The organism is Mesorhizobium sp. A623 (assembly GCF_054489405.1).
Map to the genome: position 1 here is coordinate 56711 of NZ_JBTMXB010000016.1, position 48291 is coordinate 105001.

Below are 48291 nucleotides of genomic sequence, written 5' to 3' on the forward strand. Positions count from 1 at the left end.
GTGACCGCCGCCTGCCACAGCGTGCCGCCTTCGGCCTTGCCTTGCTCCACCAGCGCGGTGACGCGCTGCAACTGGCTGGCCGAGACGAGCGCGCCGACATCCATGGTCTTGTCGAGCGGGTCACCGACGCGCAGCGTTTCCATGCGCTTGCGCAGTTTTGCGTAGAACCGTTCGGCGATGCCTTCCTGCACCAGAATGCGTGAACCGGCGCAGCAGACCTCGCCCTGGTTGAACCAGATGGCGTCGACGACGCCTTCAACCGCGCCGTCGATGTCGGCGTCCTCGAAGACCAGGAAGGGCGACTTGCCGCCGAGTTCCAGCGACAGTTTCTTTTCCGATCCGGCCAGTTGTTCGCGGATGATGCGGCCAACCTCGGTCGAGCCGGTAAAGGCTATCTTGTCGACGCCTTCATGGCCGCAAAGGGCAGAACCCGTCGCGCCGTCGCCGTTAACGATGTTGACGACGCCGGCCGGCAGGCCGACCTCGCGGCAGACTTCCGCAAAGGCGATGGCGGTCAGCGGCGTCAGTTCGGCCGGCTTCAGCACCACCGTGTTGCCGGCGGCAAGTGCCGGCGCGATCTTCCAGGCCAGCATGAGCAGCGGGAAATTCCACGGAATGACCTGCCCGCAGACGCCGACCGGCGAAAACCCCTCGAATTCGGTTTCCACCATCTCGGCCCAACCGGCATGGTGGTAGAAATGGCGGGCAGCCAGCGGAATATCGATGTCGCGGCTTTCGCGGATCGGCTTGCCATTGTCCATCGTTTCCAGCACCGCGAAGAAGCGTTCGCGCTTCTGGATGTGGCGGGCAATCGCATAGAGGTATTTGGCGCGTTCATGACCGGGCAGCTTCGACCATTTGCCGAAAGCGGTGCGCGCGGCCTTGACGGCGGCATCGACATCTTGGGCGGTGCCCTGCGCGACCGTGCCGAGTACGACCTCATTGGCCGGGTTGATGACGCGAAAGGTTTCGCGGCCTTCGACGCTTGTGAATTTGCCGCCGATGAAATGGCCAAAGCCTTGGGGCTTAGCGTCCAGCCACTTCTGGACCTCGGTGTTGCTCTCGGGGGCGGGGCCGTAATCCATGGTGCGAAGAATGTCCTTGATTTGTCCCATCGATGCCTCAGGCAAGCGCGTGGCGCGAGGATGCCGCATAGCGGCCCGTCACGTAATGTTCGAGCTGGCGCTCGATATCGGCGAGCATCGAGCTGGCCCCGAGCCGGAACAGGCTTGGTTGCAGCCAGGGCAGGCCAAGCTCTTCCTTCATCAGGATCAGCCAGTTCAGGGCGTCCTTGGCGGTTTTCATGCCGCCGGCGGGTTTGAAGCCGACGGTCTGGCCCGACAGTTCGCCATAATCGCGCAGCGCGCGCAGCATGACGAGGCCGACCGGCAGCGTCGCGTTGACCTCTTCCTTGCCGGTCGATGTCTTGATGAAATCCGCGCCCGCCTGCATCGCGACCATGGCGGCGCAGTAGACATTGCGCAGCGTGTTGAGGTCGCCTGTTCCAAGGATGGTTTTCAGGTGCGCCTCGCCGCAGGCTTCGCGCATGCTGGCGATTTCGTCATAAAGCGCTGCCCAGTTCTGCGTCAGCACATGCTCGCGGGTGATGACGATGTCGATTTCGCTGGCACCTTCGCCCACCGCATAACGGATTTCCGCCAGACGTTGCGGCAGCGGCGTCAAGCCGGCGGGAAAGCCGGTGGCGACGGAAGCGACGGGAATACCCGAGCCTTCAAGTGCTTTCACCGCATGCGGCACCATGGTCGGATAAACGCAGATCGCGCCGGTGGTGATGTTGGCGTCAGCGAGGCCCAGCGCCGCCAAAATGTCGTCGCGGATCGGTCGGCGCGCCTTGGCGCACAGGCGGCGCACCCGGCCGGCCGTGTCGTCGCCGGCCAGCGTGGTCAGGTCGATGCAGGTAATCGCTTTGACCAGCCACGCGGCCTGATATTCCTTCTTGACGGTGCGGCGGGTGGTCAGCGTCGTAGCGCGGCGCTCGGTCGCCGAGCGGTTGACCGCGACGTCCTCGAACCAGTCCGGCAAAAGTTTCGTGCCGGCGTTGCGCTTGTGGTCAAAGCGGCCTTCCGGCTTGCCGGCCGCAATAGAAATGTCCATCGCCGGCCCTTTCCGTCCAAGACTGCGATGCAGGTTGGAAACTTTACATTCGCTACAACTATGTTGCGCGATCGTCGCGATGACAAGGGCAATGGTGGCTGGTGCAATAGTCGCTGCATGGCCGGCCGCCTGTGCGCCACCGCCGATATAGGGCTCTGGCCTTGTGTCGGAAGCAGCCTATGCGCGAGCCAGCGCCGCCATCCGTTCGATCACCGGCTGAAGTTTTTCCGGCGTCACCGGCTTGGCAACCACCGCATCGACGATCGCCGACAGGGTCGGGCATTCCGGCATGCCGGCATGGGTGGAAAGCAGGATCACCGCCGGCAACGCTTTTCCAAAAATGCGTCTTGCTGCGGCGATGGCCGGCACCAGATCGTCGCACTCCTTGTTGTCGACGCCCCCATCGAGAATGACGACGCCCGGAATGGTCGATCGCAGCGCCCGGATTGCGCTGTCAGGTGTCTCAACCATCGGCTTGAGGCCCGCGCGCTCCGCGATCTTTGCCAGGACCACCCGGTTGACGGGAGATTTGGCAGCGATCAAAATTTGCGAGAAATCCAAGACAGAGGCTAGGTTGTTCTGGTTCATGCTTTTCCACACCACCCGAGTGATTGCATAGACCTGCAAACGGCAACCTGTCACGGCATTTTTCAATGATAGGTTGTACCTTCGACAGAAGGCGCGGTTCGCTGGCGCCTGTCAAGCAGCATTCTGGCAGCATTCTGGTTTCTCATGGAAAGCACGCCTTTGGGGCGTTCGAACAGGCAATTTTGCCTGCTCTAAAATAAAGAATACCCGAGCGACCGCCCGGGTATTCTTTAGTTTCGATTTTGACTGAACTGGCTCAGTCGGTGCTTTTTGTAACGATCACCGGGATCAACAGGTCGCCCCAGTTACCGTCGCCGCCATGGTGGCGCGCCGAGCGCACCAGTTCCACCGACACGCCGGCCTCGACGGCCTTCATCACCGACTGGTTGAGCCTGTGCAGATCGTTAGCCAGCATGCGAACGGCGCTCTGCTGGTCGACACCCATCGATGTAGCCTGTTCTTCGGTTCGTTCCTTGACGCGGCTGATAGAGACCATGGTGCTTCTCCTTTGATTGGTGTGCGCCGCGCTGCCTATTCGGCGGCCGGCCGGAACTGCGCCTGCTCGGTAGCCGACTTGAACTGCGCCTGCTCGGTGGAGCCGTGCATGGCGTTGGTCGACGACTTGCCGCCGGTGATGGCCATCGAGACGGCATCGAAATAGCCGGTGCCGACCTCGCGCTGATGCTTGGTCGCGGTATAGCCGTTTGCCTCGGCGGCGAACTCGGCATCCTGCAACTCCGAATAGGCAGCCATCTGGCGATCCTTGTAGCCACGGGCAAGCTCGAACATGCCGTAGTTGATCTGATGGAACCCAGCCAGCGTGATGAACTGGAACTTGTAGCCCATAGCCCCCAGTTCGCGCTGGAATTTGGCAATGGTGGCATCGTCCAGATTCTTCCTCCAGTTGAAGGAAGGCGAGCAATTATAGGCCAGAAGCTTGCCCGGATGATGCTTGCGGACGCCTTCGGCAAACTTCTTGGCCTCTTCGAGGTTCGGCCTCGACGTTTCCATCCAGATCATGTCGCAATAGGGCGCATAGGAGACGGCGCGCGCGATGCCGGCATCGATGCCGTTGCGTATCTGGTAGAAGCCTTCCATGGTGCGGCCGGCTTCGTAGTCGACGAAGGGCTGGTCGCGTTCGTCGATGTCGGAGGTGAGCAACTTGGCCGCTTCAGCGTCGGTGCGGGCAACCACCAGCGTCGGCGTGCCCATCACGTCGGCGGCAAGCCGGGCCGCGGACAGGTTGCGGATGTGCGCCGCCGTCGGGATCAACACCTTGCCGCCGAGATGGCCGCACTTCTTTTCCGAGGCAAGCTGGTCTTCATAGTGGACGCCGGCGACGCCCGCCTCGATGAAGGCCTTCATGATCTCGAACGCGTTGAGCGGACCGCCGAAGCCGGCCTCCGCATCGGCAACGATCGGCGCGAACCAGGTATCGACCGACAGGCCCTTGCCTTCCGAAACCTCGATCTGGTCGGCGCGCTGCAGCGTGCGGTTGATGCGCTTGACGTGTTCCGGCGCGGCATTGGCCGGATAGAGCGACTGGTCGGGATACATGGCGCCCGCCGTATTGGCGTCGGCGGCGACCTGCCAGCCGGAAACGTAGATGGCCTTCAGCCCGGCGCGAATCTGCTGCATGGCCTGGTTGCCCGTCATCGCGCCGAGCGCGTTGACGTAATCCTCTTCATGAATGAGCTTCCACAGCCGGTTTGCGCCGTTCTCGGCCAGCGTGTGCCTGATCTGGACCGAACCGCGCAGCCGCTTCACGTCCTCCGGCGAATAGGGCCGCTCGATGCCGTCGAAGCGGCCTTCCGGCGCGGAGGGGGTGAGGTTGTAAAAATCGGTCATGAAAGGCTCCTGCTAGGCTGATCGCTTGGTTTTCGGGCACCGCACCAGCAAGTCACTGCCGCGTTTGTGTGTGACTGTATTTACATTGCGGTGCGAGATAGGCGAGGAAAACCCATGTTTTCGGACAAAAAATCAAGAAAACCTGTCTTGTGTTTGACTTCGTTGCCTTGTAAATTTGTAAAGGTTGTAAAAGCAAAAAACCGCCATTCGTGGATGGCGGTTTGTAAATCGATGTCAAGGATCGCTCATGGCCGAGCAGAAAATCTTCGCCGGACCGCGCATTCGCCGCATCCGAACGGCCCGCAAGCTGACGCAGACGGCGATGGCCGAGGGCCTTGGCATCTCGCCTTCCTACCTGAACCTCATCGAGCGCAACCAGCGGCCTTTGACGGTGCAACTCATCCTCAAGCTTGCCTCCGTCTACCATGTCGAACCGGAGGAATTGCAGGGCGAGGCGCGAGGCTCGGTCGCCGCGCTGAGGGAGGTGTTTTCCGATCCGCTGCTGGCCGGCGAATTGCCGGGCGACCAGGAGATGATCGAGATTGCCGAAGCCGCCCCCAATGCGTCGGCGGCGGTGATAAAACTCTACCGGGCCTACCGCGAACAGGCCGAGCGCCTGTCCGACCTCAATGCCTTGCTGGCGAAGGAGGGCCGCTCGACCGCGCTTTCCGGCGCACGGCTGCCGATCGATGAAACGCATGAGGTTTTCGAGCGCCGGCCCAACCATTTTGCGGCGCTGGAGGAAGAGGCGGAAGCCTTCAGCACGGTGCTCGACCCCGGCGACGATCTGTTCGGTGCACTGAAAAACTGGCTGAAGCGCGAGCATGGCATCATCGTCAAGGTGCTGCCGGTCGCGACCATGCCCAACTGGCGCCGCCGTTACGACCGCCACTCGCAGCGCCTGTTCCTTTCGGAGCGGCTGTCGCCCTTCGACCAATTGCGCGAAGTGGCGATGGAAGCCTGCCTGATGCGCATGACGGTTGCGGTCGCGGCCCAGATCGAGGCGCTAAAACTTTCTTCCGACGAGGCGCGCCGGCTCGCCCGCTTCGAGTTATGCCGCTATGCGGCGCACGCGCTGATGATGCCCTATCAACCTTTTCATGCGGCGGCGCAACGCGCCCGCTACGACATCGACGTGTTGCGCTCGCGCTTCGGCGTTTCCTTCGAGCAGGCGGCGAACCGGCTGACCATGCTGCAGCGACAAGGCAATGCCGCGGTGCCGTTCTTCCTGCTGGAGGTGGACAATGCCGGCAATCGCTTCCGCCGGGCCGGTGCGCAAGGGTTTCCGCACAGCCGCTTCGGCGGCGGCTGCCCGAAACTGCCGGTGCATGCCGCTTTCACCCAGCCCGGCCAGATATTCGTCGAGGCGGTGGAAATGCCGGACGGCGCGCAGTTTCTCTGTGTGGCGCGCACGCTGGAAGGCCCGCAAGGTTCCTTTAACGAAAGGCCGCGCCGCACCGCTTTGCTGATGGGCTGCGACATCGGCTTCAAGGACGAGGTGATCTATGGGGCGGCCCTTCCCGGTGTCGCGCCCGGCACCGCCGCCAAGGCCGGCCAGCCATCGGCAACACAAGTCGGGCCAGCGTGCCGGCTGTGCGAACGCATCGGCTGCCTGTCGCGCGCCGAGCCGCCGGTAACGCGCCCGCTCGGCCTCGACGAGATGGTGACGGGGCTGTCGGCCTTCGATTTTCAGTGAGCGGCGCAGTCGCCCGGCTTTCCCGAACAAGAAAAAGGCCTGGATCAATTCCTGTTGACCTATGCTCAGCAAATTTCGCTTGATCGAGCGTTGACATTTCGTCCATCTAGCGCCGGCGGCTTTCCGGCCGCCTGGAGAGAACATTCATGGCGCGCGACACGACCGATTTCCGGCCCATCGAAGGCATGGACGAACTCGTCCAGCATCTGGCCGAGGGCAACAAGCCCCGCGACCAGTGGCGCATCGGCACCGAGCACGAGAAATTTCCGTTCTATGTCGACGGCAACGCCCCCGTGCCCTATGGCGGCGAAAACGGCATCCGCGCCATCCTGGAAGGAATGCAGCAAAAGCTTGGCTGGGACCCGATCATGGATGCCGGGCGCATCATCGGCCTTGTCGAGCCGACCGGCCAGGGCGCCATCTCGCTGGAGCCGGGCGGGCAGTTCGAGCTTTCCGGCGCGCCGGTGGAAACGATCCACCAGACCTGCCGCGAGGGCAACGCGCATCTGGCGCAGGTGCGCGAGATAGCCGAACCGCTGGGCATCCGCTTTCTGGGCCTTGGTGGCAGCCCCAAATGGACGCTGGCCGAGACGCCGACCATGCCGAAGTCGCGCTACGAGATCATGACCCGCTACATGCCCAAGGTCGGCACCAAGGGCCTGGACATGATGTACCGCACCTGCACCATCCAGGTTAACCTCGACTTCGAGAGCGAGGCCGACATGCGCCGCAAGATGCAGGTTTCGCTGAAACTGCAGCCGCTTTCGACGGCGCTGTTCGCCAATTCGCCCTTTACCGACGGGCGGCCCAATGGGCTTTTGTCGTGGCGCGGCGACATCTGGCGCGACACCGACAACCAGCGCTCTGGCCTCAAGGAATTCTGCTTCTCGCCCGAATTCGGCTTCGCCGATTATGTCGAATGGGCGCTCGACGTGCCGATGTATTTCGTCATCCGCGAAGGCCGCTACCACGACATGACGCATATGACGTTCCGGCAGTTCATGGCGGGCGCGGCCCGCAAAGAACTTCCAGACGGCGTGCCGACGATCGGCGACTGGGCAAATCATCTGTCGACGCTGTTTCCCGACGTCCGGTTGAAGCGCTTCCTGGAAATGCGGGGCGCCGATGGCGGGCCGTGGCGGCGCATCTGCGCGCTGCCGGCCTTCTGGGTCGGGCTGCTCTACGACGAGGCCGCGCTCGACGCCGCCGAGGCGCTGACCGCCGACTGGAGCTATGCCGAAGTACACGCGATGCGCGATGCCGTGCCGGAGCAAGGCATTTCGACGCCGTTCCGCAACACGACGCTGCGCGACGTGGCGCGCGAAACGGTCGCCATCTCGCGCATGGGGTTGAAGAACCGGGCGCGCAAGAACCACGACGGCTACGACGAAACCAGCTTCCTCCACACGCTGGACGAAGTGATCGCGCGCGGCACGACCAGCGCCGAGGAAATGCTCAACGCCTATCACACGCGCTGGGACGGTTCGATCGAGCCGGCGTTCCTGGAATACGCTTATTGAACCGCTGCCGGCGGGCGCAGCGATTTCGGTTTCTATCGGGACAGGAAATGCACTAATCTCCACAGACACGGTTTGAGGAGACGGCGATGCTTCCCCTTTTCGATATGCTGGCGCAGGCGCAGAACGGCCAGGGCATGGAGTTGCTGGCCAAGCAGTTCAACCTTTCGCAGCAACAGGCGCAACTGGCGGTGGAGGCGCTGCTTCCGGCGTTTTCGCAAGGGTTGAAACGCAATACCGCCGACCCCTACGGGCTTGGGGCTTTCATGTCCGCCATGGCGAGCGGCCAGCACGCAAAATATTTCGAGAATGCGGGCAATGCCTTTTCGGCCCAGGGCGTGAGCCAGGGCAACGACGTTCTTGGCCAGTTGTTCGGCTCGAAGGAGCTTTCTCGCGCGGTGGCAGCACAAGCGGCGCAGGCAACCGGCATCGGCCAGCAGGTTCTGCAACAGATGCTACCGGTGATCGCCTCGATGGTGATGGGCGGCCTATTCAAGCAATCGACGAACCAGATGCAGGCAGCCGCAGGCGCTGGTGGCGGCAGCAACCCGCTTGCCGAGATCATCGAGCAGATGATGAAGCAGGGTGGGCTTGGCGGCATGATGGGCGGCCAGCCGGCACCGCAACCGCAGGCGCCGCAGCCCGCCAACCCGTTCGATAATCCGTTCGGCAAGGTGCTGCAGGATATGTTCGGGGGCGCTGCCGCGCAGCCGCAACAGACACAAAACCCCGCCGGGGCCAATCCGTGGGGCAAGATCCTGGAAGACTTGCTGGGCGGCGCGCAGCCGGCCGGCGGGCGAGAAGCACCAAGGCCGGCCACGCCGGAACAGGACAGCAACCCTAAAAACCCCTATGGCGATATTTTCGGCAAGATGTTCGAAACAGGCAGCAAGCAGCGCGACGACTACCAGAAGGGCATGGAATCGATTTTCGACCAGTTCACCAAAGGCATGGACCGCAGGTAGACGCCCTGCCGGGCGGTGCTGCCGCGGTGCTTGACGGCGGCCCTTGCCGCTGTCGCCCCCCGGTGCGGCTTCGATGCTCTAGTCGCGATCCGGGAAGACCCAGACGGATGAAAGGACGTAGCTGGCAGCGCTTGCCGCGATGGTGATGAGCGCGGACATGGCCACAGGCGACAGGCCGAAGCGCGTTACCGCGATATGGGCAAGCGCGCCGGAAAACAGCGCACAACCGAGTTGCAGCGCCACGTAGCGGGGCAGCGTTTGGGCATGATCGTGCCTGCCTTCGAACGTCCAGGAACGCTGTGCCGTATAGGCGACCAGGAACGCTATTCCATAGGCAACGACGCTGCCGGTGAAGGGCGCCATGCCGAGCGAGACGAACAGCCAGGACAGGCCGAAAAACAGCGCCGCAGCACCTCCGCCCACGATAACGAAACGAACCATGCGCGGGCCGCCAAGCCCATGCAGGATTTCTCCCATGGCGCTCAAGCGTGCGGCTCGGGTCGGCCTGCACCGGCAGTCATCCGCTTGACCGGGATTTCCAGCACGCCGAGCAGGAAGGCCGAGAAAAAGACCTGCAGCGAGATAACGACCAGCGTCAGCCCGACAATGACGACGCGCGGGATTTCCGAATCGTTCAGTGGACCGAAACCGAGATTGGCCCATCGCAGCACGGCGTAGCCGAAAAACAAGATTCCGCCGGCAAAGCAGATGCCGGCATTGACGGCGAGCCGGTCGGTGCTGATGCTCGTGGACAGCCAGTTGGACCCGCGCGTGCTCGGCAGCATGCCGGTTTTCTCGGCATAGCAGCGCGATATCACGCCGAAGGTCAGCAATTGCACGCCGGAAATAATCATGAAGCAGGCCGCGGTGAATGTGTTCAGGTCGAGCGACATATTGTCGATGACGCGCAACGGCCCGAACAGCAGCAGTGCCGCAAACACCGCGCCGACGCCGCACAGGGCCGCGCCGGGAATGAAGAACAGCCAGCGTGGATTGTAGACCAGCAGGAATTTCAGGTGACGCCAGCCGTCGCGCCATGTTCGCAAGTGCGGCGGGCGACTGCGCCCGTCCGGCTTCAGCGTCGTCGGCACTTCCTCGATGCGCAGGCCGGCCAATGCGCTGCGCACCACCATCTCGCTGGCGAATTCCATGCCCGTGGTTTGCAGGTCGAGCTTGCGAATCGCTTCCGTGTTGAAGCCGCGCAGGCCGCAGTGGAAATCGCCTGCCTCGATGCGGAAAAACAGGCGGCCGATGAAGCTGAGGACCGGATTGCCGAGATAGCGGTGGAGCGGCGGCATGGCGCCGGGCTCGATGCCACCCTGGAAGCGGTTGCCCATGACGAGGTCGGCGCCGTCGCGCAGCCGCGCCACAAACGCGTCCAGCGCGGAAAAATCATAGCTGTCGTCGGCATCGCCCATGATGACGAAACGGCCCCTGGCGCTCGCAATGCCGCCCAGAAGTGCCGCGCCATAGCCTTTCTGCGCAACCGGGACGACGCGTGCGCCCAGTTCCGTGGCGATCGCCTGCGATCCGTCCGTGCTGCCATTGTCGGCGATCAGGACCTCGCCGGAAATGCCGGCCGCGTCGAGAAAGGCTTGGGCCTTGCCGATGCAGACGGCCAGCGTTTCGGCCTCGTTGAGGCAAGGCATCAGCAGCGTCAATTCGACTTGGCCGATAGCTGCGGCGCGCGTGGGAGTGACTGCGTTCATGGTTGTGACCCCGCCCAAAACACCCGCCGCGGCCAAGGGAGCCGGCGGCCTTTACTGGGACCCTTGCACGGCAAGCCTTAAAAAACCGATGACATGAACCGTTGATTTTCATGTAACCCGCCCTGACCTTCCGACGCGATTGGCATGGAGCCAGCAAGCCTGTAAGGCAAAGCGACAATTCGCTGCTTGCCGGAGAACTTCCATGGCCATGAAAATCGCCGTCCAGATGGACCACATTTCCACCGTCTCGATCGCGGGCGACACCTCGTTCGCGCTTTCGCTGGAGGCGCAACGGCGAGGGCACCAGCTTTTCCACTACACGCCCGACCGGCTTTCGATGCGCGACGGCAAGGTGTTCGCCCGCATCGAGGAGATGACGGTGCGCGACGAAGAGAAAAATCATTATTCGCTTGGCGCTCCGGTGCGCACGGACCTGGCGGAGATGGACGTGATCCTGCTGCGCCAGGACCCGCCCTTCGACATGAACTACATCACCACCACCCACATGCTGGAGCGCATCCACCCGAAGACGCTGGTGGTCAACGACCCGGCCTGGGTGCGCAACAGCCCGGAAAAGATATTCGTCACCGAATTTCCCGATTTGATGCCGGAAACGCTGATCACCAAGGACGTGCACGAGGTCGATGCGTTCCGCAAGGAGTTCGGCGACATCATCATCAAGCCGCTTTACGGTAATGGTGGCGCCGGCGTCTTCCATCTCAACGAGACGGACCGCAATTTGACCTCGCTGCTCGAAATGTTCGCGCAGCTATCGCGCGAGCCGTTCATCGTGCAGCGCTATCTCAAGGATGTGCGCAAGGGCGACAAGCGCATCATCCTGATCGACGGCGAGGCCGTCGGCGCGGTCAACCGGGTGCCTTCGGCAACCGAATCGCGCTCGAACATGCATGTCGGCGGCCGCGCGGAGAAGTCCGACCTGACGGAACGCGAGCGCGAAATCTGCGCCCGCATCGGGCCTTCCTTGAAGGAGCGCGGCTTCATCCTCGTCGGCATCGACGTTATCGGCGACTACATGACCGAGATCAACGTCACCTCGCCGACCGGCATTCGCGAGATCAAGCGCTTCGGCGGGGCCGACGTCGCCAGTCTGTTCTGGGACGCGGTCGAAGACAAGCGCCGGGGCTGACGGCCGAAGCGGGGCTGCGGGGCCCTGCCGTTTGTTCCAGCCATGCAACCTGGCACAACTCGGTTGCACCCTGGCCGCTAGATTGTTCTTGTAATGTTCTTGATTTGACCGCCTGGATGTGCTTGTCTGGCCCCAGGGTGACGGGCGGTCGATCAAGAGAGACGCGCCCGTCCTTGGGGCAAAGGAATGGTTTCTCGCGTTCGCACCGTGGCGTTCCAGGGCATCGAGGCCGTTCCGGTCGACGTGCAGGTGATGGTCGCGCCCGGCAAGGTCGGCATGTCGATCGTCGGTCTGCCCGACAAGGCGGTGGCCGAAAGCCGAGAGCGGGTGCAGGCGGCACTCCATGCCTCCGGCCTGTCGATGCCGGCCCGAAAAGTCACGATCAACCTCGCCCCCGCCGACCTGCCCAAGGAAGGCAGCCACTACGATTTGCCGATCGCGCTCGGCCTGATGGCCGCACTTGGCGCTATTCCCGGCGACATGCTGGCCGGCTATGTGGTGCTTGGCGAACTGTCGCTTGACGGCACCACTGCCGCAGTCGCCGGCGCGCTGCCGGCGGCTATCGGGGCGAATGCCGAAGGAAAGGGCCTGATCTGTCCTTTCGCCTGCGGGCCGGAGGCGGCGTGGGCAGGTGCCGACATCGACATTCTGGCGCCGCGCAGCCTGATCGCCATCGCCAATCATTTTCGAGGGACACAGGTGCTGTCGCGGCCGGAGCCTGGCATGCATGCATCCGCCAGCGATTTGCCCGATCTCGCCGATATCAAGGGCCAGGAAACGGCCAAGCGCGCGCTGGAGGTGGCGGCTGCCGGCGGCCATAATCTCTTGATGGTCGGGCCGCCAGGGTCAGGCAAGTCGATGCTGGCGCAGCGGCTGCCGTCGATCCTGCCGCCGCTGGCGCCTAAGGAACTGCTCGAGGTTTCGATGATCGCCTCGGTCGCCGGCGAACTCGGCGAAGGCAAGCTGACGGACCGGCGGCCGTTCCGCTCGCCGCATCACTCCGCCTCGATGGCCTCCATGGTCGGCGGCGGGCTTCGCGCCCGGCCGGGTGAGGTTTCGCTGGCTCATCATGGCGTTCTGTTCCTCGACGAATTCCCCGAATTTTCGCCGCAGACGCTGGACGCCCTGCGCCAGCCGCTGGAAACCGGCGAGTGCATGATCGCGCGCGTCAACCACCGTACCACCTACCCCGCGCGCATTCAGTTGGTGGCGGCGATGAACCCGTGCCGTTGCGGCATGGCCGGCGAACCAGGCTACCGCTGCGTGCGCGGCGAGCGTTGCCGCACCGACTATCAGGCACGCATTTCCGGGCCGCTGCTCGACCGCATCGACTTGCGGATAGAAGTGCCGGCGGTGTCGGCAAGCGACCTGATCCGCCCGGGCCGGGCTGAAAACAGTGCGGCGGTGGCGCAGCGGGTGGCGCGCGCCAGAACTATCCAGCGCGAGCGTTTCGAGCGGCTTGGCATTTTCGGCGTCACCACGAACGCGCATTGCCCGCCGGCCATTATCGAGCAGATCGCCGCGCCCGACGCCGCCGGAATGGCGCTGTTGAGCGACGCCAGCGAAAAGCTGGGCTTTTCCGCGCGCGCCTATCACCGCGTGCTGAAGGTGGCGCGCACGCTTGCCGATCTCGATGCCAGCGAGACGGTGGGCCGTCTTCACCTGGCGGAAGCGATCGCCTACCGGATGAACTCGCAACGATTGGCGCAGGCAGCCTGAAGTACGGCTTCATCCGCCCCGTTTAATGCAACAATGAAAGCGACGTGGACTGCTGGTCGTCCTGTGGCCTGCGGGTTCTGCCGGTGCCGGACCCGCAGATGCCAAATCCAAGGGCGGCCGCCCTTTTGTATCCCGGCGGCTTGGCCACGCTCGCCACGAACGTCTACGGATCAGTAGTTTTCTTTGCGATCCACCAGATTCTGCAGTTTCTCGCCACGCTCGAAGGCATCCATCTGCCTCAGCATGCCCGGCACGAGGTGCGTCGGGTCCGAAGTCGCTGCCGCGTGCGGCGTCACGAACACCTTCGGGTGCCCCCAAAGCGGGCTGGTCTTGGGCAGCGGCTCGACCTCGAAGACGTCCAGGCTCGCCTCCTTCAACGTGCCGTCGTCCAGCGCGCGCAGGATGTCGGCATCCTTCTGCAACCGCCCGCGCCCGGCATTGATGAGCACCGCGCCGCCCAGGCCGTTGCGCCTACGCAGTTCCTTCAGCACGCCATAATTCACCATGCCCTGCGTCGCAGGCGTCAGAGGCAGGAGCACAACCAGTATATCGGTCGAATTCAGGAACGGGATCAGTCCGCTTTCGCCAGCGAAAGTGGTGACGCCGGCCACGGCTTTTTCGGTGCGCGACCAACCGTTGACCCGGAAGCCGAGCGCCAGCAGCGCCGCCGCCGCCGCCTGGCCGAGGTTTCCCAGCCCCATGATGCCGACGGCGATGTCGCCAGCCGGCCGCTGCGGCGGCTCATGCCAGATCTTCTTCTGCTGCTGGGCACGGTAGAGAATGCCCTGGCGGTGATGGTCGATCACGCGCCACACGACATATTCGGTCATGTGCTGGGTAAGGTTGTCGGCCACGACCTTGACGATCGGCACATCGGGGACGGTCGCATCGGCGAAGATATGATCGACGCCGGCGCCGACGGAAAAGATCGCGCGCAGATTGGGCAGGCCCGACAAAAGGTTCGGCCGCTGCTTCCAAACCACCGCATAGGTGATCGAGGGATCGTTGGGACCGTCCGGCTCCATCGCCACCTCGCGCTCGGCAGACAGCAATTCGTGCCAGCGTTGCGGATGGAAGCCGGTGATGGCGAGCAGGACGCGGCCTTTTTCCAATGTGGGCATGTTGTGTCGGGTCTCCTACGAATGCGCTACTGACTGACGATCCCGGCGGGCGCCGTTTCTATCCTGAAGGCAGCAGAAATCAGCGCCCGAGTATAGTCGGTTTGCGGGTTTTCGAAAATCTGCTCGCAAGAGCCGGCCTCGACCACCTTGCCGTTGCGCATGACGATGACGTCGTTGGCCAGCGCCCGCACCACCTTCAGGTCATGGCTGATGAACAGATAAGCGAGGTCGTGCCTGGCCTGCAGGTCGCGCAACAGATCCACGACCTGCGCCTGCACGCTCATGTCGAGCGCCGATGTTGGTTCGTCCAGCATGACGAAACGCGGCTTCAGCACCATGGCGCGGGCGATGGCAATGCGCTGGCGCTGGCCGCCGGAAAATTCATGCGGGTAGCGGATGCGGGTCGCAGCATCCAGGCCGACTTCCTTCAGCACGGCAACGACACGCGCGTCGCGCTCGTCAGCTGACAGTTTCGGCTCGTGGATTTTCAGGCCTTCCTCGATGATCTCCGACACCGACATGCGCGGGCTGAGCGAGCCGTAGGGATCCTGGAAGACGATCTGCAATTCGCGCCGCAGCGGCCGCATGTCGTTGAAGGAAAGCTGGTTGATGTCCTGCCCGTTGAAATTGATCGCGCCGGTGGACGAGATCATGCGCGACAGCGCCAGGCCAAGCGTCGTCTTGCCCGAGCCGGACTCGCCGACGACGCCAAGTGTATGGCCGGCGCGCACGGTGACGTCGATGCCATCGACCGCCTTCACATGGTCCACCACCTTGCGGAAAAAGCCCTGCTTGATCGGGAACCAGACTTTTATCGCCTTGCCCGTCATCACCGCTTTGGCGGCGGGGTCGGGTGCCGGCGGCCTGCCCTTCGGCTCGGCGGCCAGCAGATGGCGGGTGTATTCGTGCTGCGGGTTGTCGAAGATTTCCCGGGTCGGGCCGGTTTCGACGATCTTGCCGTTGGTCATCACGCAGACACGGTCGGCGATTTTTCGGACGATGCCAAGATCATGCGTGATGAACAGCATCGACATGCCTTTACGGCTCTTCAGCCCGGCCAGCAGTTCGAGAATTTGCGCCTGCACGGTGACATCGAGCGCCGTCGTCGGTTCGTCCGCGATCAAGAGTTCCGGCTCGTTGGCCAGCGCCATGGCAATCATGACGCGCTGGCGTTGGCCACCGGAAAGCTGGTGCGGGTAAGCGCCGAGCCGTTTTTCCGGCTCGCGGATACCGACTTCGTTGAGCAGCGCCAGCACGCGCGCACGCGCCTGCTTATCGCCCATGCCCTGGTGCAGTTTCAGTACCTCGACGATCTGCTGCTGGATCGTGTGCAGCGGGTTGAGCGAGGTCATCGGCTCCTGGAAGATCATGGTGATCTTGTTGCCGCGCACGCTCCGTAGTTTTTTCTCGTTGAGCACCAGCAAGTCCTTGCCGTCGAACAGGATCTTTCCCGATGGGTGCGATGCCGGCGGATAGGGCAAGAGCTTAAGCACCGAAAGTGCGGAAACGGACTTGCCGGAACCCGATTCGCCAACCAGCGCCACCGTCTCGCCCTTGGCGATGTCGAAGGAGATACGGTCCACGGCGAGCACTTCCCGCCCGCCCTGCGTGAAGGCAACGGAGAGATCGCGCACGGAAAGCAAAGGGGTGGCGCTCATTTGAACGTCTTCCTCGGGTCGAAGGCGTCACGGGTGGCCTCGCCGACGAAGATCAGCAGCGACAGCATGATCGACAAGGTAACGAAGCCGGTAATGCCGAGCCATGGCGCGTTGAGGTTGCGCTGGCCCTGCTTCAGCAGCTCGCCAAGCGAGGCAGAACCCGGCGGCAGGCCGAAGCCGAGGAAATCGAGCGAAGTCAGCGTCGAGATCGAGCCGTTGAGGATGAAGGGCAGGAAGGTCAGCGTCGCCACCATGGCGTTGGGCAACATATGCCGGAACATGATGGTGCGGTTCGGCACGCCGAGCGCGCGGGCCGCATTCACATATTCGAAGTTGCGGGCGCGCAGGAACTCGGCCCGCACGACACCGACGAACGCCACCCAGGAAAACAGAAGCATGATGCCGAGCAGGATGAAGAAGCCCGGCGGCAGGATCGCGGCGACGATCAACAGCAGGTAAAGCACAGGTATCGCCGTCCAGATTTCGATGAAGCGCTGAAACAGAAGGTCGATCCAGCCGCCGAAATAGCCCTGCACAGCACCTGCCGTAACACCGAGGATGGCCGAGCCGAGGGTCAGGATCAGGCCGAACAGCACCGAAACGCGAAAGCCGTAGATGGCACGCGCCAGCACGTCGCGGGCCTGGTCGTCGGTGCCCAGCCAGTTCCAGTTGCCGACGATGCAGTCGGGATCGGCCGCGCCTTTCGCATACTGGCTGCAGCGGGTCTTTTCGTCATATTGCCAGGAAGGCCGGGCAGGTGCCGCCTCGGGAATGGCATTGTTGACGGTGGTGTAGGAATAGCGGACCGGCGGCCAGAGCATCCAGCCATTGGCTTCGATCTCGTCGCTTATGACCGGGTCGCGGTAGTCCGCCACCGCATAGAAGCCGCCGAACTTTTCTTCCGGGTAGTCGACCAGAACGGGAAAAAGGATCTCGCCCTTGTAGGACGCGAGGATCGGCTTGTCGTTGGCGATGAACTCGGAAAACAGCGACAGCACGAACAGGACAAGAAAGATCCACAGCGACCAGTAGCCACGGCGGTTGGCCTTGAAACTTTGCCAGCGCCGCTGGTTGAGCGGCGACAGGAACGGCCGGCGCATGGGCCGGTCGCGCTCTTCCTTCACCGCTGCCTTTAGCTGGATATCCGACATCACACGTCTCTCCGCTCGAAGTCGATGCGGGGATCGATCCAGGTATAGATGAGGTCGGAAATGAGGCTGACGGCGAGGCCCATCAGCGAGAAGATGAACAAATTGGCGAACACCACCGGATAGTCGCGCTCGACGATGGAACGGAAGCCGAGCAGGCCGAGCCCGTCCAGCGAGAAGATGTTCTCGATCAGCAGAGAGCCGGTGAAGAAGGCCGAGATGAACGCGCCCGGAAAGCCGGCGATGACGATCAGCATGGCATTGCGGAAGACATGGCCATACAGCACCTGGCGTTCCGACAGGCCCTTGGCGCGCGCCGTCACCACATATTGCTTGCGGATTTCATCAAGGAAGGAATTTTTCGTCAGAAGCGTCGTGGTGGCGAAGGCCGACAGCGACATGGCCGTCAGCGGTAGCGCCAGGTGCCAGAAATAATCGAGGATGCGAGCCGGCCAAGATAACTGTTCCCAATTGTCGGAGGTCAGGCCGCGTAGCGGAAACCAGTCGTAGAACGAACCGCCTGCAAACAGCACCATCAACAGGATGGCGAACAGGAAGCCGGGAATAGCGTAGGCGACGATGACGATGCCGCTGGTCCACACGTCGAAGGCCGAACCGTCCTTGACCGCCTTGCGTATGCCGAGCGGGATGGAGATCAGGTACGAGATCAGCGTGATCCACAGGCCGAGCGAAATGGAGACCGGCATCTTCTCAAGGATCAGGTCGAGCACGGAAATGTCGCGAAAATAGCTGTCGCCGAAATCGAAGCGGGCATAATCCCAGATCATCTTGCCGAAGCGCTCGAGCGGCGGCTTGTCGAAGCCGAACTGCTTTTCCAGCTTGGCGATAAATTCGGGATCAAGCCCCTGCGCGCCGCGATATTTGGAGCCGGTATCGCCGCCGACCTCGAAATTGCGGCCGCCGCTATCCCCGCCGCCCCCGCCGCCGAGGCGGTCGCTGGCGCCGCCGCCCGGACCGGTCAGATTGGCGATGATCTGCTCCACCGGCCCGCCCGGCGCGAACTGGATGACGGCAAACGAAATCGCCATGATACCGAGCAGCGTCGGGATCATCAGCAGGATTCGGCGCAGGATGTAGGAACCCATCAGGCGAGCATCCTTGCCAACGTCAAAAGACTACCGCTTGCCAATCTTCGCCGCCTTTTCCTCGTCGAACCACCACAGCGTTTCCACCGGAAAGCCGAAATCGGGCTTTTGCTCGACGAAGCCGAACAGGTCCCAATAGGCGGCACGGTGATTCGCCAGATAGTATGTTGGAATCCAGTCGAGCCGCGCGCGCAAGACCCGGTCGAGCGCCCGGAGCGCCGTAACCAGCTCAGTGCGGCTTTGCGCCCGGCCGGCGGCGGCCACCAGCGCATCGATCGCCGGGCTTTTCACGCCGGGATAGTTGCGCGTACCGGGCCGGTCAGCCGCGCGTGAAGAATAGAGCGATTCCAGGCTATCGACACCCGGCGTGGCCCCGATCGAAACCCTGAGCATGTTGAGGTCGAAATCGAAAGTGCTCTGCCGCTCTTCATACTGGCTGGAATCGACCAGCCGCACCGAGGCGTCGATGCCGATGGCCTTCATGTTATCGGCCCATGGCGAAAAAATACGCACCAGCGAATCGTCCTGCGCCAGCATCTCGACCGCCAGCTTTTCGCCCTTGGCGTTGACGACAAAGCCGCCCGACCGCTTCCAGCCGGCTTGCGTCAGCAATTTTGCCGCTTCGCCCAGCAATTTCCGGTCGCGGCCCGACCCGTCGGAAACGGGCTGCATGACCGGCTCGCCGAAGGTTTCCGGCGGCAGTTCGGCCCGGAACGGCTCCAGCAGCGCCAGTTCCTGTGGTGAAGGCAGGCCATCGGCGCGAAAGTCCGACTGCTCGAAGTTCGATTGCGAACGGTCGTAGGAGCCGGAAAACAGCGTGCGCTTGGTCCATTCGAAGTCGAAGCACAGATCGAGCGCGCGCCGCACCCGCACGTCGCGAAAGCGCTCGCGACGCTGGTTGATGGCAACCGCCTGCATGGCTGGCCATTTCTCGCCGGGGAATTCGCGCTTGACCACCTTGCCCTGTTTCAGGGCCGGAAAATCGTAGCCGGTGGTCCAGACGCGCGCGACGAACTCCTGCCGGAAGGTGGTGTCTCCCTTCTTGAACGCCTCGAACGCCGCCTGCCGGTCGCGATAGAAGTCGATGCGGATGCGGTCGAAATTGCTCTGGCCGCGATTGACGGCAAGGTCGCGGCCCCAATAGTCGGCGGCGCGCTCATATTCGATGAACTGGCCGGCCGACACGCGCCCGACCTTGTAGGCGCCGGAACCCAGCGGCGGGGTCATGGTGGAGGCTTCGAAATCGTTGGCCGTATAGTAGGCCTGCGAGACGATGGGCATGGTGACGACGGTGAGAATGGTCTGCGCCGACTGTTTTCCCGAAAACACCAGCCGCACGGTACGGTCGTCCAGCGCCGACGCTTGCGTCAGTTCCGCCAGCGGCAGCAGCAGGTCGGGATGGCCCTTGTCCTTGTAGAGCAGCAGCGAAAAGGCCACGTCATGCGCGGTGAGCGGCGTGCCGTCGTGCCAACGGGCCTCAGGCCGCAACGCGAAATCGAAGCTGTTGCGATCCCCGGAAAGCGTGACGCTTTCCGCAAGCAGGCCGTAAACGGCGTCCGGCTCGTCCAGCGCGCGGGTCATCAGCGTGTCGAAGCACAGTTCCATGCGCGGCGGCGCATCGCCCTTCAAGGCAAAGGAATTCAGCGTGTTGAAGGTCAGCGGGCTTTGGTTGAAGGTCCAGTTGGGCGGCGCGAAATTCATCGCCCCGCTCTTGGGCGCTTGCGGGTTCACATAGGCGAAGTGCGGGAAATCGGCAGTGTATTTGAGATCGCCGAAAGCCGACAGGCCATGCAGCCTCACACCCGTGGGCGTGTTGGCGAAGGCCCTGCCGGGTAGCAGGGCAGACACTGCCGCAGCCGCCCCAAGGGCGAGAAAATCGCGGCGGGGGAGGGAGAAAATCAATTGCCGCTCTTGTATTTGGCGGCCAGCGCCTTTTCCTTGGCCTGGTCGACCCACCACGACTCAATGTCGGCGCCGATATAGGCCGGCTGCTTGTCGGGAATGCCGAACTTGTTCCAGTAGGCGAGCCAGACGACCGAGCGGTGCCACTGCGGCACGACGTAGTAGTTCCACAAAAGCACGCGGTCGAGCGCATGCGTGGCGGTGACGAGATCGTCCCGGTCGGTGGCGTAGATGACGCGGTCGATCAGCGCATCGACCACCGGGTTCTTGATGCCCATCAAATTGCGCGATCCCGGCGTGTCGGCGGCCCTGGAACTCCAGAAATCGCGCTGTTCGTTGCCGGGTGAATCGGACTGGCCGAACATGCCGGTCACCACGTCGAAATCGAAGCTGCGCACCCGGTTCACATACTGGCTCGGATCGACGATACGCAGCGAGGCGCTGACGCCGATCTTCTTCAGATTGTCGATGAAGGGGTTGGCGATGACCTCGTCGGTCGGGTCGCGGCCGAGGATTTCGAGCTTGAACGGCACGCCGCTCTGGGCATTGACCATCTTGCCGCTCTTGATGAGCCAGCCGGCCTGTTCGAACAGCTTTACCGCGTGTCCGAGGTTTCTGCGCTCCGCCTGGGGCGTGTCGTAGACCGGCAGCTTGAAGGGTTGCGTAAACAGTTCCGGGGGCAACTGATCGCGGTACGGCTCGAGGATTTTCAGTTCCTGCGGCGACGGCAGACCGCTCGATGCGAGATCCGTGCCGGAGAAATAGCTGGTGGTGCGCGTGTTGTAGCCGAAGAACAGCGTGCGGTTCATGCTCTCGAAATCGAGCGCGTAGGTCAGCGCCTCGCGCACCCGGCGATCCTGGAATTGCGGATGTCGCTGATTGAGCACAAAGCCCTGCATCGGCTCAGGCGAAGCGGTCTTGAATTCCTTCTTGACGACGTCGCCGGCTTTCAGCGCCGGGAAATTATAGGCGGTGGCCCAGCGGCGCGAGCTATTTTCCGGCTTGATGTCTTCCAGCCCGCCCTTGGTGAAGGCCAGCCATTCGGCGTTGTCGTCCTGGATGTAGACATAGCGGCGGATGTCGAAATTCTCACGCCCGATCTTTACCGGCAGTTTCGCGCCCCAGTAATCGGGCACGCGCTCCCACACGATCTCCGACCCCGGCTTGAAACTCTTGATCTTGTAGGCCGCCGAACCGAGCGGAATTTCCAGCGTCGGCTTGGTGATGTCGCGCTTGTTGCCCTTGGCGTCGGTGCCCTCCCACCAGTGTTTCGGCAAGACGACCAGACCGCCGAGAATCTGCGGCAGTTCGCGGTTGCCCTTCTGGTTGAATTTGAACTCCACCTCGCGCTCGGATACCGCCACCGCTTCGGTGACGTTTTCAAAATAGCGGTTGTACATCGGGCTGTTTTTCTTCAGCACGTTGAAGGACCAGATCACGTCATCGACGGTGATTGGCTGCCCGTCATGCCATCTTGCGCGCGGGTCGAGGCGGTAGGTGGCGGAGGAATAGTCCGGCGGGTATTTGTAGGCGTCGGCCACGAGCGGATGGTTGACGCTGCCTTCATCGGTCGCCTGGTCCATCAACGTATCGTAGAGCAAGCCGCCGCCGAAGGAAGCAAGACCAGCCCCCGCCGCGCCCTGGATGATATACGGATTGAAGCTGTCGAAGGCGCCGCTGACGACGGTGTTCAGCGAGCCGCCCTTCGGCGCATCCGGATTGACGTAGTCGTAGTGCTGGAAGTTTTCGCCATATTTGGATTCACCGATCAGCGACGAGGTGGTGCGCCATTCATCCGCCGAGGCGGCGGCAAGGGAGCCTGCCAGCGCGGCGGCCGCCAGCACCGTCTTCAACACCGCCATCGTCCGGCAAACCCGCATCCGCATCCCTTTTTCGATTCTGCTGTTTCAGCAATGTAGATTATTCGCCCGGTATGGGAACCGTCGGAAACGCTTTGCGGCAGCCGGCTTGCCCTCACCAAGCAAAAAGCCGGGCAGAACCCGGCTTTTTCAAGAATTTCAGCGATTACAAGTTCGTTACTGGGCGGCCGGTGCAGGCTCGGCCGGCGCTGCGGCAGGTGCAGCGTCCTTGGCCGGTGCAGGTGCTGCACCTTCAGCCGGTGCAGGTGCTGCACCTTCAGCCGGAGCAGGTGCCGCACCTTCAGCCGGAGCAGGTGCCGCACCTTCAGCCGGAGCAGGTGCCGCACCTTCAGCCGGAGCAGGAGCGGCGCCTTCGGCTGGAGCAGCACCTTCGGCAGGCGCGGCGGCAGCAGGTGTCGGCAGCGGCAGCGGCGTATCGGCCAGCGTGCGCAGATAAGCGATCACGTCGGCGCGCTCGTCGTCCTTCTTGAGACCGGCAAAGCCCATGGCCGTGCCCTTCACGAAATTCTTCGGCGAAATCAGGAAATGGTTGAGATTGTCATAGGTCCACTTTTCCGAACCGTCCTTGGCGAATGCCTTCATGCCGGAAGAATAGGCAAATCCTTCATGGTGGGCGACGGGGCGATCGACGATTTCCCACAGGTCGGGGCCGACCTTGTTGGGTCCGCCTTTTTCACCGGAATGGCAGGCCTGGCACTTCTTGAAGACGGCCTGGCCCTTGGTTGCGTCCGCCTTTGCCAGCAAATCGGCGATCGGTACCGCCTTCTCGGCAGGAGCCTCAGCGCCCTCGGCCGGTTCGGCCGCCTCGATGACGAAACCCGGCTTTTCCGGCGTCGGTGAGGCAAACAGCGAATCGGAAACGATACCGACCGAGAACACGATGAATACGGTCCCCAGTAATCCGCCGATCAGTTTATTGATTTCAAAAGAGTCCATTCGCCCCAGGCTCCTGTTCCGAAAAGGCCGATCCATCCAGCCTGTTTCGTCGGTGTCGCGACCCACCCCGCGGAGCTGGTCAAATCGGGCGGAAACTAGGTCTTTTGCTCGGGCGTTGCAACACCTATAAGGACGCTGCCAGTGAGACGTTTTGACACTTTTCCTTATCCTTTTTTCGAATATCGCATCCGCTCATGTCCACATTGATCCTCATCCCGGCCCGCATGGCCTCGACCCGGCTGCCAGGCAAGCCGCTGGCCGATATCGCCGGCAGCCCGATGATCGTGCATGTCGCGCGTCGTGCCGCGGAAAGCCGGCTCGGCCGCGTCGTGGTCGCAACCGACACGCAAAGCGTCGCCGAAGCGGTCCGCGCCCATGGCTTTGAAGCGGTGATGACGCGGTCCGACCATGAATCGGGATCGGACCGCATTTTCGAGGCGCTGAACGCGCTCGACCCGCACGCCAGCGTGGAAACCATCGTCAATGTGCAGGGCGACCTGCCGACCATCGATCCGGCGCTGATAAGGGCCGCGCTGAAGCCCTTCGACGAGCCCGCCGTCGACATCGCCACGCTGTGCGTCGAGATCGTGCGCGAGGACGAGAAGCTCAACCCCAACGTCGTCAAGGTGGTCGGCTCGCCGCTATCGGGATCGCGGCTCAAGGCGCTGTATTTCACCCGCGCGACAGCCCCCTGGGGCGAGGGGCCGCTTTATCACCATATCGGACTTTACGCCTACCGCCGGGCAGCGCTCGAGCGCTTCGTGGCGCTAAAACCGTCGCCGCTGGAGCGGCGCGAGCGGCTGGAACAATTGCGCGCGCTGGAAGCCGGCATGCGCATCGACGCCGAAATCGTGCAATCGGTGCCGCTGGGGGTCGATACGCCCAGTGACCTCGAGCGCGCCCGTACAATGCTTTCAAACTGAGAACCCGACCATGGCAGACAAGACACCCAAGGAAACAACCAACAGGATCGCCTTCCAGGGCGAGCCGGGCGCGAACTCCGACACCGCCTGCCGCAACGTCTATCCTTCGATGGAGCCCCTGCCCTGCCCGAGTTTCGAGGACGCCTTCAACGCGGTCGAGACGGGCAAGGCCGACCTCGCCATGATCCCGATCGAGAACACGATCGCCGGCCGGGTCGCCGACATTCATCATCTGCTGCCGGAATCGAAGCTCTACATCGTCGGCGAATATTTCCTGCCCATCCATTTCCAGCTGATGGTGCTGCCCGGCGTCAAGCGCGAGGAAATCAGGACCATCCATAGCCATATCCATGCGCTCGGCCAGTGCCGCAAATATATCCGCAAGAACGGCTGGAAGCCGACGGTCGCCGGCGATACGGCGGGCGCGGCCAAGCTGGTGGCCGAGGTGCAGGACCGCACCATGGCGGCGCTGGCGCCGTCGCTGGCCTCGTCCCTCTACGGGCTCGACGTGATCGAGGAGAATGTCGAGGATACCGAAAACAACATCACCCGCTTCGTCGTCCTGTCTAAAGCCAAGAACTGGGCCGAGCGGGCCACTGCTGCTACCGCCATGATGACGACCTTCGTGTTTCGCGTGCGCAACGTGCCGGCGGCGCTCTACAAGGCGATGGGCGGCTTTGCCACCAATGGCGTCAACATGACCAAGCTGGAAAGCTACCAGCTCGACGGCGGCTTCACCGCGACGCAGTTCTACGCCGACATCGAAGGCCACCCCGAAGACGCCAATGTCGCGCGGGCGCTGGAGGAACTGCGCTTCTTCTCGCGCGAAGTGCGTATCCTCGGCGTCTACGAAGCCAACGAATACCGGGCTTCGCAGGGGTCGAAGTACTGAACCCTACCCGGCGTCCACCCATGCGCGGATGAGATGGTGGGCGATGGCACCCGGCGGCGGCGTTATCAGGCCGCCGGCGTGCGTCCGCGCCAGCATCGGGCGAACCTCGTCGCGAGAAAACCAGCGGCAGTCTTCCAGTTCGTTGAGATCCGCCTGGATGTCCTCGTTGATCGGCTCGCCGAAGCAGCCGATCATCAGCGAATAGGGGAACGGCCATGGCTGGCTGGCATGGTAGACGACGCGGCCCAGCCTGATGCCCGCCTCTTCCAGCGTCTCGCGCCGCACAGCGTCCTCGATGGTTTCGCCCGGCTCGATGAAGCCGGCCAGCGCCGAATACATGCCGGGGGCGAAATGCGGACCCCGGCCGAGCAGGCATTTTTCGCGGGTTGCCGTCAGCATGATCGCCACCGGATCGGTGCGCGGAAAGTGTTCGGTGCCGCAGGCGGCGCATTTGCGCCGATAGCCACCCGCCTTCATGGCAGTCTCCGCGCCGCATTTGCCGCAGAAGCGGTGGCTGGCGTGCCAGGCGAGCAGGGAAACGGCTTGCGCCAGCGCGCCGAGCGCCGCCTCGTCGATTAAGCCTTGTGTATAGACGGACCGGTAGTCGATCGCCTTGACCGTCTCGGGCAATTGGTCCGGCGCAAGCGCGGATGGCATGGCAAGCACAGGCGTGCCGTCCGCCATGCCGAGCAGGATCGCCTCGCTGAAGTTTTGCGCGCCAAGCGCCTCACTTTCGGCGACATCGAACCAGCCGTCGAAATTTGCGCCGTCCATTTTCAGGAACAGCCTGCCATCGCGGACCAGCAGCAGCTTTACTGAGGGATCGGCCAGCGCGCGTTCGACGCAGTCGTCGGAGCGGTTTTCGGATTGGCGGTCCAGGCGGTTGCCGGCGAAGCCGACGAACTGGCTCGGTTCGCGCAAGGGCGCGTCAAACAGGCTGAAGACCATGGGCAGAACAGACTCGGGAGGGCAGGCTCGGGAAAACGGCGGATGGAATTTGGGCAGCCTTATAGCGCCGCCTTGATCGTTTCGGCAAACTTGCGCAACTCGTTGCCCCCGTAAGGTTCGCGCAGGCCATGGCCCCAGACCGGACCCGGCCAGCCGGGGTCGCCCTCGGAGCGGGCGATAACATGCACATGGAGCTGCCGCACGATATTGCCGAGCGCGCCGGTATTGATCTTGCTGCAGCCGGTCGTCTTTTTCAGCGCCTGCGCCACCATATTGACCTCGAAGGTCAGCATGGTCTGGTCGAGCGGCGTCATTTCATGGATTTCTTCCGCGCCCGGCCGCTGCGGCACCAGCAACAGCCAGGGCCAGCGCCGATCGTTCATGACCCGCAATTCGCACAGGCCGAGCCACATCAATTGCTCGCTGTCCGCCTCCAGCCGGGCGTCGAGCGTGAATCCGGCCTGCAGGATCGGCATCATCGGCCTTTTTTCCTCGTTACGAATTCCTGGCTACGAAATTACGGCTGCGAATTATGGGCTGTACCTTCGGAAAGCTATTGCGCGTTCCCCGGCGCGGCAAGCGATTCGTTGGGCTTTGCGGCATGCCGGCAACGATTTCGCGCAACCCTTGCATTTCTTCTCCGAATTGCCGATATGGAGGTCGGGAGGTTGGTGGTGGACGAGCCACTCGCCAACCGGGTCAGGTCCGGAAGGAAGCAGCCCTAACGAGCCCGGAACGGGTCATTGTTCCAGCCTCCCACCTCTTCGCAATCCGCCGCTCCGGACAGCCGCCTTGTTGACGGAGCACCGGTACGCGGGCGAAACTCTGTTGTTGGAATCGGCAGCATAAAAGACGGCCGGGGAGCAAAACGGACGGATGAGCGAAGCCGGCAATAACGATACGGGTCCAAGCGAGATAGGCCCAGGCGAGGCAGGCCCAAGCGGGGTAGGCCCGAGCGAGGCAGGCAAGGCCACCGCCGCCTATCGGGTGCTGGCGCGAAAATATCGCCCTTCCAATTTCTCCGAACTGATCGGCCAGGAGCCGATGGTGCGAACGCTGACCAATGCGTTTTCCACAGGCCGCATCGCGCAGGCATGGATGCTGACCGGCGTGCGCGGCGTCGGCAAGACGACGACGGCGCGGATTCTGGCGCGCGCGCTGAACTACAAGACGCAAACCGCCAACCAGCCCACCGTCGATCTCGCCGTCCTTGGCGAGCATTGCCAGGCCATCATGGAAGGCCGCCATGTCGATGTCATCGAGATGGACGCCGCCTCGCACACCGGCATCGACGACATTCGCGACATCATCGAGCGCGTGCGCTACGCCCCCGTTTCGGCGCGCTACAAGGTCTATATCATCGACGAGGTCCACATGCTGTCCAACCAGGCCTTCAACGGCCTGTTGAAGACGCTGGAAGAGCCGCCGCCGCACGTCAAATTCATCTTCGCCACCACTGAAATCAGGAAAGTCCCGATCACGGTGCTGTCGCGCTGCCAGCGCTTCGATCTGCGCCGCATCGATGCCGGCGCGCTGGTGGCGCATCTTGCCTCGATCTCGGCCAAAGAAGGCATCGCGGTCGACGACGAGGCGCTGGCGATGATCGCGCGCGCGGCAGAAGGCTCGGCGCGCGATTCGCTTTCCATTCTCGACCAGGCGATCGCCCATGGCGGTGGCATGGTGGGTGCCGCCGAAGTGCGCGCCATGCTGGGCCTGGCCGACCGCACCCGCATCGTCGACCTGTTCGAACAGGTGATGCGGGGCGACGTGGCGGCGGCCCTTGCCGAGTTCCGCTCGCAATACGACACGGGCGCCGACCCGGCGACCGTGCTGACCGATCTTGCCGAATTCAATCACCTCGTCACCCGCCTGCGGTTCGTGCCGGAGGCGCTCGATGACGCCTCGCTGTCGCAGGACGAGCGCAGCCGGGGCGCGGTTCTTGCCGGGACACTGTCGATCAGGGTGCTGTCGCGCACCTGGCAGATGCTGCTGAAGGGCATCCCGGAGGTCCAGAATTCCAGCCGGCCGGTAAGTGCTGCCGAAATGGTGCTGATCCGCCTGGCGCACGCCGCCGACCTGCCGACACTGGACGAGGCGCTCAAATCGCTGGAGAGCGAAGCGGGGACCGCCAGCGGCGAGCCTCGGCAAAATGGCGCAACCGCCAGCCCGTCTCCATCGGCCCTAGCGCCTTCCGGCAATGGCGGGGCCAGCGCGGTCGCCCATGCGCGCATGCCGTCGAGCGGCAGCGGCGCGCAGGCGATGCGGCTGGTGGAAGCGGCACCTGCACCGGAACCGGTAGCGCCCGTCATTGTGCCCGAGCCTTCGCCGGAGGCGCCGCCTTCCGTTGAGGTAAAGTCGCTGGCCGACCTCGTGGCGCTCGCCGAGGCGCATCGCGACCAGTTGCTCAAGGTCAATCTGAAGGCGCATGTGAGGCTTTTGAAGGCTTCCCCCGGCAGGCTGGACGTCGGCCTTACCGACGCGGCTCCAAAGACGCTGCTCGGTGAACTCAAGAGCAAGATAGAAACCTGGAGCGGCCAACGCTGGATGGTCTCGCTTTCCAAGGACGAGGGCGGGCAGACGCTCGCCGAGATGGAAGCCGCCAAGCGCGAAACCGCCTTTCTCGACGCGCGCAGCGATCCGGCCGTCGCGGCCGTTCTGGCGCGGTTTCCCGGCGCGAAAATCATCGACGTGCGCATTCCCGATGCGCCGGACGCTGACGGGATCGAGGCCGACCTGCCGGTGGAGCCGGTGGCCGGCGACGACGATGACGACTGACCGCAACGACAATAACCGGCAAAGGATCGCACCATGAAAGACCTTCTCGGCCTGATGGGCAAGGCAAAGGAAATGCAGGCCAAGTTCCAGGCCATGCAGGAAGAGATCGCCAGCGTCGAGGCTTCGGGGCAGGCTGGCGGCGGTCTTGTCCAAGTGACGCTTTCCGGCAAGTTCGACATGAAGGCGCTGAAGATCGATCCGTCGCTGTTCAAGGAAGACCAGGTCGAGATCCTCGAAGACCTGATTTTGGCCGCCCATAACGACGCCAAGGGCCGGATCGATCAGGTCATGCAGGAGAAGACCCAGGCGTTGACGGCCGGCCTTCCGATCCCGCCCGGAATGAAGCTGCCGTTCTGAAGTCCTGCCCCCAGTCACGCAATGTAACTGACCAAGGCGGAATGTTGATCGCATTCAAAGCCTTGGCTTGCGGTGTCAATCGTTCTTATTAAGGCGTTAGCCATCTTTTTGCCTGATATTGCCCCATTCTTGCCATGACGCGGGGGCGGGACAGCAGCAGAAGAGGCCAGTTTGTCGATTATCCAGAACCTGGTCGCTCTGCGATGGAAGATGCCTGCGCTGCTGGGCATCCTGATCTCCCCCTTGCTGCTGGCCGGCTGTAACCAGACCACGGGAAGCATTTCCGCCGCCAGCCTGACGGCCAGCCTCACGCCGAGCTTCATGAGCACGCACGCCTACAGATACACTTCCAGGGACAAGGAATGCCTTGCGCGGGCGATGTTCTTTGAATCCAACCGCTCCAGCCGTGAAGGCATGGTCGCGGTGGGCACGGTGGTGATGAACCGGCTTCGGTCGGGCCGCCATGGCAATACGATCTGCGGCGTTGTCGGCGAACCGCGCCAGTTCGCGCCCGGCGTGCTGACGCGCAAGATGAATTCGAAGGCGATGCCGGACGTCGAGGCGGCCGCTCAGGCCGTTTTGAAGGGTGAGCGCGCGCCGAAGCTGAAGAACGCCATGCATTTCCATACGGCGGGCCTGAAATTCCCGTACAAGAACATGCATTATATCGAGGTTGCCGGCGGCAATGCCTTCTACGAGAAGCGCGGCCGCAACTGGAAGCCGCTGCCGGACGAAGGCCTGTTTGCGATTGCCAGCGCAATACCGGCGAAAGATGCTCCCGCCAGCGCCGCAACGACCGCCCAACCGGAGGTGCTGCTGGCTTCGGCAGCGCCGGTCCCGACGCTCAAGACGACCGCGACGCCGGCTGCCAAGCCGCTGCCGGATAGCAAGACGCTCATCGCCATGCAGGAGCCCGACGCCGCGCGTTTCGGTTCGGTGCAGGACTTCGACACCGCGGCAACGCAGGCCCCCGTCATGGCCGCAGCCGCAACCCGCGACGTTTCGCAGCCGGTGCTGTCGTTTCAGTCGACGCCTGACGACACCAACGCCATCGGCGAACTGATCATGAGCCAGAGCCGGCCGATGACCGAATACTGACGGCGATTGCGCCGTCGTTCCTGCTGTTCGCATTTGGCGATTGGCTTTATATGGACGTCATGTCCAAGCGAATCGCCGGCCCCGAGATTGAGCGCCTGATCCAGCTTCTGGCCAAGGTGCCGGGGCTAGGGCCACGTTCGGCCCGCCGCGCCGCCCTCCACCTCATCAAGAAGAAGGAGCAGTTGCTCCAGCCCTTGGCGCAGGCCATGGCCGAGGCGGTCGACAAGGTGCGCATCTGTTCCACCTGCGGCAATGTCGATACCGCCGACCCCTGCATGATCTGCACCGACCCGCGCCGCGATCCTGCCGCCTTGATCGTGGTCGAGGATGTCGCCGATCTGTGGGCGCTGGAGCGCGCGACCGCCATGAACGTGCGCTACCATGTTCTGGGCGGAACCCTGTCGCCGCTCGACGGCATCGGCCCAGATCAACTGAACATCCGCTCGCTAGTCGACCGCGTCGCAGGCGGGGAAGTCAAGGAAGTGATCCTCGCCGTCAACGCCACCGTCGAGGGGCAGACCACGGCGCACTACGTGACCGATCAACTTTCCGGGTTCGAGATGAAGATCACGCGGCTGGCGCATGGCGTGCCGGTCGGCGGCGAACTCGATTATCTGGACGAAGGAACGCTGGCCGCAGCGCTGAAATCGCGGACGGTGTTTTGATATGGGTTGGATGCGTGGTGTGCTCGCCTTCGCCGCCCTCACTATGCTGCTGATATCTCTCGCGCCCGTCTCCGCTGCCCAAATCGACGACCAGTTCCAGGCGTGGCTGCGAACCGATCTGTGGCCGCAGGCGAAGAGCCAGGGCATCTCCCAAAAAACCTTCGACGCGGCGTTTGCCGGGATAAAGCCCAATCTGAAGCTGCCCGATCTGATCATGCCCGGCGAGAAACCAAAAACGCCGAAAAAGCAGCATCAGGCGGAATTCGGTTCGCCGGGCAGCTATTTTGCGGAAAAGACCATCGGCGCGGTCACTGCCGGCGGGCGAGCGCGCGCCTCGGCCAATGCGAAGACGCTGGCGGCCATCGAAAAGCGCTATGGCGTGCCGGGCGGCATCGTCCTGGCGATATGGGGACGTGAAACCGGCTTCGGGGCGGCAAAGCTTTCCTACGATGCCTTCGACGTGCTGGGCACCAAAGCGTTCATGGCGACGCGCAAGGACATGTTCCGCACGGAACTGCTGGCGGCACTCGAGATCGTCCAGAAGGGGCTCGTCCCCCGCGCGGCGATGAAATCGTCCTGGGCCGGCGCGCTCGGCCAGCCGCAATTCATGCCGACTTCCTTTCTCAAGCACGCGGTCGATTTCGACGGCGACGGCCATCCCGATATCTGGAATTCGACGCCGGATGTTCTTGCCTCCATCGCCAATTATCTGGTCGATTATGGCTGGGAAAAAGGCCGTGACTGGGGCTTTGAGGTGACCGTTCCGGCCAGCGTTTCCTGCTCGCTGGAAGGGCCGGATCGGGGCAAGAAGTTCGTCCAATGGGAAAAGCTCGGCATCAACCGCGTCAGCGCAAAGCCGTTTCCGGCAAGCGAGGCGCGGGCCGAAGGGTTTTTGCTGATGCCGGCCGGACGCGAAGGGCCGGCCTTCATCGTCACGCCGAATTTCTACGTGCTCAAGGAATACAATATGAGCGACCTCTATGCGCTGTTCATCGGCCATGGCGCCGACCGCATCGCCTATGGCGACAAGCGGTTTTCGGCGGGCTGGGGCGCGGTCGGCGGACTTTACCGCTCCGACATTGCCGCGATGCAGCGCGGGCTGGAGAAGCAGGGTTACGATGTCGGTTCCGCCGACGGGCTGCCCGGCTTCAAGACCCGGCGCTCGATTGGCGCCTGGCAGGAAAAGAACGGCCTTGCCGCCACCTGCTTTCCCGATGCGAAACTGGTGAAGGCGCTGCGCTAAATTAATTAAGCCGCCTTCGACAACGCCCCATGCGCTTCGGCCAGGATCTCGAACGATTTTACGCGCGCCGCATGGTCGGCTATCTGCGCGGTGACCATCAGTTCGTCGGCGCCCGTGCGGCGGATGAAGGCCTCGACGCCCTGCCGGACCGTTTCGGGCGAGCCGACAACGGCCTGCGAAAGCGCCTGGCCGAGCATGGTTTTCGCGACGGGATCGAGGGCCTGCTCGTAGCCTTCGATCGGCAAAGGCAGCGGCCCGGCGCGGCCGGTACGCAAATTGACGAAAGCCTGCTGCAGCGAGGTGAACAGCAACCTCGCCTCGGCATCGGTCGGTGCCGCAACGACATTAAGCCCCAGCATCACATAGGGCTTGTCGAGTTGCGGCGACGGCTGAAAGCGTGTCCGGTAGACGTCGAGGGCGTGATCCATTTCGGCCGGCGCGAAATGCGAGGCGAAAGCATAGGGCAGGCCGAGGATCGCGGCGAGCTGCGCGCCGTAAAGGCTGGAGCCGAGTATCCACACCGGCACCTGCTGGCCCTCGCCGGGCACGGCGCGGATGCGCTGGCCTTCCTCGGCGGGCTCAAAATAGCGCATCAGTTCGACCACGTCCTGCGGGAACGTATCGACGCCCGCCTCCATGTTGCGGCGAAGCGCCCGCGCCGTCAGCATGTCCGTGCCCGGTGCGCGGCCAAGCCCGAGATCGATGCGGCCCGGATGGAGCGCTGCCAGCGTGCCGAATTGTTCGGCGATGATCAGCGGTGCGTGGTTGGGCAGCATGATGCCGCCCGCGCCGACGCGGATGGTTTTTGTGCCGCCCGCAATATGTGCGATGACGACGGCGGTTGCGGCGCTGGCGATGCCGGGCATGTTGTGGTGCTCGGCCAGCCAGTAGCGCTTGTAGCCCAGCCGCTCGGCATGACGGGCGAGGTCGAGCGAGTTGGCGAGCGACTGCGAGGCAGAACTGCCTTCGACGATGGGCGACAGATCGAGAACGGACAGAAGGGCCATGAGCGGGTATCCAGTGGGAAGAACAGCACCGGATATAGGGAGCCGCTCTCTCCGCCGCAAACGGCAGGAACCGGATGTCGACGCCCTTTCCACGACAGGCGGCGAAATGCCGTTTGCCCCTCGCCGAAAATCCCGCTACACCGCCGCCGTTCTTCCATGCCACCGGGACCCAAGCCGATGAACGACGTCGCCGCCACCGCCGAAATGCAGGCCGCGCTGCTCTCCGCGGCGCTGCCCTACATGCAGCGCTACGAGAACAAGACGGTGGTGGTGAAATATGGCGGGCACGCCATGGGCAATGCTGAACTGGGCAAGGCCTTTGCGCGCGATATCGCGCTGTTGAAGCAGTCCGGCGTCAACCCCATCGTCGTTCATGGCGGCGGGCCGCAGATCGGCGCCATGCTGGCCAAGATGGGCATCGAATCGAAGTTCGAGGGCGGCTTGCGCGTCACCGACGCCAAAACCGTCGAGATCGTCGAGATGGTTCTGGCCGGCTCGATCAACAAGGAAATCGTGGCGCTCATCAACGCCGAGGGCGAATGGGCGATCGGCCTGTGCGGCAAGGACGGCAACATGGTGTTTGCCGAAAAGGCGCGCAAGACCTTCACCGATCCCGACAGCAACATCGAGCGCGTGCTGGACCTGGGCTTCGTCGGCGAGCCGGTCGAGGTCGACCGCACGCTGCTCGACCTTCTGGCGCGTTCGGAAATGATCCCGGTGATTGCACCCGTTGCACCTGGGCGCGACGGCCACACCTACAACATCAACGCGGACACCTTTGCCGGCGCGATTGCCGGCGCGCTCGGTGCGACGCGGCTTCTGTTCCTGACCGATGTGCCTGGCGTGCTCGACGCCGACAAGAAGCTGATCGACGAGCTGACGGTTGCGCAGGCGCGCGACCTGATCATCGACGGGACCATTTCAGGCGGCATGATCCCCAAGGTCGAGACCTGCATCGAGGCCATAGAGCGCGGCGTCGAGGGCGTCGTCATCCTGAACGGCAAGACGCCGCATTCGGTGCTGCTCGAACTGTTCACCGAGCACGGCGCGGGCACGCTGATCGTTCCGTAGCCGCGACCTCACCACATTTCATGCCTGGCGTTGAGTTCTTTCAGAACCGGATGCTCGCGCAGCACGCGGCATAAGCGCTCGATATTCGGCCATGTCGCGCGGGCGCGCGCCGTCTCCGGGTGCCAGCAAAACAGCATCAGCAGATAGATATCGGCAATCGACAGGCGGTCGCCGACCAGCCATTCCCGATCGGCAAGGGCTGCGTCGATCACCGCAAGACCCTGGTCCATCTCGGCCACCGCCGCCTGCCGGACGGCTTTCTGCCCATCCGGATCGGTCGTGTAGCGGTGGGGATAGTAGAAGCGCAGGTCGGCCGGATAGAGCGACGACGCCATGAACGCCATCCAGCGCAGGAATTGGGCACGATCGGCGGAACCGGCCATCGGAGCCAGATCGGCATCAGGATGAAGCTCGGCCAGCAGGATACAGATCGCGGCCGATTCCGTCATCGAATTGCCATCGGGCAGGGTCAGCACTGGTACCTTGTTCAAAGGGCTGACCTTGAGGAAAGCGGCCTCGGGCTGGTCGGTTTTTGGAACGTCGATCTGCTCGAAGGGCTCGCCGGCTAAAAGAAACGCCGCTTCCACGACAAAACCGCCGCTGCCCGGCCGCGTATAGAGTGTGTACATCTGGTCCCTTCCCCCGCCGCGCCATGCCGGCCGGCGGCGATTTGACCATGCAAGCGCCACGCCGCTCAAGCGGCCAGCGACAAGGCCAGCGGGTTTTTCCTGCGATCCAGGTCGATCTATCAGCTTTGCGGCGTCAGCCGCGCCCTGGTGCTGCGCGGCGTCGCCAGCAAAAGGTTGGTTTCGCTGCCGGTGACGCCCGGTATCAGTCGGACACGGCGCAGCACCGCGTCGAAATCGGTCAGCGTCGCGGTCGCCAGTTCGACCACCAGATCCCAGCGCCCATTGGTGGTGTGGATGGTCGAAACCTCGGCAAAGCCGCCCAGCGCCCGGATGGCCCGGTCGGCGGCGTGGCCTTCGATCTCGATCATCATGATGCCGCGAACCGGCAATTCGACCGCGTCGGCGCGCAGGATGACCGTGTAGCCGACGATCTCGCCGGCGCGTTCCAGCCGCTCGATACGCGAGCGCACCGTGGCGCGAGAAACATCGAGATGGATGGCGAGATCGGACACGGTACGGCGCGCATCGTGGCGCAGCAGCGTGATCAGCTTTTGGTCCAAGGAATCCATGATCTACCAATTCGAGAAACCTTACTGCCGTTTTGATAAGCCATTTCGTTTCATTTGCCAATTCATCCTGTTCAATCCGCCAGTCATTCAGGTTCTGATGGCGGAACGAATTTCGCTTGGGGAAATGGGATGCACTGCACGATACTGGGAGCGCCGGTTCAGGTCGGCTCCGGCCGGATGGGATGCGAGATGGGGCCGAGCGCGCTGCGCACGGCGGGTCTTGCAGGTGCCTTGACCGAACTTGGCCATACGCTGACCGATCTGGGCACGGTGACGCTGCCGGCCGTCAGGCCGGTCAGCCACGCCAACACCGCGCTGAAGGCGCTGCCTGAAATCGTCGCCTGGACGGGTGCGATCGCGCAGGCCTCCTACGAAGCCAGCGCCGACGCCATGCCGATTTTCCTCGGCGGCGACCATGCCATCTCCGCCGGCACGGTCACCGGCCTGTCGCGGCGGGCGGCGGAAGTCGGGCGGCCGCTATTCGTGCTGTGGCTCGACGCGCATCCCGATTTTCACACGCTCGACACCACGACCAGCGGCAATCTGCACGGCGTGCCGCTTGCCTATGCCAGCGGCCAGAAGGGGTTTGCGGGCTATTTCCCCGACCTTGCAGCCGCCGTCTCGCCGGAACGCATCTGCGTGCTCGGCGTGCGCAGCGTCGATCCGGCCGAACGCTCAGCGCTGAATGCCGCCGGCGTCACCGTGCACGACATGCGCGCCATTGATGAGCACGGCATCGCGCCGCTGCTTCGCGAATTCCTGGAGCGCGTGGCGCGCGAGGGCGGCATGCTGCATGTCAGCCTCGATGTCGACTTTCTCGATCCGTCGATAGCGCCTGCCGTCGGCACCACCGTTCCGGGCGGCGCCACCATCCGCGAGGCGCATCTGGTGATGGAGATGCTGCACGACAGCGGCCTCGTCACCAGCCTCGATCTCGTAGAACTGAACCCGTTTCTCGATGAGCGCGGGCGCACGGCAACCCTCATGGTCGATTTGACGGCAAGCCTGATGGGCCGCCGCATCATGGACCGCCCGACACGGAGCTATGGAGCATGACCGCCAAACTGAACGTCGTTCCCTTCGTCAGCGTCGATTCGATGATGAAGCTGGTGCTGGCCATCGGCGTCGAGCGCTTCCTGACTGAACTGGCGGCCTATGTCGAAGAAGATTTCCGGCGTTGGGAACTGTTCGACAAGACGCCGCGCGTCGCCTCGCACAGCGCCGACGGCGTCATCGAACTGATGCCGACCAGCGACGGCCAGCTTTACGGCTTCAAATATGTCAACGGCCACCCCAAGAACATGCGCGAAGGCCGCCAGACGGTCACCGCCTTCGGCATGCTGGCCGATGTCGGCAACGGCTATCCGATGCTGTTGACCGAGATGACCATCCTGACCGCCCTGCGCACCGCCGCCACCTCGGCGGTTGCCGCCAAATATCTGGCGCCGAAGGATGCCGACACGATGGCGATCATCGGCAATGGCGCGCAATCGGAATTCCAGGCCGTCGCCTTCAAGGCGCTGCTCGGCGTCGACAAGCTACGGCTTTTCGATATCGACCGTTCGGCGTCGGAGAAATGCGCGAAAAACGTTGCCGGCATGGGCTTCGACATTACCATCTGCCACTCCGGCCAGGACGCGGTCGAGGGTGCGCAGATCATCACCACGGTCACCGCCGACAAGCAGTATGCGACCATCCTGACGGACAACATGGTGGGCCGTGGCGTCCATATCAACGCGGTCGGCGGCGACTGCCCCGGCAAGACCGAACTGCACCGCGATATCCTGCTGCGCTCGGGCATCTTTGTCGAATACCCGCCGCAAACCCGCATCGAGGGCGAGATCCAGGCGCTCGCGCCGGACCATCCGGTCACCGAATTATGGGAGGTCATGGTCGGCAGCGCGACGGGGCGCACGGATGCTGCCCAGATCACGCTGTTCGATTCGGTCGGCTTCGCCATCGAGGATTTTTCGGCGCTGCGCTATGTGCGCGACCAGCTTGTGGCGACCGGTCTTTTCGAGGAACTGGATTTGCTCGCCGACCCGGACGAGCCGCGCGACCTGTTCGGCATGCTGCTGCGCGCCGCCAAGGCGAACTGAAGTCAACCGCCTCGTTCGGGATTATCAGCCACGAACATCGGCCCGCCCTTGTAGGCGGGAAAGCCGTAGCCGTTTATCATCACCAGGTCGATGTCGCTCGAGCGGGCGGCGATGCCCTCCGTGAGCAGGGCCGCACCCTCGCTTGCCATGGCCGCGAGCAGGCGCGTCACGATCTCGGACGGGGTGAAGGCGTGTGGGACAAGCTTGCGAGCACGGCGCGCTTCCTCGATCAGCACGGTCACCTGCGGATCGACCGCGCGCTCGCCGCCAGCATAGTCGTACCAGCCGCGGCCGGTCTTGCGGCCCAGCCGTCCGGCCTCGCACAGCCTGTCGGCGATTTCGACGTAACGCTCGGCGGGATCGCGTGTCGCGGCCTGTCTTTTGCGCCGTGCCCAGGCGATCTCCAGCCCGGCCATGTCGCAGACGGCGAAGATGCCCATCGGAAAACCGTAGCCTTCCAGCGCCGCGTCGATCTCCTGCGGCATGGCTCCGTCTTCCAGCATGAACTCGGCCTCGCGGCGATAGGCCGAAAAGATGCGGTTGCCGACAAAGCCTTCGGTGATGCGGCAGACAATAGCCAGTTTGCCAAGGCGCTTGACGAAGACCAGCGCGGTGGCCAGCACATCGGGCGCGGTGGCCGCACAGTCGACGATTTCGACCAGCCGCATGATGTTGGCCGGCGAAAAGAAGTGCAGCCCCAGGACGCGCTCGGGATGCGCGGTCGCTGCCGCGATCGTGTCGGGGTCGAGATAGCTGGTATTGGTGGCAAGGATGGCGTCCTGCCGCACGATGCCGTCCAGGCGCTTGAACAGTTCGATCTTTATCGCCAGATCGTCGAACACCGCGTCGATGACAAGGTCGGCGACCGCCAGGGCGTTTGCGTCGGCCGTTACCGTCAGGTCGGCGAGGCAGCGTTCGCGCGCTGCGTCTGTCATGCGCCCGGATTTGACCGTCCGGTCGAGCAAAGCCGTTATCCGCTGCCGGCCCTGTTGCGCGGCGTCCGGCGTCTGTTCGAGGCCGATGACACGGTAGCCGGCGGCAAGTGCGGCGGCTGCGATGCCCGCGCCCATCAGGCCAGTGCCGGCGATGCCGACCGTTGCGATTTCACGCAGGAGCGCCGTGTCCAGCCCTTCGACCCGTCCCGCCGCGCGCTCGGCAAAAAACACATGGCGAAGTGCCGCCGATTCGCGCGAGTCCCGCAGGCGCAGGAAAATTGCCCGCTCCTCGGCAAGCCCCTGCCGCAAGTCGACTTCGCCGGCCAATTTGACGAGACGGACAGCCTCGGCCGGCGCTGCCTGTCCGCGCGCCTTGGAAAGGACGCGCTTCACGGCTGTTTCGACACTTGCCGCGTCGCCGGCGGGGACCTTCATCGTGCCCGTGCGGCGCAGGGGCATGCCGGCAAGCGTGCGTACGCTCGCCCGTGCGGCGTCGAGGCAATCGGCCGCCACCGCATCGACAAGCCCTATCTCGGCGGCCTCCGGCGCCTTGATCGTGCGGCCGCTGCCGATAAGGTCGATGGCTCGTTCCGTGCCGATCAGGCGCGGCAGGCGCTGGGTTCCGCCGGCACCCGGCACGATGCCGAGCTTTACCTCCGGCAGGCCGAATGTCGCTTTATCGCTGGCGACCCGGCCGTGGCAGACCAGCGCGATCTCCAGTCCGCCTCCCAGCGCCGCGCCGTTGATGGCGGCAACGACCGGTTTGTCGAACGCCTCGATCCGCTCGACCAGATCGGGCAGCGTCGGTTCAGCCATCGGCTTGCCGAACTCCCTGATGTCGGCCCCCGCGATAAAGGTGCGACCGGCACCGATTATAACCACGCCGGCGACGTCGCCATGCGCTGCCGCCTGCTCCAGCGCTTCGGCCAACCCTTGCCGCACATGCGCCGACAACGCGTTGACGGGCGGGTTGTCGATGGCAACGACGAGGATGCCGTCCGTGACTTCGCCCGAGACACTTTGCGAAAAGCGGATCGCGGTCATGAACCTTGCCTCATTGCGGCCAACCTCATTCCGGAACTACGGCGGTCGCCTGGATTTCGATCTTGGCGCGGTCCTCGATCAGGGCGACGACCTGCATCGCCGCCATGGCGGGGAAATGCCGGCCGATGATATCACGATAGGCCTGGCCGATGCCGGGCAGGTTCTGCGCATATTCCTGCTTGTCGACGAAATACCAGGTCATGGACGTGATGTGCTGGGGACCGGCCCCGCCGGCGCGCAGGACGGCGACGACATTTTCCAGCGTCTGGCGTACCTGCCCGACAAAATCGTCGGTCTCGAACTGGCAATTGCCGTTCCAGCCGATCTGCCCGCCGACGAAGATGGTCTTGCCCTTGGCGGCGATACCGTTGGAATAGCCGATCGGCTTGGCCCAGCCTTCCGGCTGCAAGATTTCATGCATCGACTTGTCTCCTGATGTCGTCATTTCGCCGCCTTCATCAATTCGCGGCCAATGATAAGTTTTTGCACTTCGGTCGCGCCTTCGTAGATGCGCAGCGCCCGGATTTCGCGGTAAAGCCGCTCGACGATCTCGCCGACGCGAACGCCACGCCCGCCGAACAGTTGCAGCGCCTGGTCGATGACCCATTGCGCGTTCTCGGTCGCCGTCAGCTTGGCCATCGCCGCCTCGCGCGTCGCCGGCAGTTTCTGCACGTCGCGCCGCCATGCCGTGCGGGCGGTCAGGAGGGCTGCGGCATCGATTGCCGTGGCCATCTCGCCCAGCGTGCTTTGCGCGGTCGGCAGATCGGCCAGCGTCGCCCCGAACATTTTTCGCGCCTGCGCATGGGCGACGGCTTCGTCCAGAGCGCGGCGGGCAAAGCCAAGTGCCGCCGCTGCAACCGATGGTCGGAAAATATCCAGCGTGCGCATGGCGATCTTGAAGCCTTCGCCCGGACTTCCAAGAAGCTGCGAGGCGGGGATGCGGCAGCCATCGAAGCGAATGCGGGCGAGCGGATGCGGCGCGATGGTCTCGATCCGCTCGACGATCGAAAAGCCCGGCGTATCGGCAAACACCACGAAAGCCGAAATGCCGCGCGTGCCGGGCGCTTCGCCGGTGCGGGCAAAGACGGTGTAAACGTCGGCGATGCCGCCATTCGAAATGAAGGTCTTTTCGCCGTCGAGCACATAGGCGTCGCCGTCGCGCCGGGCGGCACAGCCCATCGCCGCGACATCCGATCCGGCTTCCGGTTCGGTCAGCGCGAAGGCCGAGATCAACTCGCCTCTGGCGGTTTTGGGCAGGACAGCCTGCTTGATCGCGTCGGTTCCCGACAGGCTGATCGCGCCGGTGCCCAGCCCCTGCATGGCAAAGACGAAATCGGCGAGGCCGTCCGCATAAGCCAGCGTTTCCCGCGCGATGCACAGCGCACGGCTGTCAATCACCTCGGACATGCCGCCGAAGGCCTGCGGCACGCAATGGCGCAGGAAGCCGGCCGCGCCGAGTTGTTTCACCAGAGCCTTGCAGGCTGCATCGGCGTCGGCGTGATCGATGACACCCAGCCCGTTGGCCGCGATGAAGCCATCCAGGTCGCCAGCAAGCGCGCGATGCTCCTGCCCGAAGAACGGCCATTCAAGATGGTCGCGCGAGGGCGCGCGCAGCGTCTCTGCACCATGCGCGGTCATCGCTCAGTCTCCCTTGAAGGCGGGTTTTTCTTTGGCGGCGAAGGCTTCGAAGGCGCGGCGGAAATCGCCGGTGGCCATGCAGATCGCCTGCGCTTGCGCCTCGGATTCGATGATCTCCTCGATGCCCATCGACCATTCCTGATCCAGCATCTTCTTGGTCATGGAATGCGCGAACCATGGGCCGTCGGCAAGATTGCGGGCAAAGCGCTGCGCCTCGCCAAGCAAAGCAGAACGCTCATGCAGGCCGTTATAAAAGCCCCAGGCATGGCCCTCGGCCGCCGTCATCACGCGCCCGGTAAACAGAAGTTCCGCCGCGCGGCCCTGGCCGATGATGCGCGGAAGGATCCCGCAGGCACCCATGTCCGCGCCGGCCAGGCCAACGCGCGTGAACAGGAAGGCGGTCTTGGCTTCCGGCGTGGCAAGGCGATAATCCGCCGCCATCGCCAGAATGGCGCCGGCCCCGGCGCAGATGCCATCGACGGCGGCAATGATCGGCTGCGGGCAGGCGCGGATCTGGCGCACCAGATCGCCGGTCATGCGGGTGAAGTCGATCAGGTCCGGCATCGCCATTTTCGTCAGCGGCTCGATGATCTCGAACACGTCGCCGCCCGACGAAAAACTGCCGCCGGCTCCGGTCAGCACCACGGCGCGAACGTCGCTGGCGCGGTGCAGCAAGCGGAACAGGTCGCCCAGTTCCTCGTAGCTTTCGAAGGTCAGCGGGTTCTTTTTCTCGGGCCGGTTGAGCGTGATGGTGGCGACGCGGCCATCCTCATCGGTCTCGAACAGGAAATGTTTGGCCTTGTGGCCTTTGAAGGGGTGGCGCTTGGCCTGCATTTCACTGGTCATTTTCAGCTTCCCATCACTTCGCCGCCGGCCACCGGAATGGCCTGCCCGGTTATTGCCGTCGCATTGTCGCCGACCAGCCACAGCACCGCGTCTGCGACTTCTTCAGGCGTCACCAGTCGTCCTTGCGGGTTCGCGCGCGCCAGCGCGGCCCGCGCCTCGTCGGCCGTGCGGCCAGTTTTGCCGGTGATCGTCTCGACGGCACCTTCCAGCAGCGGCGTATCGGTGTAGCCGGGGCACACCGCGTTGACGGTGATGCCGGTGCGCGCCAGTTCCAGCGCCAGCGAGCGCGTCAGGCCGATGACGCCATGCTTGGAGGCGCAATAGGCCGACACGTAAGGATAGCCGGTCAGGCCGGCCGTGCTGGCGACATTGACGATCTGACCTTTTTTCATTCGGCGGATCGATGGCAGCACCGCTTGGGTTACCAGAAACACGCCGGTCAGATTGTTGCCGATGATACGGCTCCACAGCTCGAGCCCGGTTTTGTCAAAAGGTGCTGACGCCGCTTCGCCGGCGCAATTGACCAGCACCGACACGTCGCCATGCGCCGCGAGTGCCCGTTCCACGCCGCGTTCAACGGCTTGGCTGTCGGTGACATCAAAACCATCGACCACAAAGCCGGTGCCGCCGCCCGCTGCTATTTCTTGCAAAACGCTTTCAAGCGGTGCCGCGCGCCGTCCGGCCAGCGATACGGAAAAGCCTTTCGCCGCCAGCGCCAGCGCGATGGCGCGGCCGATGCCGCTGCCGGCACCCGTCACGAAGGCATGCCTGGCGGCGCTCATCGGGTCTTGCCCGCGTCAAGCGCTGCGCGCGCCAGATTGTTCTCGTATTGCGCGCGGGCCGAATAATACTGTTTTGGCCAGGCCAGGCCGGCATAGCCGATCCTGGCCGCCTCATGCAGGGCGAAGGACGGGTCGGCCAGATGCGGCCGGGCAATCGCGCATAGATCGGCGCGGCCGGCGGCGATGATCGAATTGGCATGGTCGGCTTCCGAAATCGCCCCGACCGCGATGGTGGCGATGTCGATCTCGTTTCGGATCTTGTCGGAAAACGGCGTCTGGAACAGGCGTCCATAGACCGGTTTTTCTTCCTTGACGACCTGACCGGAAGAGCAATCGACAAGGTCCGTTCCTGCGTCCTTGAACATCTGCGCAAAAATGGCCGCATCGTCCGGCGTGTTGCCGCCCTCGAACCAGTCATTGGTGGAAAGGCGAACCGAAGTAGGCTTCTCCTGCGGCCACACGGCGCGAATGGCGCGAAAAACTTCGAGCGGGAAGCGCGCGCGGTTTTCGTGGCTGCCGCCATAGTCGTCGTCGCGGTGATTGGTCAGCGGCGACAGGAAGCTGGACAGAAGATAGCCGTGCGCTGCATGCAGTTCGAGAATATCGAAGCCGATATCGGCGGCACGCTCGGTTGCCGAAACGAAATCGGCGATCACGCGGTCCATGTCTTGCCGGGTCAAGGCGCGGGGCGTGTCGGAATGCTCCAGATACGGCAGGGGCGACGCCGAGATCAGTGGCCAGCCGCCTTCGCTCAACGGTTCGTCGCCGCCTTCCCAGGCGACGCGGGTCGCGCCCTTGCGCCCGGCATGGCCAAGCTGGATGCCGATCTTGGCTTGCGTTTCACGATGCACGAAATCGATGATGCGCTTGAACCCCGCCGCCTGTTCCTCGTTCCACAGGCCGAGGCAGCCGGGCGTGATGCGGGCGTCCGGCGACACGCAGGTCATCTCCGGAAAGATCAGCGCGGCACCGCCCATGGCTCGCGCGCCAAGATGCACCATGTGGAAATCGTCCGGCATGCCATCCGTGGCCGAATACATCGCCATCGGCGAAACCACGATGCGGTTGTGCAGGGTCATGTCGCGGATCGTGAAGGGCGTGAACATGGGCGGCGGCACCGCCCCGTTCGGTGCCGGATCGACCCCGGCGTGCTCGGCGAACCAGCGCTCGTAATTCTCGAGCCATGTCTTGTCGCGCAGCCGCAGGTTCTCGTGGCTGATGCGCTGCGAGCGCGTCAGCATCGAATACATGAACTGCTCCGGCTCCATCGTATCGGCGTAGCGGGTGCCGACGACCTCGAACCATTCCATGGCGTTGCGGGCAGCGTTCTGGATGCGCGCGACATCGACGCGGCGCACCTCTTCATAGGCGGCGAGCACCGCTGGAATGTTGGCGGCGTCGTGGCCGGCGATATCGAACTGTTTTGTCAGTTCGATCGCATCGTCGAGCGCCAGCTTGGTGCCGGAGCCGATGGCGAAATGCGCGGTGTGCGCGCTGTCGCCCATCAAGACGACATGGCTGTTGCCGTTGAAATGGCTCCACTTCTCGCAGATCAACCGGCCAAAATTCAGCCATGCCGAGCCGCGCAGATGGCGGGCGTTGCCCATAAGCTTGTGGCCGTCCAGCGTATCGGCAAACAGCTTTTCGCAAAACGCGATCGACTGGTCCTGATCCATCTCGCCGAGGCCGTGCGCGTTGAAAACGTCCTCGGTCGTCTCGACGATGAAGGTCGAAGTGTTGTCGTCAAAACGGTAGATATGCGCCTGGAACCAGCCATGGTCGGTCTTGCGGAAATCGAAGGTGAAGGCGTCGAAGCGCTTGTCGGTGCCGAGCCAGACATAGCGGTTCGGCCGCATCACCATGTCGGGCTTGAAGATGCCGGCATATTTGGCGCGGATTTTGGAGTTCACGCCATCAGCGGCGATGATCAGGTCGGCGTCCGCGAACTCCTCGTCGCTTAGCACTTCACGCTCGAACACCAGTTCGACGCCAAGCTCGATGCAGCGCTCCTGCAGGATGTTGAGCATCTTCTTGCGGCCGATGCCGACAAAGCCATGGCCGCTGGTGCGGATCTTGCGGCCTTTGAACACCAGTTCGATATCGTCCCAGTGGTTGAAGGCGTCCTCGATGCTGGCCGCCGTCTTCGGGTCCCACTGGCGCATCGACTGCATGGTCGCGTCGGAAAACACGACGCCCCAGCCGAACGTATCGAAGGGCCGGTTGCGCTCGACCACCTTGACCTGGTGCGCGGGATGCTGGAGCTTCATCAGCAGACCGAAATAAAGCCCGGCTGCTCCGCCCCCGATACAGACAATGCGCATGGACGACCTCCCGTGGCAGCACCCTCCGCACGAAAACAGGAGGCGTATTTATGCCACGTTTCGAAGAATAGGCTTCTTCCCCTGAATTTCAAGCTTAAAAGCTTTAAGCTTGAAATTGTTTGCCGAAACAGTTCCCGGGCTGGATGCCAACTGCCGCGGTCAGGGCCGAGCGGTCCCGCCCTTCGCGGACCGGCCCAATGCCGCGACGATGGAGCGCTTGAGCACGGCGAGTTCATCGAGCAGCTTCGCTTCGTCCTGCAGCGCCATTTCGCCGAAAAGCTCGGCTATCCATTCGGCGTGGGCTGCCGCCATCTTTTCGAACTGGGTGCGCCCGAACGGGGTCAGGGCGATGATCTGCACGCGCCTGTCGCTTGGCGATGTGGTGCGGCTGATAAAGCCGTCCTCGACCAGCCGCTCCACCAGCACGCTGATGTTTCCGGGCGACACCATCATCCGCTTGGAAACCTCGCCCAGCACCATGCCGTCATGGGCGCGCACCAATTGCGCCATCAGGTCGAAACGCGGAAGCGTCGAATCGAATTCCGTGCGCAGGCGTCGCCGCACTTCCGTTTCCACCAGCGTCGAGCAGGTGAGCAGGCGCAGCCACAGCCGCAGCTCGGAGCCGTGGTCGCCGGGCGATTCCAGAACCTTCGTCTCGCCGTCGACCCATGCGGTCGGCTTCTCGTCCATGCCGGAAATCTCGCCCATTTCCCTGTCGTTCCGTCTCAAATCATCCTGACCGGCCTTATAGGCGATAGTTGCCCGAGGCACCACTTAGTTCAAGTCAGGAGTATTTTTTGGACGCTTCCGGCACGAAACGACGAAGCGCGTGCGTCCATTCGGGCGCACGCGCTTCAAAGCGATCGGCGGTTCAGCCGAGCGTCAGCCGAATTTCGGGTCGAGCGAGCCGCTCTTGTAGAGCTTGGCCATCTCGGCGACCGGTATAGGCCGAATCGACGAGGCGTGGCCGGCGGTGCCGAATTCCTCGAAGCGCTGCTTGCACAGCTTGGTCATCGCAGCCATGGCGGGCTTGAGGTATTTGCGCGGGTCGAACTCGCTCGGGTCCTCGGTCAGCACCTTGCGGATCTGCCCGGTCAGCGCCATGCGGTTGTCGGTGTCGATATTGATCTTGCGCACGCCGTTCTTGATGCCGCGCAGGATTTCCTCGATCGGCACGCCCCAGGTCGGCTTCATCTTGCCGCCATAGGCATTGATGATGTCCTGCAGTTCCTGCGGCACCGACGACGAGCCGTGCATGACCAGATGCGTGTTCGGCAGCTTGCGGTGGATTTCCTCGATGACGTTCATGGCCAGCACCGAACCGTCGGGCTTGCGCGTGAATTTATACGCGCCGTGCGAAGTGCCCATGGCGATCGCCAGCGCATCGACCTTGGTTTCGGCGACGAACTTCACCGCTTCGTCGGGGTTGGTCAGCAACTGGTCGTGGCTGAGCTTGCCTTCCGCACCATGGCCGTCTTCCTGGTCGCCCATGCCGGTTTCGAGCGAGCCCAGCACGCCGAGTTCGCCTTCCACCGAAATGCCGCCGAGATGCGCCATGTCGGCGACGGTGCGGGTCACGCCGACATTGTAGTCCCAGTCGCCGGGGGTCTTGCCGTCGGCATGCAACGAGCCGTCCATCATCACCGATGTGAAGCCGGACTGGATCGCGGTCATGCAGGTGCCGGGTTCGTTGCCGTGATCGAGATGCACGCAGACCGGAATATGCGGATAGATTTCCGTCACCGCGTCCATCATGTGCTTGAGCATGATGTCGTTGGCATAGGTGCGCGCGCCGCGCGATGCCTGCAGGATGACCGGCGCGTCGCAGGCGTTTGCCGCCTCCATGATGGCGAGCGCCTGTTCCATGTTGTTGATGTTGAAGGCCGGCACGCCATAACCGTGTTCTGCGGCATGGTCGAGCAGTTGCCTGAGTGTGATGCGGGCCATTTGTCCTCCGTGGTCCTGAAAAGCAACGTTTAACGACGCGGGGCGCAAGGCGGCAATTTCTCGACGCCAAACGCCCACTCGCCCCGTTCATGGCCAAAAGCCGGGCGTTTGTCGAGTGGTGTTCATCTGTCCGCGGCCAACTTGCGGTTTGAGCCATGAAGTGTGAAATTGCGCCGATTCAAGGGTGCCGCGCGGTCTTTTGCCGAAGCAGGCTTATCCCGTCGGGAGACCGTGTTGAGCCATCTCGATCGCTCGCTGATTGCGAACCTGCCTCAGTTCGAGGGCATGGAGCCGCGTGATCTCGATCACGTGCTGGGGGGTGCCCGTGCGCAGCGCGTTGCGCGGGACGCCACGATCTTCGAGCAGGAAGGCGAGGCGCATTTCTTCTACCTGTTGCTGGACGGGCATGTGCGCGTGGTGAAAACCACGGCGGACGGCCAGCAGGTGATCGTTCGCTACATCAGCGCCGGCGAATTGCTGGGCATCGCGCACGCGCTGGGGCGCACCACCTATCCGGCGAGCGCGATCGCCGCGGTCGACTGCGTCGTGCTTGCCTGGCCAAGCCGTCTGTGGGCAGAATTTTCGCAGCTTTACCCGGCCTTCGGCGCCGCGACATACCGAACGGTCGGTGCGCGGCTGCAGGAAGCCCATACGCGTGTCGTCGAAATGTCCACGCAGCAGGTGGAACAGCGTGTCGCGCACGCCTTGCTGCGCCTAGTAAAGCAGACCGGCAAGAAGTCGGACGAAGGGATCCTGATCGATTTTCCGATCTCGCGGCAGGACATCGCCGAAATGACCGGCACAACGCTGCACACGGTAAGCCGCCTGCTCAGCCTGTGGGAGACGAAAGGGCTGGTGCGCAGCGGCCGGCAAAAGGTGACGATTGTCGAACCGCACCGCCTGCTCCTGCTTGCCGAAGGGCGTTTGCAGAAAGACTGATTACAGGCAGCTCGCCGCCGATGTGCGGTGCGTGAGCCTCGTCGGAAGGACGAGTGTCGTGGTGGTGGAGAAAAAGTGGTGCCGCTTAGGAGCATCCCATTGTGATTGCTACGCTTTTCAGCTTGCCTCTAGCCTTCTCAATGTGCTTGATACTGCTTTCTTATTCCGTTTCCTGCTATTGCTCCCTTTCTCACGTAATTGCCCTGTAGCGCAGCGTCAAAGGGGGACATTTCAGGGGACGTAAAGGGGGTAAAAGCCGGCCATGGGAGTGATGAATAGACTGACCGTGAAGGGCATTGCATCGCTTCCTGCGGGTAAACATGCCGATGGCTGCCGGCAGTTGCTGCCGAGCCGGAAATGACCCCGCGCGATCAGGCCATCTGGCACATGCGCCAGCTTGAGCGGCTTATCCGCGAGGATGGCGGTACTACCACTACTTTGGTAGAAGTGAACGAGGCGGTTTGAGGAGGAGGTAGCGGCAGTGAGGGCAATGGCTTGGGGGTGAGCG

General features: G+C 63.4%; 44 protein-coding genes and 1 other RNA gene (1 of these 45 running past the window's edge). 17 read left to right on the forward strand and 28 right to left on the reverse strand.

The features are described 5' to 3' along the window. The 5 genes from ACX3P1_RS17165 to aceA form a co-directional block, all read right to left on the reverse strand. A protein-coding gene (locus ACX3P1_RS17165; RefSeq protein WP_459080811.1) for an aldehyde dehydrogenase family protein crosses the window boundary here: on the reverse strand, nucleotides 1-1115 show its 5' portion. The gene continues 1282 nt to the left of window position 1, outside the view; 1115 of the gene's 2397 nt are visible here — the first part of the coding sequence; its start codon is at nucleotides 1113-1115; its stop codon lies beyond the left edge, outside the window. Between the two features lie 7 nt (nucleotides 1116-1122). Next, nucleotides 1123-2115, reverse strand: a complete 993-nt coding sequence (gene deoC / locus ACX3P1_RS17170) for a deoxyribose-phosphate aldolase (protein ID WP_459080812.1) — start codon at nucleotides 2113-2115, stop codon at nucleotides 1123-1125. A 177-nt stretch (nucleotides 2116-2292) separates the two neighbouring features. Next, nucleotides 2293-2703, reverse strand: coding sequence for a response regulator (locus ACX3P1_RS17175; protein WP_459080813.1), 411 nt, complete (start codon nucleotides 2701-2703; stop codon nucleotides 2293-2295). Between the two features lie 256 nt (nucleotides 2704-2959). Then, a complete protein-coding gene (locus tag ACX3P1_RS17180; protein ID WP_459080814.1) occupies nucleotides 2960-3199 on the reverse strand; it encodes an SMc00767 family acetate metabolism repressor in 240 nt (79 codons plus the stop codon). A 35-nt stretch (nucleotides 3200-3234) separates the two neighbouring features. Next, on the reverse strand, nucleotides 3235-4551 hold the full coding sequence (gene aceA, locus ACX3P1_RS17185) for an isocitrate lyase (RefSeq protein WP_459080815.1): 1317 nt from the start codon (nucleotides 4549-4551) through the stop codon (nucleotides 3235-3237). Nucleotides 4552-4798: 247 nt separating this feature from the next. Between aceA and ACX3P1_RS17190 the strand changes: the two genes are divergently transcribed. The 3 genes from ACX3P1_RS17190 to ACX3P1_RS17200 all read left to right on the forward strand — a co-directional run bounded on the left by ACX3P1_RS17190 (nucleotide 4799) and on the right by ACX3P1_RS17200 (nucleotide 8729). Next, nucleotides 4799-6247, forward strand: coding sequence for a helix-turn-helix domain-containing protein (locus ACX3P1_RS17190; RefSeq protein ID WP_459080816.1), 1449 nt, complete (start codon nucleotides 4799-4801; stop codon nucleotides 6245-6247). 146 nt (nucleotides 6248-6393) lie between these two features. After that, complete coding sequence (locus tag ACX3P1_RS17195) at nucleotides 6394-7767, forward strand: glutamate--cysteine ligase (RefSeq protein WP_459080817.1); 1374 nt, start codon at nucleotides 6394-6396, stop codon at nucleotides 7765-7767. Nucleotides 7768-7853: 86 nt separating this feature from the next. Next, nucleotides 7854-8729: a DUF937 domain-containing protein gene (locus ACX3P1_RS17200; RefSeq protein ID WP_459080818.1), complete on the forward strand. Its 876-nt coding sequence runs from the start codon at nucleotides 7854-7856 to the stop codon at nucleotides 8727-8729. 78 nt (nucleotides 8730-8807) lie between these two features. Here ACX3P1_RS17200 and ACX3P1_RS17205 read toward each other — a convergent pair whose 3' ends face one another. Further along, nucleotides 8808-9206, reverse strand: coding sequence for a GtrA family protein (locus tag ACX3P1_RS17205; protein ID WP_459080859.1), 399 nt, complete (start codon nucleotides 9204-9206; stop codon nucleotides 8808-8810). A 5-nt stretch (nucleotides 9207-9211) separates the two neighbouring features. Then, nucleotides 9212-10438 carry a glycosyltransferase family 2 protein gene (locus tag ACX3P1_RS17210; protein WP_459080819.1) on the reverse strand — a complete coding sequence of 409 codons (1227 nt, stop codon included), beginning with the start codon at nucleotides 10436-10438 and terminating at the stop codon, nucleotides 9212-9214. Nucleotides 10439-10640: 202 nt separating this feature from the next. On the opposite strand from ACX3P1_RS17210, the gene gshB reads away from it, so the two are divergent. Together gshB and ACX3P1_RS17220 are read left to right on the forward strand one after the other, a co-directional pair. Then, nucleotides 10641-11585 (forward strand): glutathione synthase, encoded by a 945-nt coding sequence (gene gshB / locus ACX3P1_RS17215; protein WP_459080821.1) that lies wholly within the window; start codon nucleotides 10641-10643, stop codon nucleotides 11583-11585. Between the two features lie 186 nt (nucleotides 11586-11771). Then, nucleotides 11772-13304, forward strand: a complete 1533-nt coding sequence (locus ACX3P1_RS17220; protein ID WP_459080822.1) for a YifB family Mg chelatase-like AAA ATPase — start codon at nucleotides 11772-11774, stop codon at nucleotides 13302-13304. Between the two features lie 170 nt (nucleotides 13305-13474). Here the strand turns inward: ACX3P1_RS17220 and ACX3P1_RS17225 are convergent, their stop codons facing one another. The 7 genes from ACX3P1_RS17225 to ACX3P1_RS17255 all read right to left on the reverse strand — a co-directional run bounded on the left by ACX3P1_RS17225 (nucleotide 13475) and on the right by ACX3P1_RS17255 (nucleotide 23055). After that, entirely contained in the window at nucleotides 13475-14416 is a 942-nt protein-coding gene (locus tag ACX3P1_RS17225; protein ID WP_459080860.1) for a 2-hydroxyacid dehydrogenase, read from the reverse strand. Between the two features lie 35 nt (nucleotides 14417-14451). Continuing rightward, nucleotides 14452-16083, reverse strand: coding sequence for an ABC transporter ATP-binding protein (locus ACX3P1_RS17230; RefSeq protein ID WP_459080823.1), 1632 nt, complete (start codon nucleotides 16081-16083; stop codon nucleotides 14452-14454). Further along, nucleotides 16080-17234 (reverse strand): ABC transporter permease, encoded by a 1155-nt coding sequence (locus tag ACX3P1_RS17235; protein WP_459080824.1) that lies wholly within the window; start codon nucleotides 17232-17234, stop codon nucleotides 16080-16082. The genes ACX3P1_RS17230 and ACX3P1_RS17235 overlap by 4 nt, the downstream gene beginning before the upstream one ends. Continuing rightward, nucleotides 17234-18337, reverse strand: coding sequence for a microcin C ABC transporter permease YejB (locus ACX3P1_RS17240; protein ID WP_459080825.1), 1104 nt, complete (start codon nucleotides 18335-18337; stop codon nucleotides 17234-17236). The genes ACX3P1_RS17235 and ACX3P1_RS17240 overlap by 1 nt, the downstream gene beginning before the upstream one ends. 30 nt (nucleotides 18338-18367) lie before the next feature. Next, on the reverse strand, nucleotides 18368-20236 hold the full coding sequence (locus ACX3P1_RS17245) for an extracellular solute-binding protein (RefSeq protein WP_459080861.1): 1869 nt from the start codon (nucleotides 20234-20236) through the stop codon (nucleotides 18368-18370). After that, nucleotides 20236-22119 carry an extracellular solute-binding protein gene (locus tag ACX3P1_RS17250; protein ID WP_459080862.1) on the reverse strand — a complete coding sequence of 628 codons (1884 nt, stop codon included), beginning with the start codon at nucleotides 22117-22119 and terminating at the stop codon, nucleotides 20236-20238. The genes ACX3P1_RS17245 and ACX3P1_RS17250 overlap by 1 nt, the downstream gene beginning before the upstream one ends. Nucleotides 22120-22275: 156 nt before the next feature. Next, nucleotides 22276-23055, reverse strand: coding sequence for a c-type cytochrome (locus tag ACX3P1_RS17255; protein WP_459080826.1), 780 nt, complete (start codon nucleotides 23053-23055; stop codon nucleotides 22276-22278). Between the two features lie 194 nt (nucleotides 23056-23249). On the opposite strand from ACX3P1_RS17255, the gene ACX3P1_RS17260 reads away from it, so the two are divergent. Together ACX3P1_RS17260 and ACX3P1_RS17265 are read left to right on the forward strand one after the other, a co-directional pair. After that, a complete protein-coding gene (locus ACX3P1_RS17260; RefSeq protein ID WP_459080827.1) occupies nucleotides 23250-23978 on the forward strand; it encodes a 3-deoxy-manno-octulosonate cytidylyltransferase in 729 nt (242 codons plus the stop codon). Nucleotides 23979-23988: 10 nt separating this feature from the next. Continuing rightward, a complete protein-coding gene (locus ACX3P1_RS17265; protein ID WP_459080828.1) occupies nucleotides 23989-24870 on the forward strand; it encodes a prephenate dehydratase in 882 nt (293 codons plus the stop codon). Nucleotides 24871-24873: 3 nt separating this feature from the next. Here ACX3P1_RS17265 and nudC read toward each other — a convergent pair whose 3' ends face one another. Both nudC and ACX3P1_RS17275 read right to left on the reverse strand, forming a co-directional pair. Next, nucleotides 24874-25818 carry an NAD(+) diphosphatase gene (gene nudC / locus ACX3P1_RS17270; protein ID WP_459080830.1) on the reverse strand — a complete coding sequence of 315 codons (945 nt, stop codon included), beginning with the start codon at nucleotides 25816-25818 and terminating at the stop codon, nucleotides 24874-24876. 59 nt (nucleotides 25819-25877) lie between these two features. Continuing rightward, nucleotides 25878-26297, reverse strand: coding sequence for an HIT family protein (locus ACX3P1_RS17275; protein ID WP_459080831.1), 420 nt, complete (start codon nucleotides 26295-26297; stop codon nucleotides 25878-25880). 184 nt (nucleotides 26298-26481) lie between these two features. Between ACX3P1_RS17275 and ffs the strand changes: the two genes are divergently transcribed. From ffs to ACX3P1_RS17305, 6 genes are all read left to right on the forward strand, one after another. Then, nucleotides 26482-26578: signal recognition particle sRNA small type (ffs, locus tag ACX3P1_RS17280), an RNA gene on the forward strand. A 116-nt stretch (nucleotides 26579-26694) separates the two neighbouring features. Next, nucleotides 26695-28593 carry a DNA polymerase III subunit gamma/tau gene (locus ACX3P1_RS17285; protein ID WP_459080832.1) on the forward strand — a complete coding sequence of 633 codons (1899 nt, stop codon included), beginning with the start codon at nucleotides 26695-26697 and terminating at the stop codon, nucleotides 28591-28593. 33 nt (nucleotides 28594-28626) lie between these two features. Continuing rightward, nucleotides 28627-28950 (forward strand): YbaB/EbfC family nucleoid-associated protein, encoded by a 324-nt coding sequence (locus ACX3P1_RS17290; RefSeq protein ID WP_459080833.1) that lies wholly within the window; start codon nucleotides 28627-28629, stop codon nucleotides 28948-28950. 210 nt (nucleotides 28951-29160) lie between these two features. Next, entirely contained in the window at nucleotides 29161-30048 is an 888-nt protein-coding gene (locus ACX3P1_RS17295; protein ID WP_459080834.1) for a cell wall hydrolase, read from the forward strand. Nucleotides 30049-30107: 59 nt separating this feature from the next. Beyond that, a complete protein-coding gene (gene recR, locus ACX3P1_RS17300) occupies nucleotides 30108-30713 on the forward strand; it encodes a recombination mediator RecR (protein ID WP_459080835.1) in 606 nt (201 codons plus the stop codon). Nucleotides 30714-30723: 10 nt separating this feature from the next. After that, complete coding sequence (locus tag ACX3P1_RS17305; RefSeq protein ID WP_459080863.1) at nucleotides 30724-31956, forward strand: lytic murein transglycosylase; 1233 nt, start codon at nucleotides 30724-30726, stop codon at nucleotides 31954-31956. A gap of 5 nt (nucleotides 31957-31961) precedes the next feature. On the opposite strand, the gene ACX3P1_RS17310 is transcribed toward ACX3P1_RS17305, so the two are convergent. After that, nucleotides 31962-32963, reverse strand: coding sequence for an LLM class flavin-dependent oxidoreductase (locus ACX3P1_RS17310; protein WP_459080836.1), 1002 nt, complete (start codon nucleotides 32961-32963; stop codon nucleotides 31962-31964). Nucleotides 32964-33140: 177 nt separating this feature from the next. Here ACX3P1_RS17310 and argB point away from each other — a divergent pair, with 177 nt between their 5' ends. Then, nucleotides 33141-34034 (forward strand): acetylglutamate kinase, encoded by an 894-nt coding sequence (argB, locus tag ACX3P1_RS17315; protein WP_459080838.1) that lies wholly within the window; start codon nucleotides 33141-33143, stop codon nucleotides 34032-34034. Between the two features lie 8 nt (nucleotides 34035-34042). On the opposite strand, the gene ACX3P1_RS17320 is transcribed toward argB, so the two are convergent. Together ACX3P1_RS17320 and ACX3P1_RS17325 are read right to left on the reverse strand one after the other, a co-directional pair. Then, nucleotides 34043-34663 (reverse strand): glutathione S-transferase family protein, encoded by a 621-nt coding sequence (locus ACX3P1_RS17320; protein ID WP_459080839.1) that lies wholly within the window; start codon nucleotides 34661-34663, stop codon nucleotides 34043-34045. 119 nt (nucleotides 34664-34782) lie between these two features. Next, nucleotides 34783-35232, reverse strand: a complete 450-nt coding sequence (locus tag ACX3P1_RS17325; RefSeq protein ID WP_459080840.1) for an Lrp/AsnC family transcriptional regulator — start codon at nucleotides 35230-35232, stop codon at nucleotides 34783-34785. Between the two features lie 129 nt (nucleotides 35233-35361). Between ACX3P1_RS17325 and rocF the strand changes: the two genes are divergently transcribed. Together rocF and ACX3P1_RS17335 are read left to right on the forward strand one after the other, a co-directional pair. After that, nucleotides 35362-36288, forward strand: coding sequence for an arginase (gene rocF / locus ACX3P1_RS17330; RefSeq protein WP_459080842.1), 927 nt, complete (start codon nucleotides 35362-35364; stop codon nucleotides 36286-36288). Next, nucleotides 36285-37331 carry an ornithine cyclodeaminase gene (locus tag ACX3P1_RS17335; protein ID WP_459080843.1) on the forward strand — a complete coding sequence of 349 codons (1047 nt, stop codon included), beginning with the start codon at nucleotides 36285-36287 and terminating at the stop codon, nucleotides 37329-37331. Before rocF ends, ACX3P1_RS17335 begins: the two co-directional genes overlap by 4 nt. 2 nt (nucleotides 37332-37333) lie before the next feature. Here the strand turns inward: ACX3P1_RS17335 and ACX3P1_RS17340 are convergent, their stop codons facing one another. From ACX3P1_RS17340 to fba, 8 genes are all read right to left on the reverse strand, one after another. Beyond that, the gene (locus ACX3P1_RS17340; protein WP_459080844.1) at nucleotides 37334-39310 is read right to left on the reverse strand and encodes a 3-hydroxyacyl-CoA dehydrogenase NAD-binding domain-containing protein; all 1977 of its coding nucleotides are present in this window, start codon (nucleotides 39308-39310) and stop codon (nucleotides 37334-37336) included. A 25-nt stretch (nucleotides 39311-39335) separates the two neighbouring features. Continuing rightward, complete coding sequence (locus tag ACX3P1_RS17345; protein ID WP_459080864.1) at nucleotides 39336-39731, reverse strand: RidA family protein; 396 nt, start codon at nucleotides 39729-39731, stop codon at nucleotides 39336-39338. Between the two features lie 20 nt (nucleotides 39732-39751). After that, on the reverse strand, nucleotides 39752-40948 hold the full coding sequence (locus ACX3P1_RS17350) for an acyl-CoA dehydrogenase family protein (protein ID WP_459080845.1): 1197 nt from the start codon (nucleotides 40946-40948) through the stop codon (nucleotides 39752-39754). Nucleotides 40949-40951: 3 nt separating this feature from the next. Next, nucleotides 40952-41794 (reverse strand): enoyl-CoA hydratase family protein, encoded by an 843-nt coding sequence (locus tag ACX3P1_RS17355; RefSeq protein ID WP_459080846.1) that lies wholly within the window; start codon nucleotides 41792-41794, stop codon nucleotides 40952-40954. 2 nt (nucleotides 41795-41796) lie between these two features. Continuing rightward, nucleotides 41797-42576 (reverse strand): SDR family NAD(P)-dependent oxidoreductase, encoded by a 780-nt coding sequence (locus ACX3P1_RS17360; RefSeq protein ID WP_459080847.1) that lies wholly within the window; start codon nucleotides 42574-42576, stop codon nucleotides 41797-41799. Next, nucleotides 42573-44897, reverse strand: coding sequence for a bifunctional salicylyl-CoA 5-hydroxylase/oxidoreductase (locus tag ACX3P1_RS17365; RefSeq protein WP_459080848.1), 2325 nt, complete (start codon nucleotides 44895-44897; stop codon nucleotides 42573-42575). Before ACX3P1_RS17365 ends, ACX3P1_RS17360 begins: the two co-directional genes overlap by 4 nt. A 159-nt stretch (nucleotides 44898-45056) precedes the next feature. Continuing rightward, complete coding sequence (locus ACX3P1_RS17370) at nucleotides 45057-45605, reverse strand: MarR family winged helix-turn-helix transcriptional regulator (protein ID WP_459080849.1); 549 nt, start codon at nucleotides 45603-45605, stop codon at nucleotides 45057-45059. A gap of 174 nt (nucleotides 45606-45779) precedes the next feature. Further along, nucleotides 45780-46844: a class II fructose-bisphosphate aldolase gene (gene fba / locus ACX3P1_RS17375; RefSeq protein WP_459080850.1), complete on the reverse strand. Its 1065-nt coding sequence runs from the start codon at nucleotides 46842-46844 to the stop codon at nucleotides 45780-45782. A gap of 234 nt (nucleotides 46845-47078) precedes the next feature. Here fba and ACX3P1_RS17380 point away from each other — a divergent pair, with 234 nt between their 5' ends. Further along, the gene (locus ACX3P1_RS17380) at nucleotides 47079-47783 is read left to right on the forward strand and encodes a Crp/Fnr family transcriptional regulator (RefSeq protein ID WP_459080851.1); all 705 of its coding nucleotides are present in this window, start codon (nucleotides 47079-47081) and stop codon (nucleotides 47781-47783) included. 231 nt (nucleotides 47784-48014) lie between these two features. On the opposite strand, the gene ACX3P1_RS17385 is transcribed toward ACX3P1_RS17380, so the two are convergent. Further along, nucleotides 48015-48291, reverse strand: a 277-nt coding sequence (locus ACX3P1_RS17385; RefSeq protein WP_459080852.1) for a hypothetical protein, incomplete at its 5' end; no start/stop codon positions are given.

What these genes read in the sequence shown, in the direction of transcription:
- deoC (WP_459080812.1), bottom strand. Translation starts at nt 2,115, where the DNA reads ATGGACATTTCTATTGCGGCCGGCAAGCCGGAAGGCCGCTTTGACCAC.
- ACX3P1_RS17175 (WP_459080813.1), bottom strand. Translation starts at nt 2,703, where the DNA reads ATGAACCAGAACAACCTAGCCTCTGTCTTGGATTTCTCGCAAATTTTG.
- ACX3P1_RS17180 (WP_459080814.1), bottom strand. Translation starts at nt 3,199, where the DNA reads ATGGTCTCTATCAGCCGCGTCAAGGAACGAACCGAAGAACAGGCTACA.
- aceA (WP_459080815.1), bottom strand. Translation starts at nt 4,551, where the DNA reads ATGACCGATTTTTACAACCTCACCCCCTCCGCGCCGGAAGGCCGCTTC.
- ACX3P1_RS17190 (WP_459080816.1), top strand. Translation starts at nt 4,799, where the DNA reads ATGGCCGAGCAGAAAATCTTCGCCGGACCGCGCATTCGCCGCATCCGA.
- ACX3P1_RS17195 (WP_459080817.1), top strand. Translation starts at nt 6,394, where the DNA reads ATGGCGCGCGACACGACCGATTTCCGGCCCATCGAAGGCATGGACGAA.
- ACX3P1_RS17200 (WP_459080818.1), top strand. Translation starts at nt 7,854, where the DNA reads ATGCTTCCCCTTTTCGATATGCTGGCGCAGGCGCAGAACGGCCAGGGC.
- ACX3P1_RS17205 (WP_459080859.1), bottom strand. Translation starts at nt 9,206, where the DNA reads ATGGGAGAAATCCTGCATGGGCTTGGCGGCCCGCGCATGGTTCGTTTC.
- ACX3P1_RS17210 (WP_459080819.1), bottom strand. Translation starts at nt 10,438, where the DNA reads ATGAACGCAGTCACTCCCACGCGCGCCGCAGCTATCGGCCAAGTCGAA.
- gshB (WP_459080821.1), top strand. Translation starts at nt 10,641, where the DNA reads ATGGCCATGAAAATCGCCGTCCAGATGGACCACATTTCCACCGTCTCG.
- ACX3P1_RS17220 (WP_459080822.1), top strand. Translation starts at nt 11,772, where the DNA reads ATGGTTTCTCGCGTTCGCACCGTGGCGTTCCAGGGCATCGAGGCCGTT.
- ACX3P1_RS17230 (WP_459080823.1), bottom strand. Translation starts at nt 16,083, where the DNA reads ATGAGCGCCACCCCTTTGCTTTCCGTGCGCGATCTCTCCGTTGCCTTC.
- ACX3P1_RS17235 (WP_459080824.1), bottom strand. Translation starts at nt 17,234, where the DNA reads ATGTCGGATATCCAGCTAAAGGCAGCGGTGAAGGAAGAGCGCGACCGG.
- ACX3P1_RS17240 (WP_459080825.1), bottom strand. Translation starts at nt 18,337, where the DNA reads ATGGGTTCCTACATCCTGCGCCGAATCCTGCTGATGATCCCGACGCTG.
- ACX3P1_RS17250 (WP_459080862.1), bottom strand. Translation starts at nt 22,119, where the DNA reads ATGCGGGTTTGCCGGACGATGGCGGTGTTGAAGACGGTGCTGGCGGCC.
- ACX3P1_RS17255 (WP_459080826.1), bottom strand. Translation starts at nt 23,055, where the DNA reads ATGGACTCTTTTGAAATCAATAAACTGATCGGCGGATTACTGGGGACC.
- ACX3P1_RS17260 (WP_459080827.1), top strand. Translation starts at nt 23,250, where the DNA reads ATGTCCACATTGATCCTCATCCCGGCCCGCATGGCCTCGACCCGGCTG.
- ACX3P1_RS17265 (WP_459080828.1), top strand. Translation starts at nt 23,989, where the DNA reads ATGGCAGACAAGACACCCAAGGAAACAACCAACAGGATCGCCTTCCAG.
- nudC (WP_459080830.1), bottom strand. Translation starts at nt 25,818, where the DNA reads ATGGTCTTCAGCCTGTTTGACGCGCCCTTGCGCGAACCGAGCCAGTTC.
- ACX3P1_RS17275 (WP_459080831.1), bottom strand. Translation starts at nt 26,297, where the DNA reads ATGATGCCGATCCTGCAGGCCGGATTCACGCTCGACGCCCGGCTGGAG.
- ACX3P1_RS17285 (WP_459080832.1), top strand. Translation starts at nt 26,695, where the DNA reads ATGAGCGAAGCCGGCAATAACGATACGGGTCCAAGCGAGATAGGCCCA.
- ACX3P1_RS17290 (WP_459080833.1), top strand. Translation starts at nt 28,627, where the DNA reads ATGAAAGACCTTCTCGGCCTGATGGGCAAGGCAAAGGAAATGCAGGCC.
- ACX3P1_RS17295 (WP_459080834.1), top strand. Translation starts at nt 29,161, where the DNA reads ATGCCTGCGCTGCTGGGCATCCTGATCTCCCCCTTGCTGCTGGCCGGC.
- recR (WP_459080835.1), top strand. Translation starts at nt 30,108, where the DNA reads ATGTCCAAGCGAATCGCCGGCCCCGAGATTGAGCGCCTGATCCAGCTT.
- ACX3P1_RS17305 (WP_459080863.1), top strand. Translation starts at nt 30,724, where the DNA reads ATGCGTGGTGTGCTCGCCTTCGCCGCCCTCACTATGCTGCTGATATCT.
- ACX3P1_RS17310 (WP_459080836.1), bottom strand. Translation starts at nt 32,963, where the DNA reads ATGGCCCTTCTGTCCGTTCTCGATCTGTCGCCCATCGTCGAAGGCAGT.
- argB (WP_459080838.1), top strand. Translation starts at nt 33,141, where the DNA reads ATGAACGACGTCGCCGCCACCGCCGAAATGCAGGCCGCGCTGCTCTCC.
- ACX3P1_RS17320 (WP_459080839.1), bottom strand. Translation starts at nt 34,663, where the DNA reads ATGTACACACTCTATACGCGGCCGGGCAGCGGCGGTTTTGTCGTGGAA.
- ACX3P1_RS17325 (WP_459080840.1), bottom strand. Translation starts at nt 35,232, where the DNA reads ATGGATTCCTTGGACCAAAAGCTGATCACGCTGCTGCGCCACGATGCG.
- rocF (WP_459080842.1), top strand. Translation starts at nt 35,362, where the DNA reads ATGCACTGCACGATACTGGGAGCGCCGGTTCAGGTCGGCTCCGGCCGG.
- ACX3P1_RS17335 (WP_459080843.1), top strand. Translation starts at nt 36,285, where the DNA reads ATGACCGCCAAACTGAACGTCGTTCCCTTCGTCAGCGTCGATTCGATG.
- ACX3P1_RS17340 (WP_459080844.1), bottom strand. Translation starts at nt 39,310, where the DNA reads ATGACCGCGATCCGCTTTTCGCAAAGTGTCTCGGGCGAAGTCACGGAC.
- ACX3P1_RS17345 (WP_459080864.1), bottom strand. Translation starts at nt 39,731, where the DNA reads ATGCATGAAATCTTGCAGCCGGAAGGCTGGGCCAAGCCGATCGGCTAT.
- ACX3P1_RS17350 (WP_459080845.1), bottom strand. Translation starts at nt 40,948, where the DNA reads ATGACCGCGCATGGTGCAGAGACGCTGCGCGCGCCCTCGCGCGACCAT.
- ACX3P1_RS17355 (WP_459080846.1), bottom strand. Translation starts at nt 41,794, where the DNA reads ATGACCAGTGAAATGCAGGCCAAGCGCCACCCCTTCAAAGGCCACAAG.
- ACX3P1_RS17360 (WP_459080847.1), bottom strand. Translation starts at nt 42,576, where the DNA reads ATGAGCGCCGCCAGGCATGCCTTCGTGACGGGTGCCGGCAGCGGCATC.
- ACX3P1_RS17365 (WP_459080848.1), bottom strand. Translation starts at nt 44,897, where the DNA reads ATGCGCATTGTCTGTATCGGGGGCGGAGCAGCCGGGCTTTATTTCGGT.
- ACX3P1_RS17370 (WP_459080849.1), bottom strand. Translation starts at nt 45,605, where the DNA reads ATGGGCGAGATTTCCGGCATGGACGAGAAGCCGACCGCATGGGTCGAC.
- fba (WP_459080850.1), bottom strand. Translation starts at nt 46,844, where the DNA reads ATGGCCCGCATCACACTCAGGCAACTGCTCGACCATGCCGCAGAACAC.